Below are 56,809 nucleotides of genomic sequence, written 5' to 3'. Positions count from 1 at the left end.
TGCGCGATGCGCTGAAAGAGGCGGGGGTCGAGGCCGAGGTCTACGGCCGGCCGAAACACATCTACAGCATCTGGCGCAAGATGCAGAAGAAGCATCTCGAATTCAACGAGCTGTTCGACGTGCGCGCGGTGCGGGTGGTAACCAAGCGGCTGCAGGATTGCTATGCGGCGCTCGGCATCGTTCACACCCACTTCCACCACATTCCCCGCGAGTTTGATGACTACGTCGCCAACCCCAAACCCAACGGCTATCAGTCGATCCACACGGTAGTGGTGGGGCCGGAGGGCAAGACGGTCGAGATCCAGATCCGTACCGACCAGATGCATCAGGATGCCGAGCTCGGCGTCGCTGCCCACTGGCGCTACAAGGAGGGTCCGCAGGCTGGCGGCAAGGCCAACACCTTCGAAGACAAGATCGAGTGGCTGCGCAAGCTGCTCGCCTGGCAGGAGGATCTCTCCGAGAGCGGCTCCCTGCTCGAGGATCTGCGCAGTCAGGTGTTCGAGGACAGGGTCTATGTCTTCACCCCGAAAGGGGATGTCATCGACTTGCCGGCGGGGGCCACTCCGCTCGACTTTGCCTATCACGTTCACAGCATGATCGGCCACCGCTGTATCGGTGCCAAGATTGACGGCCGCATCGTGCCGTTCACCTACGCGCTGCAGACCGGCGATCAGGTGGAGGTGATCACCCAGAAGGAGCCGAACCCGAGCCGCGACTGGATGAACCCCAACGCTGGTTTCCTGCGCTCCAGCCGGGCGCGGGCCAAGGTAGCGACCTGGTTCAGAAAGCTGGATCGGGACAAGAATATCGTGGCCGGTCGCGAGCTGTTCGAGAAGGAGCTGGATCGCCACAACCTCAGCATGTCCAAGATCGACAAGGGCAACATGCTGCGCCGCTTCAATCTGGAGAGCACCGACGATCTGCTGGCTGGTATCGGCAGCGGCGATATCCGCATCAACCAGGTGCTCAACTATCTCGACACCTGCTACAACAAGCCGACGGCGGAAGAGGAAGATCGTCGCCTGCTGGAGAGGCTGGAGCAGAAGGCCAATGCGCCGATGCGCCACAAGCCCAAGGATCACATAGTCGTGGAAGGGGTCGGCAACCTGATGACCCATATTGCCCGCTGCTGTCAGCCGATCCCGGGCGATGCCATTCAGGGCTTCATCACCATGGGGCGCGGCGTCTCCATCCACCGAGAAGATTGCGAGCAGTTGAAAGAGCTTTCCCGTCGCAACCCGGAGCGACTGATCGATGCGGTGTGGGGGGAGAACTATTCCGGCGGTTACAGCCTCACCATCCGGATCATCTCCAATGATCGCTCCGGCCTGCTGCGGGACATCACTACCGTGCTGGCCAACGAGAAGATCAATGTGATGGGGGTACGCTCACGCTCCAACGTGCGCGAACAGACCGCCGAGATCGACATGGAGCTGGAGATCTACAACATCAACGCCTTCAACCGGGCGTTGGCCAAGCTCAGCCAGCTCAATGACGTAATTAGCGCCAAGCGCCTCTGATTGTCATCAAGAACCAACTTGTGACCGACCGCCAGGTCGGTCACTGTTTTGCCCCTGCGGTACGAATCAACAGGCGAATATCCTATGTCCCAACGTTACGACCTGCCCCAACTGCTCGACATCATGGCTCGCCTGCGCGATCCGCAAAACGGCTGCCCCTGGGATCTGAAACAGAACTTCCAGACCATAGTGCCGCATACCCTGGAAGAGGCCTACGAAGTGGCCGATGCCATCGAGACCGAAGATTGGCAGGGGTTGAAAGGGGAGCTGGGTGACCTGCTGTTTCAGGTGGTGTTTTACGCCCAGCTTGGCAAGGAGCAGGGGCTGTTCGACTTCGCCGATATCGTCGATACGGTGAGCGAGAAACTCATTCGCCGCCACCCCCATGTCTTCTCGGATGCCGACCTTGGCGACGAGCAGGCAGTAAAAGCGAACTGGGAAGCAGAAAAGGCCAAAGAGCGGGCGGCCCTCGACAAAGAGAGCGTGCTGGACGATATCCCGCTCTCGCTGCCGGCCCTGACCCGCGCCGCCAAGATCCAGAAACGCTGTGCCACCGTCGGTTTTGACTGGAAGACGCTGGGGCCGGTGGTGGACAAGATCCACGAGGAGATCGACGAGGTGATGGAAGAGGTGCTGATGGTCGATGTGGACGAGGCGCGGGTGAGCGACGAGCTCGGCGATCTGCTGTTTGCTACCGTCAATCTGGTGCGCCATCTGGGCAAGGACCCGGAGCAGGTGCTGCGGGGCGCCAACGCCAAGTTCGAGCGTCGCTTTCGTCAGGTTGAACAGATAATCGCCGCAGAAGGGCTGAAAATGACCGATTGCACCCTCGAAAAGCTTGATGCTGCCTGGGACAAGGCAAAGGAAACCGAGCAAAGTTGATTTGGCGCAAGATGGGGCGGCAAGGAGCCTGATAGATTTTTGCTCATTGTTTGGGAGAGGGGTTTTTGGTATACTGTTTCCCCGTCCTGCTTCATCCCCGAAGCACCCCTTAAAATTCCCTAAACTTCTTTCAGGTTCAGCATGACGACCAAATATATTTTTGTTACTGGTGGCGTTGTTTCATCCCTCGGCAAAGGCATTGCCGCAGCTTCTCTGGCAGCCATTCTGGAAGCCCGTGGTCTGGATGTGACCATCATGAAACTGGACCCCTACATCAACGTGGATCCGGGCACCATGAGCCCGACCCAGCATGGTGAAGTGTTCGTAACCGAGGACGGGGCCGAAACCGATCTGGATTTGGGTCACTACGAGCGTTTCATCCGCACCAAGATGACCCGTCGCAACAACTTTACCACCGGCCGTATCTACGCCGACGTACTGCGTAAAGAGCGTCGTGGTGACTATCTGGGCGCCACCATTCAGGTTATCCCGCACATCACCAACGCCATCAAAGAGCGGGTGATTGCCGGTGCCGAAGGCCATCAGGTTGCCATCGTCGAAGTGGGCGGTACCGTAGGTGACATCGAGTCCCTGCCGTTCCTCGAAGCCATTCGTCAGCTGGCTGCCGAAGTGGGCCGCAACAATGCCATGTTCATGCACCTGACTCTGGTTCCTTACCTGGCCGCTGCCGGTGAAGTGAAGACCAAGCCGACCCAGCACTCTGTAAAAGAGCTGCTCTCCATCGGTATCCAGCCGGATGTGCTGATCTGCCGCTCCGACCGTGCCATTCCGGCCAACGAGCGCGCCAAAATTGCCCTGTTCTGCAACGTGCCCGAGCGCGCCGTCATCTCCATGAAAGACGTCGACTCCATCTACAAGATCCCGGCACTGCTGAAATCCCAGAACCTGGACTCCTACTTCACCGAGCGTTTCGGTCTGGAGTGCAAGGAAGCTGATCTCTCCGAGTGGGAACAGGTTATCTACGAAGAGGCCAACCCGACTGGTGAAGTGACCATCGGTATGGTCGGCAAGTACGTCTCCCTGCCGGATGCTTACAAGTCCGTCAACGAGGCGCTCAAGCACGGTGGTCTGAAGACCCGTCACTCCGTCAACATCAAGTACATCGACTCTCAGGATATCGAGACCCGTGGCTCCGAGCTGCTGGAAGGTCTGGACGCAATCCTGGTGCCGGGTGGCTTCGGTGAGCGCGGCGTGGAAGGCAAAATCCTGGCTGCCCAGTATGCCCGCGAGAACAAGATCCCCTATCTGGGTATCTGCCTCGGCATGCAGGTTGCCATGATCGAATTCGCTCGCAACGTCGCGGGCATGGAAGGGGCTCACTCCTCCGAATTCAAGAAAGATTGCGCGTACCCGGTCGTCGGCCTCATCACCGAGTGGGTGGATGAAGAGGGCAATATCGAGACCCGTACCGAGAAGTCCGATCTGGGCGGTACCATGCGTCTGGGTTCCCAGCTTTGCCACCTGGTCGAAGATTCCAAGGTGCGTCAGATGTACGGCAGCCCGACCATTTACGAGCGTCACCGCCACCGTTATGAAGTCAACAACAAGCTGCTGCCGCAGATCGAGGCAGCCGGCCTGAAAGTGACCGGTCTCTCCGCTGACAAGAAGTTGGTGGAAATCATCGAGATCCCGGATCACCCCTGGTTCGTGGCCGCGCAGTTCCACCCGGAGTTCACCTCAACTCCTCGTGATGGCCACGCCCTGTTCGCCGGTTTTGTGAAGGCGGCAGGCGAGTATCAGAAGCGTAATTTGAAGTAATTGAAAATAAATGCGGTTGGGGCACTGTGCCACAGCCGCTTTTTTTGGCATATTTTTGTTGTTTTTTTACGAAACCTGAGGAAATACACATGTCCAAGATCGTTAAAGTGATCGGTCGTGAAATCATCGACTCCCGTGGTAACCCGACCGTTGAGGCCGAAGTTCACCTGGAAGGTGGTTTTGTTGGTATGGCAGCCGCTCCGTCTGGCGCGTCCACCGGTTCCCGCGAAGCGCTGGAACTGCGTGACGGCGACAAGAGCCGTTTCCTGGGTAAAGGCGTGCTGAAAGCCATCGAAGCCGTAAACGGCCCGATCGCTCAAGCTCTGCTGGGTAAAGATGCCAAGGACCAGGCCACTGTCGACCAGATCATGATCGACCTCGACGGTACCGAGAACAAATCCAAGTTCGGCGCCAACGCCATCCTGGCTGTTTCCCTGGCTAACGCCAAAGCTGCCGCTGCTGCCAAAGGCATGCCGCTGTACGCCCACATCGCCGAGCTGAACGGCACCCCGGGTGTTTACTCCATGCCGCTGCCGATGATGAACATCATCAACGGTGGTGAGCACGCCGACAACAACGTCGACATCCAGGAGTTCATGATCCAGCCGGTTGGCGCCAAGACCCTGAAAGAAGCCGTTCGCATGGGCGCAGAAGTGTTCCACAACCTGGCCAAAGTGCTGAAGTCCAAGGGCTACAACACTGCAGTTGGTGACGAAGGTGGTTTCGCTCCGAACCTGAAATCCAACGCCGAAGCGCTGGAAGTTATCGCTGAAGCCGTTGCCGCTGCCGGTTACAAACTGGGCACCGACATCACCCTGGCTATGGACTGCGCTGCTTCCGAGTTCTACGACGCAGAGAAGAAAGAGTACAACCTGAAAGGCGAGGGTCGTGTCTTCACCTCCAACGGTTTCTCCGACTTCCTGGCTGACCTGACCACCAAGTTCCCGATCGTCTCCATCGAAGATGGCCTGGACGAATCTGACTGGGAAGGTTTCGCCTACCAGACTGCTGAACTGGGCAAGAAAATCCAGATCGTTGGTGACGACCTGTTCGTAACCAACACCAAGATCCTGAAGCGCGGTATCGACAACGGCATCGCCAACTCCATCCTGATCAAGTTCAACCAGATCGGTTCCCTGACCGAAACTCTGGCAGCCATCAAGATGGCCAAAGACGCTGGCTACACTGCCGTCATCTCCCACCGCTCCGGTGAGACCGAAGACGCTACCATCGCCGACCTGGCTGTTGGTACCGCTGCTGGCCAGATCAAGACCGGTTCCATGAGCCGTTCTGACCGTGTTGCCAAGTACAACCAGCTGATCCGTATCGAAGAAGCTCTGGGTGCCAAAGCTCCTTTCCGCGGTCTGAAAGAAGTTAAGAACCAGGCTTAATCAAGCCTCGGTCGTCAACCTCGGTTGACCCGGCCAGACCTAAGGTTTGGCGAACAATCCGGAGCCCTTGTGGCTCCGGATTTTTTTATGCCTGTTTTCTGGCGCGATTGCCGGCGTGGCAGAAGTTGGCAGCGCAGCTGGCCAGCCAGAGCCAGCAATCCTCGACCGGCAACAGATACAAAGAAGCCCGCATGAAGCGGGCTTTTTGCTTGGGGTTGGGCTCAGCTCTTGGCGTGGTCAGCCTTGCTGTGGGGTTCAACTCCTGCAGTCGTTGCGGCGGCTGGGGCGCTCTGCTCGGCCAGCTGGGGCGCAAGCAGGCTGGCTGGGGCGAGCTGGCCATAGGCGCGCGACTTGCCGTCAAACAGCAGGCTCTGCTGATACCAGGTGGTGGCCCAGCTGAAGTCCCGCTCGCGGGCCGCCGCTTCGTCGCAAGGCTGCGGCCGGTGCAGTTGCAGATCCGCCTTCCAGTTAAAGCAGGTGAGCTTGTCCGGCTCGCGCATCGGATACTCGACGATCCGCTCGCCGTAGACCCGCCCTATGGTGCCGCTGGCGGCATAGATGCCCCCGCGCGGCGCTTCGCTTAGCAGGGAGTGGCCGGTAAACCAGGGCGCCTTGCCCCCCAGCAGGTCGAGGATGGTGGGGGCGATATCCTGCTGGGCGCCGATGCCCGGCTGATGGCGCGGGGCGATGGAGCCATCGGTGGCGAACATCAGGAAGGGGATCCAGTACCGCCCCATATGGCCGCTGCGCTCGCCAGCGGTGTGATCGGCGGTGATGACAAACAGGGTCGGGCCAAGGTTGGCTTGCTTGTACTCCTCGATAAAGCGGCCGAGCGCCTTGTCGGCATAGTGCAGCACGCTCATCTGCCGCTCGTTGCTGCTTTGGTCGCCAAACAGCCAGGGCTCGCCCGGCGGCAGCTGGTCATCGTGGGTGGTGGTGTTGTTGACCATGTAGAAGAAGGGGCGCGACTCCTCGCGCGCCTTGCTCAGGATAAAGCGGTAGAGATCCGGGTCCTGATAGCCCCAGCTGTTCTGCTCCACCTCGGCGGCGGGCATCTCCAGCTTGCCGTAAGAGGCCTGCGTCCCCAGCAGCTGGGCCAGTTGCCCGGTCTCCCCCTTGTGCATCCCCTGAAAGACCGCCGTGCTCCAGCCAGCGTCGCTCAACAGTTTGGGCAGGCACTCGTAGTGCTGATCCTGCAGCGGCGTATTGGGGATGCCCGCCTCCAGCGGATTTTGATAGGAGCAGAGCGCGGTAAAGAACCCCTCCACCGTGCGACGGCCGCCGGCGATCAGACCATCGGTGCGCAGCCCCTCGCGGTGCAGCGCATCCAGATGGGGAGTGACATTGGGCGCAGCCGGGTTGTAGCTCTGCATCAGCTCGGCAGGCCAGCTCTCCAGCAGCATCAGGATAACGTTCATCTTGCGCTGCGGCGGCTGGTAGGGGGCGTGGCCATCGAGCTGGGCCAGCGTCGCCAGCTGCTGTGCCGCGGGTGGCGGCAGCTGCTGATAGAGCGGCGTGCCGCCGCCGGTCTCGTCGGCGGAGCTGTTGCTGACCAGCATGGCGTAGACGGGGTTGAGGGCGAGCAGCGCCTGCTGGGGATTGCCGATGGCGTAGGCGCGATCCGGCTTCATCGGCAGATCGGTCAGGGAGCCGCGCACGCAGAGCACCGCGATGGCAAAGGTGAGCAGCAGCGGCAGCTCGGTCTTTGCCAGCGTCATGCGCGCCCGCAGGCGCAGCTGGCGGCGGCACAGCAGGGCGCTGGCCAGCGCACCGGCCAGGGTTGCGACCATCAGCAAGGGGTACTGCTTGAGGGCAGTGGTGAGCAGACTGCCCGCCTCGCGGGTCACCTCCCCCAGCTCATAGCCGATATGGCGCCCCGAATTGGCGAAATACATCAGGTCGGCCACCTGCAACCCTGCCAGCACCATGGCCGGAACCCACCACCAGAGCCAGGAGAGGCGACGCAGCCCGAGCCGCACCGCCAGCCAGCAGAGCAGGGCGCTCGGCGCCCACAGCAGGGCCGCCGCCGCCAGATCGAAGCGAAAGCCCCACAACAGCGCCTCAAGTTGTTGAGTGGTGGTCAGCACCGCAAAGCTGGCGGGCGACCAGAACAGCAGCAGGGATTTGAGCAGCAGTGCCAGGAGCGCGAGCAGCGCCAGACCCGACAGCAGAAAGCGAGCGAACATAGCCAATCCGGAGTTTCAGGAAGTCATCGAGCGGCTATTGATAACGGATGTAGTTGTCGGCTTACAAGCATTACTGTCACGCAATGGTAACCAGATGTGACAAGTGTGAAGAGGTTCGCCTTTGCCGGGGAGATACGAGAGCCAAGTGCGCTCGCATCCCCTCCCGGTGGCGACCTAGCGGGCGGCGGATTGGCTGGTCAGCCAATCCTGCAAGGTATTGGCAAAGGCGGCGGGTTGCTCGATGGGGTAGAGGTGGTTGGCCCCCTCGATCCGCTTGAGCTGGCAGTGCGGCAGCTGTGCGGCCAGAGCCTCGCCGACCAGCGCGAACAGCGGGCGGGTCGCCGCTCCCAGCATCACGCAGGCGGGCAGGGGCAGGGTGGCAAGGCGTGCGGGCGACCAGTCGGGGCGTTCGCTCTGGCTCAACTGCTTGGGCAGGCTGGCTGCCTCGGCCAGCTGCGCCTGCTGCCACTTGACGGGCTGGCTGGCAAAATAGCCGCCGCGGCCACCCGAGCCATCGATCAAACTGGCGACCGCCTGTGGCAACTTGCCCTCCTGCACCTGTGCAAACAGCGGGCCGAACATGGCGCCTGCATCGGCCATAAAGGCGGCAAGGCCCTGCTCATCGAGGGCGCCGGGGCAACCCGGCTCCACCAGACAGAGGGAGCGAAACCGCTCGGGCGCCATCAGGGCGGCAGTCAGGGCGACATCCGCCCCGTATGACCAGCCCGCCAGATGCACTGGCCCGCACGGCAACTGCTCCAGCAAGGCAAGCAGATCGCCGGCATGGGTCTCAAGACCAAACGGCCCCTCTCTGCCCGCCTCGCCAAAGTGGCGCAGGGTGGGGGCATAGACGGTGTAGTGCTGCGAGAGCTGCTCGATATGTTCGAGCCAGAGGGTGTGGTTGGCCAGCGCTCCATGGATCAGCAGCAGGGGTTCGCCGCTGCCCGCCCGCAGGCAGGGCTGCGCGCTGCCATTGACGATAAAGGTGTGAGTCTGTGACTGCATATCAACGCCTCCCCGGCGTGTCATAAGAGCGGAAGAGTATATGACAAGCCCCCTGCGGCCGGTAAGTGGGCGCTTTCAGGCTGGCGCTAGCCACTATAAGCAAAAGTTGGGTCATTATCAGAAAATCCATAAATCCAGCTTATAGTGGCATCGGTGCGCCTTGGGTTGCATCAGGATGACTGATACAAGCCCCGCAAGGGGATCTTCCGATCCTTGGTGATGTATTGGCGGGGATATTCGCGATTGTCCGAATACGCTGCGCTATTCGAACCTACAGGTTGCAACCGATAAGAGGGTCGTGACTGTTGTGGATGGATGAGCGTTAGCCAGAAAGGTGTGTGCCTTATGATAAAGCTTCGTGAGTTTCCGTAGTGGTTGTGGAATCACTTGTTGTTGGTTGTAGCGAATCGTTATGCCTGACATCGGCTGGAGGCCGATGTCAGGTGATAATTAGAGCGGTACGGGCACATCAGTGACAAAGTACTGTACCACCTCTGTCAAATCCTGCCTCAGGTACTCTTGCGTATGAGGTTGCTCAAAGTGAAATTTGAAGTCATCTTCACTGTTAAATCTTTCCCACAGCAAGAAACGGCGCTTATCATCTACGCATTGATGAAGTGTGAAAATAGAGCAACCAGGTTCTTTTAGTGTCTCTTCGCAAAGTTCTTTCAAGTGCTGACGAGTTTTACCGATGTTTTCAGGAACTTTGACCTTTAGTTCGGCAGTAATGTAATAACCGGGATTAAACATAAATGACTCCTTGTCAGTGGAATCTGTACGTTAATCCCTCGAGTTCACTCTAGGTCAAGCATTTTTTGGTCGTAGGCATCTATTTTGTAGATCACAATATTCAGTTCATCATTGAGTCTTGCTATCTCTTGTTCAAGGTCGGTTTTATGAGCGACAAGCAAAGACTTCCTTTCTGACAAGGTTGTAGAACCGGCTTGGCGTAGCTTGGCAAATGATTTTATTTCCGCTAGCGGCATTCCGGTAGACTTTAAACGTTTAATCCAGGTTAACCATTCAATATCTGTTTTATCGAAAATACGTTGACCTGATTCATTCCTGCGGATATCCAGTAATAGTCCTTCTTTCTCATAATATCGTAGCGTATGAATGGAAATATTTGTTATCTCGGCGACTTCAGAAATTTTCATGATATCTCCATGAGATTTTCATGCGAGGTTAAACGGTGGGATGATAATAAGCAGTGGAATTAACTCCAAAATATAAAGGTGGAGTTGGTTACGTATTGTTTTTAAGCGCTTTGTTATTTTGTAGTCTAACATCTATTTCATTCGAAAAATCTGAGAAGCCATCCAAGTCAAAAGGTGCATAAATTTTCTTGCGACTGTTGGTGCGAATAACCAGACAATTTACTATTAGTAACATTTCCATGCTCACACCGGTCATCTCTGTATAGGGTATGGAGACTTTTCGGAAGAAGCGGTTTCTACCTACCACATCATCACTTCTTAATTCGACAGAAAACAATCGGGACGCCTGAGTCATTACGAACAATACAACGAAGGATGCTAGTAGGATTTTTAAATATTGGTAAAATAGCCAATAGCCCAACTCCATGTCGAGTTGGTTTTTGTATGTACTTAGGGCAACAAACCCGGCAAAAATCAATGTTATAAATATAAAGAACCGCTTGCTCATGGAGAGTAATGGTTGTTGCCAATTTAATGAATATTTCATTGTTTATTCCAGTTGGATAAAATATAACGTCTGCTTAATCAGTGAGTAACAAAGGATGCCCTCCTTGTCAGGGAGGTTATTTTGTCGAGATGGTGGATTCTCCGGGTTTTTATTGCTGGTTTATTCGCGATTGTGCGAAATGTCTTCGCTATTCGAACTGACTGGTTATTTTATTCTGGCCGAGCGCACCTTGTTATAAGGGGGGGCGAATTCTCTCAGTAGATAAGATTCTAAGCCGTATGACAAGTACGCATAGTCCGGTTTAAAGCCTAAAGTGACTATTTTTGACAAACCCCGCATAGCCCATATTTCTTTTGGGGAGTACTTTCTTTCCGATATAGGAACACCATTTTGTCCTTCTATCACATAGATATATTTATTGGTTCTTGAGCCAAGTCCGTGGCCTAGGTAACTGCTACCGCCTAAAGATGCCCCAACACCAATATATAGGACGACATCATTCTTTCCCATAAGTAAATATATACCTTGCATGTTATGGCCTGGTAGCGTCCCAACTAAATTCCACGGACTATTCCAAGTTGGGACTTGGGGCTCTGAAGTCGGCCAATGCAGCCGAAAAAACTCATTTGTGGCTACTTTTACGCTTTCAAAAGTGACTTCTAACACAATTCCTCCCATTCTTAATTTTACAAGCTGAGACCGAATTAACAGTTAGACTGACTTTGCTCCTAGAGGTTTTATGGGATTTCGAAATTATCTTAATTAGGTAAGAAGTGAGATGTTAAAGTATTCTGACTTGTAACTTTCTGGTAATGCATAACAAATGGTGTTTATTGATATTTTGCCTTCTATGTCAATTCGACTTTTATATTGGTGGTTTCATTGCTGATTTATAAGATGTAGTCAATTATAAAAATAATGAATTACACTTTTTAAGTAGGGGCGTCAACCATAATTTTATTATGGAAATATGTAGTTGGTGTTCCATTCCTTGTCTAAAACTGTATTTCTACCGACCAAGAACTACGTTTTGCCTCGCCGTGATAAACCGATTCGATATTATTGCCATCCGGGTCGAGGACAAAGGCGGCGTAATAGCCGGGGTGATAATTACGTTCGCCGGGGTCGCCGTTATCTTTGCCGCCGTTAGCCAATGCGGCCTGATAAAAGCGATCCACCATGGCGCGATCTTTTGCCTGAAAGGCGAGATGGTGGCGACCTGTCAACACGCCCAGCGCGGCGGGGCTATCGACAGAGGTGACAAACAGTTCGTCGGCCCAGAAGTAGCTATCGCCGGTGCCGCCCAGTGGAATATCGAGGGTAGCGAGAATAGCCGTGTAAAAGCGCTGGCTGGCGGCCAAATCTTTTACCACCAGCTGGATATGGTCGATCAGGCGACCCCGATGCAAAGTTTGTGTTTCCATACACCACCTTGATTTGCATGTTGTGGATGAGTCACCGGCTGGGCAGGCAGGGGAATTGGCATGGCTACCGCCCCTGAATTACAGCCTCCAGTCTGCTGCTTTTAACCAACGGGGTGTGGCTGGCATGGCTCATGGGGTGACTCCGACGAGGCTCTTGTTGCCAATTGGCTATAGTACCGGCTCATTGGCCAAGGGAAAGGGTGATGCGGGGAATTCCTGAGCCAGATCAACTAATTAATCAATAACGGCTGGTCTGGTGTGCAGGTGGGGCGCGTGGCCATTGGTGAGGAAAACAGTTAGTGGGGAAAAGTGTCGGTGGGTAAAAGCAGTGACGGGTAAAAAACAAGAAGCCCCTGAACGGGGCTTCTCTTTGGCGGCATAGCCACTGTGAACGGCTGGGCTGACTGACTCGCTGGCGCCTTGTCCGGACGCCGGAGCGGGCTGATGCGAGCTTACTCTTCGACCTTGTTCAGCCACTCGACCTTGTACTGGGCACCGGCGCCTTGCGCCAGCTTGGCGCACAGCGGCTTCAAGAAGGCTTCAATCTGCTCGTCCAGCATCCAGGGTGGGCTGATGATCAGCATGCCTGAGCCGTTCATGCCCCAATCCTTGGTCTGACCGGCCACTTCCAGCTCGGCCACCAGCACGTTGCCGAAGTTTTCGCGCTTGATGGCGCGCAGCATGTCGCGGGATTTGTCCGCCTCTTCACCCAGAATGGGATACCAGAGGGCGTAGATGCCGGTGGCCCAGCGCTTCTGCGCCTTTTTCAGGGTATCGACCACGGCGAAGTAATCTTCCTTGAGCTCATAGGGCGGGTCGATCAGCACCAGTCCGCGGCGCGGGGTGGGGGGCAGCAGGGCGACCAGCCCTTCGAAGCCGTCACGGTGGTGGACGGCGACGCGCGGGTCGTAACCCATGTTGGCGCGCAGATCTTCCACTTCGTTGTTGTGCAGCTCCATCAGCGCCAGTTTGTCCTGCTCGCGGGTGAGGCGGCGGGAGAGCTCCGGCGAGCCGGGGTAGTAGTGGAGCTGGCCATCGCTATTCATCTCGTCGATAACGGCGAAATAGGGGGCCATGGCGGGCCACTGGCCGCGCTCCTCCCACAACCGGCCGATGCCGTCGGCATACTCCGCCTTCTTCTGCGACCACTCGCCGCGCAGGTCGTAGAGACCGCCGCCGGCATGGGTATCCAGCACGATGAAGGGTTTCTCCTTCTTCTTGAGGGACTCGATGATCAGGGCCTGAACGGTATGTTTCAGTACGTCGGCGTGGTTGCCGGCGTGAAAGGCGTGGCGATAACTCAGCATATTAGGTCTCTGAGGGGGCCCTGCGTGGCCCCCAGTAGCGATAGATAGTTCAACAGATTCTGGCTCTTGCCGCGCACCAGGGTGAGGCTGCGCAGGGTTTGCAGCAGCACCCCCTGCTGGAGCCGTTCCAGCTCCAGCTCGTGGGCCAGCATGGCCTGATATTCGGATTCGCCGAGCCGCCCCTTGGCGTTTTTGCGCAGGGCGCGCCAGGGGGTCAGCACGGCTTCGGTTTGCAGCAGGGCAGGCTGCAGGTCGAGCAGATCGACCGGGATCCCGAGCTCATCGAGGCGATGCAGCAGCAGGGCCAGATTGACGTTGCCCCCCAGCTCCTGCACGGTGAGCCAGTCGTGGCTGCGGGCACCGTACACCTCGCCGCTCCACTGCCAGAAGCCGCGCGGGGAGGGGAGTTCATCGGCAGCGACCCGCTCCGGGGCCATCAGCATTTCGTCACGCAAGGAATTCCTGCTCCATGGTTTCCAGCTCTTCGGAGAGGCTCATCCACTCCATCTCGACGTTCTCCAGCTCCTCCTTGATGGGGCCCTGGGACTTGAGCAGCTCGGAGAGCTTCTGCTTGGCGCTCTCTTCGTAGATGGCCGGATCGGCCAGCTGGCTCTCGATGTCGGCCAGCTTGCCCTGCAGCTTCTCCATGCTCGCTTCGAGCTTTTCCAGCTTCTGGCGCAGCGGACGGGTCTGTTGGCGGAATTCCGCCTCGCGCCGCTTCTGATCCTTGCGCGCCACCGCCGAGTTGGCGGAGACGGGGCCATCAGCCGGTTTGGCGTTGGCCTCTTTCTCCTGCTCGCCGAGCCACTTGTGGTAGTCGTCGAGATCGCCGTCGAACGGCTCGACCCGGCCGCCGTGTACCAGATAGAAGTCGTCGGTGGTGGTGCGCAGCAGGTGGCGGTCGTGTGATACCACTACCATGGCCCCTTCGAAGCCTTGTAGCGCCATGGTCAGGGCGTGGCGCATCTCCAGATCCAGGTGGTTGGTCGGTTCATCGAGCAGCAAGAGGTTCGGCTTTTGCCAGGTGATCAGCGCCAGCACCAGCCGCGCCTTTTCGCCGCCGGAGAAGGGGGCCACCTTGTCGAGGGCCTTGTCACCATGGAAGCCAAAGCTGCCCAGATAGTTGCGCAGCTCCTGCTCGGTCTTGTCCGGCGCGAGGCGCACCAGATGATCGAGCGGGGTGTCGTCGAGGCGCAGGGTCTCCAGCTGATGCTGGGCAAAGTAACCGATGCTCACCCCGGCGCTCACTTCCAGCTTGCCGGAGAGCGGCGGGTTGGAGCCCGCCAGCATCTTGATAAAGGTCGATTTACCGGCGCCGTTACGACCGAGCAGACCGATGCGCGAACCCGGTACCAGATTGAGTTTGATCTTCTCGAGGATCACCTTGTCGCCGTAACCGGCGGAGAGGTTCTCCATGGCGATGAGCGGGGTCGGCAGGGCCGAGGGCTCGCGAAACTCGAAGCTGAACTCGGAGTCGGCGTGGGCGGGCAGGATCTTCTCCATCCGCTCCATGGCTTTCAGGCGGCTTTGGGCCTGACGGGCCTTGGAGGCCTTGTAGCGGAAGCGGTCCACATAGGATTGCATGTGGGCCATCTCGCGCTGCTGTTTTTCGTACATCGACTGCTGCTGGGCCAGATGTTCGGCGCGCTGCAGTTCGAAGTCGGAGTAGCCGCCGGTGTATTCGTTGAGCTTGCCGTTCTCGATATGAATGATGCGGCTGATGACCGAGTCGAGGAAATCGCGGTCGTGAGAGATCAGCACCAGCGTGCCCTGATAGCCCTTGAGCCACTTCTCCAGCCAGATGACGGCGTCGAGATCCAGGTGGTTGGTCGGTTCATCGAGCAGCAGCAGATCGGAGCGGCACAGCAGCGCCTGGGCGAGGTTGAGGCGCATGCGCCAGCCACCGGAGAAGCTGCGCACCGGCGAGCTGAGCTGCTCGTCGGCAAAGCCGAGGCCGTGCAGCAGTTCGGCGGCACGGGCGCGGATGCTGTAGGCGCCGATGGTGTCGAGCTTGCTGTGCAGCTCGGCCACCAGCAGGCCGTTGTCATCCTGCTCGGCTTGGGCGAGCTCGGCCTCCAGCGCGCGGAACTCCTTGTCGCCGTCGATCACGTAGTCGAGGGCGGAGCAATCGAGCGCCGGGGTCTCCTGCGCCACGCCCGCAATCTGCCAGCCGGCGGGCAGGCTGAAGCTGCCGCTGTCGATGGCCAGCTCCCCCCGTACCAGTGCAAAAAAGGTGGACTTGCCACAGCCGTTTTTGCCCACCAGACCCACCTTGTGGCCCGGGTGAATGGTGGCGGAGGCGTTGTCCAGCAGCTTGCGGCCGCCGCGGATCAGTTCGATTTGACTGGCAACTATCATGGGTGGGATCTGCTTGCTCAAAAATGGAGGAGAAAAACTGGCGCGGATCTTACGTGAAAAGGCGCAGATTTGCACTTTGGCGCGCGGGTCGCTATGGCTGGTATGACAAAAACATGCCATAACAGAGAAACCAGTTTGGTTACGGGAGGTTAGCATGCTTATCAGGGATATTATGACGACCCGGGTCGCCACCGTGTCGATGGATGATCGGCTCAGCGTCATCAAGGATATCTTTGAGCAGGCCCACTTTCGCCATCTGCTGGTGCTGGAGGAGGGGGAGCTGGTGGGGGTCATCTCCGACCGCGACCTGTTTCGCGCCATCAGCCCCTATCTCGACTCCGAGGCCGAGATGACTCGCGATACCGAAACCCTCACCAAGCGGGCGCACCAGATCATGAGCCGCCACCCCGTCACCATCGCCCCCCAGCTCTCCGTGCGCGAAGGGGTGCAGCTGATGCTGGATAAGAATGTCTCTTGCCTGCCGGTGCTGGAAAACGGCGCTCTGGTCGGCATCATCAGCTGGAAGGATTTTCTGCGGGTTGCGCTGACGCCGGACGGGCTCTGAATCGCCCCGGCCGCCCGGGGCCGAACGGGAAGTTAGAACCGGAACGAGAGAGGGGAGCCATGGCTCCCCTCTCTCGTTGATGGCTCACTGGTCGCTTGGGCTTTATGACGCCGGCGGCTTGCCGGCATTGCTCGCAGGCATGCTGCCGGAGAGCTTGGGTTGCAGGTGGCTGCGGATCTCGTTCAGGGTCTGGCGATACTGCTCCCCGTGCTGCTCCAGAAAGGCGGGGCTATGGCGCAGGCGCCGCTCCAGCCGATCCACCACCAGCGCCACCTTGGGCGCCGCCATGCCGGCGGGCCAGCTGTGTTGCAGCAGCTCCAGCAGTTGCCAGGCATCACCGGGCAGGGCGGGAAACTCCTCCTGCAACTGCAATCCCGCCTGCAGCGCCAGCTGGTGGTCGCCAAGGTGCATCGCCCGGTGGCGGGTCTGGCGCAGCTCGGTCAGGCGCTGCTCGCGGGCCGTCAGGCGCACTCCCAGCTCACTCACCAGATGGTGAAAGAGCTGGCGGGTGAGTGGATGGGGGGCGACCCGGATGCGATATTCGGATAGTTGGGTCAGGTAGCGGCTCGCATGGTGCGGCAGCCCGCAGAACTGGCTGACGGCAAAGCCGAGCAGCAGGGTGACATGGCTGGTGCTTGCCTGATCCGGCTGATGGTGCGAGATGAGGATCAACGCCTCGTCGAAGCGGTACTCCAGCCCCAGTTTCAACGCCTGCAGCAGCTCGTACTCGTGCGCCTGCAGGGTCACTGTGCGCTTGAGGTGAACCCACTCCTGCATCAGGGAGCGGATCCGGTTGGCGGACGGACTCTGCCACAGCACCGCCAGCGCCGCGCTCAGCATGAAGCTCTCCAGCGACTGGCGGGGATGCAGCTCACCGAAATAGCGCAGGTTGAGGCTGTGGACCTGCTCCAGCACCTTATCCTCATCCTGCAAGATCAATCCCAGCAGCATGGCCAGCTGGTGCCAGCGTGGTTGGTGGGGGCGGATTTTTTGCAGCTCCTGCAGCGTGCCCCAGGCGGTTTGCCACTGATGTTGATGGAGCTGGCTGGCCAGCGTCAGCTCCCGCTTGGTGGCCAGCGGCAAGGTATCCTGATGGCGCTGCAGATCGGTGAGCGCACTCTGCAGTTTGCCCAGCCCGAGCAGACCGTAGAAGAGGCCGGCTCGGGGCCAGTTGGTGCGGTATTCGTTGGCGCAGAGGGCGTAGTGCTGGGCGGCTGCCATCTGATCGCCGGATTGCAGCAGCAGATACCCCTTGAGTCGATCCAGCCAGGGGTTTAGCTCCCGATGTTCCGGCTGGAACAGCAGGTCTTCACAGGTGGCGGTAGCGATCTGCCACTCCCGCAGGGCGATGGGGGCGCTGAGGGAGGGGGTGAGTGAGCTCAGGTGCACCAGCTGGCGCAGCACCTCGTCGAGCTGACCGGTCATAAAGGGGAGCTGCAGATAGAGGGAGAAGTAGAGATCCGAGGGGAGAAACTCCTGCTCGCTGGCGTCGGCATCGAGCAGCAGCAGGACACAACCGGGTTGCAGCAGGCCGAGGTAGTGCGCCTCGTGGAGCAGGCGGGCCCCTTCACGCCCCTGCTGCTTGTCCTGCTGGCAGATGATGGCATCAAAAGGTTGTTGCTGGAGCAGGGCAAACAGGCCGTTGTGCCCATGTTCCGGGTGGTTGTGGTAGTGAATATGTTCGGCCAGCACACCCTGTTCGGTCAGTTGCCGGATGATGGCGCTGCGCAGCAGAGGATCCTCATCAAGCAGCAATATCGCCATACAACACTCCCTTTTTGCCAATCCTTGAATGAATCATGGTAGAGCCAAGAGACACTTGGGCCCAGTCTTGGGCGGATGAAAAGTTGACAGTAGTCAGCAGAGGGCGGGATGGGGCATGATGGGCAGTTATCACATCTTGCTGGTCTTGGCCGGGAAGCTGCACTCGGTCTGCCTGATCATGCGTTCCCCCTCTCCCCCGGCACCTTGCCAGCTTAGTTCGAGCTGTCCGAGGTGGCCAAGGTGGCGCAGCTCGAATTCGTAGCGCTGACAGGGATTATCCAGCGGTAGTGTGCTCATCCCCGCCGGCAACCGGTAGTCATAGCTGAGCCGCGGCCCATCCTGCAGCTTGCTGTGAAGCGGCACCAATCCCTCCGGCGTGGGGGATGGCGCCTTCAGATAGCGGCGCAAGCTGAGCGGCGCGTCGATCGCCTTCTGATAGTTGAGGCCGTTCATAGCCGCCAGCTCCTCTTCCAGCCGTTGCAGCTCCCCCTCCAGACCCGTGATGACTACCCCCAGCTGTTGATGGGCTGGCGAGGCGCACCCGCCCAGCAGCAGGGTTGAGGCGAGCAGGGTGGCTCTGAAGCGGGGCATGGCATCTCCTTGACGGGTCATTGTGGTTGGCAGGGCAGACTATAGCAGGGGATTGCTGGGGGGCGTGCCCCGCAGCAGCTGGGCCAGCCGCTCCAGCCCTTCGGCCACGCGGGCATCGGTTGCGGGCTGGCTCAGGCTCAGGCGTACCCCCTGCGGGGCGGCGAACTGGCCGGCGGCGAAGTGTTCCCCGCTCGCCACCCCGACGTCAAGGGCATCGGCTGCGGCGGCGAACTCCTGACTGCGCCACGGCTCGGGCAGCGGCAACCAGGCGTGCATGCTGCCCGGCTGCCAGCGCGCGCCGGGCAGCAGGTGGTGCAGCAGCTCGCCACGACGTGCCAGAGTCTGCCGCTGCTCGCGGATCAGCTGGTCGATCCCCGGCTGGCTTACCAGTTGGCACGCCAGCTCGACCAGCAGGGGGCTGACCATCCAGCTGGAGAGGCGCATCGCCTGGGCGAAGCCCTGCTTGAGGTGGTCAGGCGCCAGCACGAAGCCGACCCGCATGCCGCCGCAGGCGATCTTGGCCAGACTGCCGAGGTAGATGACCCGCTCCGGCGCCAGATTGACCAGCGGCACCTGATGGGGCTCCGGCAGCAGGCCGTTGACGTCATCCTCGATGATCAGCAGATCGTGCCGGCGGGCCACGGCGACGATGGCCTCGCGCCGTGCCAGCGACATGATGGCGGTGGTGGGATTTTGCAGGGTAGGGGTGAGGTAGAGCACTCTGGCACGCCGACTGCGGCAGGCCGCCTCCAGCGCATCGGGCAGTAGCCCCTCCTCATCCATGGCAAGCCCGATGACCTGATTTTTCAGCTGGCGGGCATTGCCCAGCATGCCGGGATAGCTGAGCCCCTCGCACATCAGACTCTCGCCGACACAGCCGGTCGCCAGCATGGCCAGCATGATGCCGTGCTGGGCGCCGTGGCTGAACAGCAGCCGCTCCTCTTGCGCCGCAATACCCTGCCTTGTCAGCCACTCGATAAAGCGCTGGCGCTGATCCGGCTGGCCCGCCTCCTTGCCATAACCAAGCAGCAGGTTGAGATCCCCCTGACTCAGGTTTTCCAGCAGCGGGCGGATTAATGCGGCCCGATCGAGCTGCACCGGCAGGTTCTGCCACAACTCGATGCGCGGCCCCTCCTCGGTGCGGATCACCCACTGATTGGCGGGGTCCGTGCTCGCTCCTTTAACCCAGGTGCCGTGGCCGACACGGGCGGCGACCAGCCCGCGCCGCTCTGCCTCGCTGTAGGCGCGGGTGATTGTGCCTACCGTGACCCCCAGCTTGTCCGCCAGCGCCCTGTGGGTCGGCAGACGGGTTTGTACGGGCAGCGAGCCATCCACAATGGCCTGCTCGATGGCGCTGGCCAGTCTGAGGTAGAGGGGGCCATCGAAGGCGGAGAGATCCGGTGTCCAGATTGTCATGATGACAATAAATCCATTGATCGAAAGTTAAGGGCAATATAGCGTGAATTTCAACCTGATAACAACCGTTGAGGGTTGATTGTATCGATACAATTAACCCATCAAGATGAGGAGTCGCTCATGACGTTCGAATGGTATGCCACCCTGTTTGGCTTCGCCGTGCTCACCTGCGGCACGCCCGGCCCCAACAACTTGATGCTGACGGCCTCCGGTGCCAACTTCGGCGTGCGGCGCACCCTGCCACACCTGTTTGGCGTAGCGCTGGGGCAACCTGTGCTGCAACTGGTGCTGGCGCTGGGGCTCTATCCCCTGTTCGAGCGCTGGCCTCTGCTGCGCCTCGGCTTGCAGATCTTCGGCAGCCTCTATCTGCTCTGGCTGGCCTGGCGCATCGCGGTGGCAGGCGCCCCGAGCGATCCGGCCCGGCGCGCCCGGCCGTTGACCCTCCTGGAGGGGTTGGGCTTCCAGTTTCTCAACCCCAAGGCATGGATGATGGGGATCTCCGCCATCAGTCTGTTCAGCCTGACCGGTGCCGGTTACTGGCCCAGCCAGCTGGCAGTGATGATCATGTTTGCGCTGGTGGCGCTGCCCACCTGCTTTGTCTGGGTGCTCTTTGGCCATCAGCTGAGCAACTGGATCAGCACGGATCGGGGCTGGCGTCGACTCAACGGCTCCCTCGGCCTGCTGACTGCCCTCTGCGTGGTGATGCTCTGGTATTGAGGCTTTTCCCACCCGCTTTATCCTTGTGGTCGGGCTGCCGCTTCTGCATATTGGTGGGCTGCTTTATCTGGCGGATTGTCTGGCAGAGAGTCTGATATGTGGTCTGAACGAGGTTGAGATGGATCTGAACTGGGTACTGCCCCTCGCGGGGTTTGCACTGGTCACCTGCGGTACGCCGGGGCCAAACAATATGCTGCTCACCAGCGCCGGGGCGGCGCAGGGATTTCGCCGCACGTTGCCGCTGCTGGTAGGGGTGGTCGGGGGGATCAACCTGATGATCCTCGCCATGGCGCTGGGGCTCGGGGTGATTTTTGACAAGGTGCCGCTGCTGCACGACGGCCTCAAGCTGATCGGCTCGGCCTACCTGCTCTGGCTGGCGTGGAAGGTGGCGACCGCCAGCGGCCCGGCAGAAGGCAATCGGCCGCTCATTCCTGCCCATCAGGGGGCCATGCTGCAACTGCTCAACCCCAAGGCGTGGATGATGGCGCTCTCCGCCATCAGCGGTTTCACCCTGGCGGGAGAGGCCTACTGGCCATCCGCCATCTGGGTGCTTGCCATCTTTTTTGTGACCGGCCTCTATACCGGTGCTTTCTGGGTACTGTTCGGCGCCCAGGTGCGCCGTCTTATCCGCACCGGCCGGGGCTGGCGCCGTTTTAACCTCGGTATGGGGATCGCCACGGCGGCTTGCGTGCTGATGATCTGGATTTAGCCCGGGGCTGACCCGGGCCTTTACCGGCTGTCTTGTTGGCCCTGCGGGGCCTTTTTTATCTCGCCTCTGTTGCCTTGCCTGCAAGGTGGCGTGGCACAGCCTTACCTTGGGATGAAAGGAGCTGTTATGAAATGTATCGGTCTGCTGGGTGGCATGAGCTGGGAGTCCACTGTCAGCTACTATCAGGCGCTCAACCGCGGGGTGCGGGCCAAGCTCGGTGGCTTGCACTCGGCGCGGGTGCTGCTCAATAGCGTCGACTTTGCCGAGATAGAGCGGCTGCAGCATGCCGGTGACTGGCCCGCCACTGCCCGCCTGCTGGCGGCCGAAGCGCGCAAACTGCAGGATGGCGGCGCCGATTTCTTGCTGATCGGCACCAACACCATGCACAAGGTGGCGCCCGAGATAGAGGCCGCCATCGATATTCCGCTGCTCCATATCGCCGATGCCACCGCGCGCCGCCTGCAAGCGGACGGGATAAAACGGGTCGGCCTGCTCGGCACCCGCTTTACCATGGAACAGGATTTCTACAAGGGACGGCTGCAAACGAACTTCGGGCTGGAGGTGCTGGTGCCCACCGAGGCAGAGCGGGAGCGGGTCCATCGCATCATCTATGACGAGCTCTGTCTGGGGGAGATCCGTGACGCGTCGCGCGCCGAGTATCTGGCCATTATCGCCGGGCTGGCCGCTGCCGGCGCCGAGGCGGTGATCCTCGGTTGTACCGAGATTGCCCTGCTGGTGGGGGAGGCGCAGGCGGCCGTGCCGCTCTACGACACCACCGCCATTCATGCCGAGGCGGCCGTCAACCTGGCCCTGACATCTGATTAATTAACTGGTCAGATCTCACTATTCATGCTTGTCTCATACCCCTTGCCATAAAAGCGTGTAAAATTGCGCCCTGAATTTTCCCCGGCCAACGCGGGTTGGCTGCGGTTTCCTAGCATGCAAGGCTGACATTGTGACTGAAGTTGACAGATTCGCGGACATTCGCCCTTACCGCGATGAAGAAGTGCCGGCGGCCATCGAACGGCTGATCCAGGATGATGAATTTATCGGTGCCATCGCCAAATACCGTTTTGGCTCCCTGATGAGCTGGCTGGGCTGGGCGATTCGCCCGCTGATCCGCCAGGTGCTGCGCTACAAGTGGTCAAAAGTGACCACTGTGCATCAGGTGCAGGTCGGGGTGACCAACTATATGTCCCGGATGATCGCCACCTCTACCAAGGGGGTGACCTTCTCCGGGATCGAGCATCTGAAGAAGGAGCAGGGCTACCTGTTCGTCTCCAACCACAGGGACATCGCCATGGATCCGGCCTTCGTCAACTGGGGTCTCTATACCCACGGTTTTGACACTGTCCGCATCGCCATCGGCGACAACCTGCTGCGCAAACCCTGCGCCACCGAGCTGATGAAGCTCAACAAGAGCTTTATCGTCAAGCGCTCCGCCAAGGGGCCGCGGGAGATGATGAAGGCGCTCGGCGAGCTCTCCGCCTACATCGGCCAGTCGGTGCATGAAGGCCACTCCATCTGGATCGCCCAGAAGGAAGGGCGCGCCAAGAATGGCGATGACAAGACGGATCCGGCCATCCTCAAGATGTTCTACGTCGACGGCAAGAAGCAGAAAATCGACTTCGTCGACTACATGCGCAGCCTCAATATCGTGCCGGTCAGCATCAGCTACGAGCTGGACCCCACCGACAAGGCGAAGGCGCGCGAGCTCTACGAGAAGTCGGTTAACGGCAGCTACGAGAAGGGCGAGTTCGAGGATATCGAGAGCATCGTTGCCGGCATCGTCGGCATGAAGGGGCGGGTACACGTCGCCTTCGGGGCACCGATTACCGAGGGCTTCAGCGATCCGGACGAGCTGGCGGCCCTGATCGACAAGGCGATCTGGAGCAGCTATCGCCTCTTCCCGAGCAACTATCTGGCGGCCGATGTCTCCGGCAAGGCCAACACCATCGAGCAGGCAGCCTTCCTGACCCGTCAGTCAGAGGTGCCGGAAGAGCACAAGGCAATCTGGCGTGCCATGTATGCCAAACCGGTGGAAAACGCCGGCAAGGCTTGAATGAAACCGGTTGCGTGAAAAAAACGGGAGCAGATGCTCCCGTTTTTGCGTCTGGTCAAAGTCGCCGGCAAAAGGGTGGTGAATAATATGGTTTCAGCTGGTACGATCACCCGAAAAATGGGGTTCACGCTCTTGGCAACCACCGGATGAGTGTGTAACAGTGCCCCAATATGCTGAATGTGAGCATTAGCTCTAATCCCTCTGCACGGATCGCCGAGGGCATTATCGAAGGACCTGTAACAGGTCCTTTTTCATTGGGCGGCAAAGATGCCGCGCAGATATACCTAACAGGAAGATGCTCGCACCATGATCACCGGTAGCCTGAACACGTTGCAGCGTACACCGCTGCCTGCCCCGCTGGATCGCATCATGGTCGAGGTGGTCAAAAGCGTTGCCCTCTGGCGCGAGGCGCCCCTTGGCAAGAGTGAAATCGACGGCCTCAAGCTGTTCTGTCTGGTGAGCGAGGAGATGACCGAGCCGGCTGCGGATCGCCGTGGCGAGTTCCACCGCGACTATCTCGATATCCAGCTGCTGCTGGCAGGCGAAGAGTGGATCGGTGTCGGGCCTCATGAGTATGCAGACGAAAGGGCTGACCATCCCCATCCCGACCTCTGGTTTGTCGAGGACGAGCAGACTACCTATCTGGCGCTGCAACCTGGCGATTTCGCCATCTTCTGGCCGGGCGAACTGCATCGCCCGCTCTGTACGCGCAACCAGCCCGCCAAAGTGAAGAAGCTGGTGGTCAAGGTACATCGGGATCTGCTGGCCATCGCCTGAGCATCCCCATTGAAGCGAGCCCTGCGCAGCTGATGCGTCGAGACTCGCAAGCATTGAGACGAGTGATACGCACCACAAGTTGCGATGACTCTTTCAAGAGCAAGAATTGAAAAATTGGACGCACCCTCCTGCGACCATAAGCCCCCGGCAGGGGAATCCCATCCTCTTTTGGATGACACGACACTGTCGGCATAAAGCCGAAGCACAGGAAGATGTAGAAAATGAGCAAGTTGGTACTGATCCTTAACTGCGGTAGCTCTTCCCTGAAATTTGCCGTAATGGACGCCGAAACAGGTGAGGACATGCTGTCCGGCCTGGCCGAATGCTTCAATCTGGATGATGCACGTATCAAATGGAAACTCCACGGGGTCAAGGGCGAAGCCATGCTGGGAGCGGGTGCCGCTCACCAGGAAGCGCTCGACCACATCGTGGGCCACATCCTGCCGCAGGATCCGTCTCTGGCCGGTCAGCTGGTGGCCATCGGCCATCGCATCGTACACGGTGGCGAGCAGTTCTCCCGTTCCGTTCGCATCGATGACAGCGTGATCGCCGGCATCGAAGCCGCTATCCCGTTCGCCCCGCTGCACAACCCGGCTCACCTCATCGGTATCCGCGCTGCGCTCAAGGTGTTCCCGCAACTGGCGGACAAGAACGTGGCCGTGTTCGACACCGCGTTCCACCAGACCCTGCCGCAGGAGGCCTACCTCTACGCGCTGCCTTACAAGCTCTACAGCGAGCACGGCATCCGTCGTTACGGCGCGCACGGCACCTCCCACCGCTACATCGCGGAAGAGGCTGCCAAAGAGCTGGGCAAGCCGCTGAATGAACTGAACATCATCAACTGCCACCTTGGCAACGGTGCTTCCGTTTGCGCCATCAAGAATGGTGAGTCTGTTGACACCTCCATGGGCCTGACTCCGCTGGAAGGTCTGGCGATGGGCACCCGTTGTGGCGACATCGATCCGGCTGTGGTCTTCTTCATGCACGACCAGCTTGGTTACAGCGTGGAGCAGATCAACCACACCCTGACCCGTGAGTCCGGTCTGCTGGGGATGACTGAAGCGAGCAGCGACTGCCGCTATGTCACCACCAACTACGCTACCGACGCCGGTGCCAAGCGTGCGCTGGATGTCTTCACCTACCGTGTGGCCAAGTATGTCGGCGCCTACGCCGCTGCGATGGACGGTCGTCTGGACGCCGTAGTCTTCACCGGTGGTATCGGTGAGAACGCCGCCATGGTGCGCGAGATGGTGCTGGCGCGTCTGGCCCTGTTCGGCTTCAAGGTGGACAAAGAGGCGAACAACGCCGCGGTACTGGGTGGCGAAGGCCGCATCACTACTGCCGACAGCCGTTGCGCCATGGTGATCCCGACCAACGAAGAGCTGGTTATCGCCCGCGATGCCCTGAGCTTGGTCGGCTAACGCCAATCGTGCTCATCACAACGCCCGGCTTTTGCCGGGCGTTGTCGTTTGTGGCGACCCGTTATTTGACTTGGAGGCGCGGGGCGTTACCCTGACGGCCACGTTTTGGCATTGCAGCATTGGGGGAGAGGAATGAAAGAGACGTTTTTTAACTGGCTGTCGGAGCTTGGCGTCGAGGTGACTGGCATGATGGGGCTGGTGATTGCGCTCGCTTTCATCCTCGTCACCTCGCTGTTGCTGCACATGATGCTGCACCGCTTTCTGCTGGTGCGACTGGTGGGCATTCTCGGCAGGGCCAAGCAGGTGTGGCTGCCGCCCCAGTTGCAACAGCGCCTCTTCTACCGGCTTGCTTTCGTCTTTCAGGGGGCCGTGCTGCTCGGTCAGGCGGAGATCTGGCTGCCGCGCAGCTCCGATAGCCTGAAGCTTATCGAGATGTCGGCCCAGCTCTGGATCCTCTTCTTCCTGCTGCTCTCCTTTTTTACCCTGCTCGACTGCGTGCTGGCAGTGAGCCGCAACATCCGGCTGTGGCGTGATCTGCCTCTGCGCGGCATTTTCCAGGGGGCCAAGCTGGTGGGCAGCATTCTGGTCGGCATCCTGATGATCGCCCTGCTGCTTGGCAAGTCACCGCTGTTCCTGTTCAGCGGTCTGGGGGCCATGACCGCGGTGCTGATGCTGGTATTCAAGGATCCCATCCTCGGGCTGGTGGCGGGGATCCAGCTCTCTGCCAACCGGATGCTGAACGTTGGCGACTGGCTGCAGATGGATAAATATGGCGCCGACGGCGAGGTGACCGATATCGGCCTTACCACGGTCAAGGTGTCGAACTGGGACAAGACGGTTACCACCATTCCCACCTATGCTCTCATCTCCGACTCCTTCAAGAACTGGCAGGGGATGACCGAATCGGGCGGGCGGCGCATCAAGCGCAGCATCAATATCGACATGACCAGCGTGCGCTTCATGACGGCCGAAGAGCAGTTGCAGCTCAAGCAGGCCCAGCTGCTGGCGCCCTATCTCACCCGCAAGGAGCAGGAGCTGAGCAGTTACAACCAGCAGCTGAGCGATGCCTTGAGTTGCCCCATCAACGGCCGTCACCTCACCAACCTCGGCACCCTGCGCGCCTATCTGGATGCCTATCTGCGCGCCCATCCCGGCATTCGCAAGGATATGACCCTGATGGTGCGTCAGCTGGCGCCGACCTCTGACGGCTTGCCGCTGGAGATCTACTGCTTTACTGCAACCACCGCCTGGGCCGAGTACGAAGGGATCCAGGCCGATATTTTCGACCACATTTTCGCCATCATCGAGCAATTTCATCTGCGGTTGCACCAATCTCCCACGGGATACGATATGCGCTTCTGGCAGAAGGGATAAACGGGCGACAGGCAGGGGCTGGCGGCGGAGAAAAAAAGCGATATTAATCGTCGACCCGCCGCTACTTGTCAGTTGAAATTTGCTTTGCAGAAGAGAAAAATGGCGGCCTTCTCTTCGCGCCCCTGATCCTCGTCTGATCAGCTGTCAGCCCAGAGATGTCAACTCAGTCATTATCATGGGAAAGTTATGAAGCTCCTTCGCAATAGTGTGGCAACACTCTGCTACAGCCTGCTGCTGACCGCTGCGCCGGTTTTCGCTGTTGAATATGCTCTGCCTGCGGCCAACAGCCGTCTGGTGGGGGAAAATCTGGAATACGTGGTCCCGGCCGAAGAGAACGGCCAGCCGCTGGAGGCCATTGCCGCAAAATTCCAGCTGGGGCTGACCAACATGATCGAAGCCAACCCCAAGGCTGACCCCCTGCTGGTGCAGACCGGCGAGAAGCTGGTGATCCCCCATCAGCTGATCCTGCCGGATGCGCCCCGTGAAGGGATCGTGCTGAACGTGGCCGAGATGCGCCTCTACTACTACCCGAAAGGCAAGAAGGTGGTGGAAGTGCTGCCCATCGGCATCGGCCAGCTCGGCACCGACACCCCGGAGAACTGGGTGACCAGCGTGCAGCGCAAGAAAGCGGGCCCGACTTGGACTCCGACTGCCAAGATGCACGCCGAGTACGCTGCCCGTGGCGAGAGCCTGCCTGCGGTATGGCCGGCTGGCCCGGACAACCCCATGGGGCTGTTTGCGCTCTACATCGGCAAGATGTACGCCATCCACGGTACCAACGCCCAGTTCGGTATAGGCCTGCGGGTGAGCCACGGTTGTGTGCGTCTGCGCAACGATGACATCGAGTACCTGTTCAAGAAGGTACCGGTAGGCACTCGCGTCCAGTTCATCAACCAGCCGCTCAAGGCCTCTGTTGAGCCGGATGGCCGCCGCTATCTGGAAGTGCATCAGCCGCTGTCCCGCAGCGAGGAGGAGTTCAACTCCAGCCTGCCGGCACCGCTGCCGATGACCCCGGCCATCACCCGCTTCATTGCCCACGCCGACAGCGACTCCCAGCTGGTCAAACAGGCGCTGGAGCAGCGCAGCGGTATGCCGGTCGCCATCAACGGCTAATCCCGGTAATCGACCACAAGAAAGGGCGAACAGCGTGCTGTTCGCCCTTTCTCTTTTCTGACCTTGTACGGGGCAGGATTAGCTGCGGCGCAGATTGTCGGCGAGCTCTCCGGCGAGCTGATCGAGCATCTGGTAGCGCGCCTTGTAGCTGGCCCGTTTGCGGGAGGGGATCTCCTCCAGCGTTTTGCGCGGTATCTGCAGCGGCAGGCTCATCCAGAGTTCATCCATGACGTTGCCCTGATGCTCTTCCCACAGCCCATCCAGATCGAACTTGACCCGGTTGGCGGTGCGCTTGCTGCACTGGTAGACGTGGCTTTGAGTGCGGATCCCGAGCAGGGTTTCACACCCCAGACCACGGGCCAGCTCGGCCGCCATGTAGACCAGCAGGGACATGGGACGCAGGCCGCCGCACGCCTTGGTGACCAGCTTGATCTCTTCGCTCAGCCCCTTGCCCCCTTGCAGCGAGCAGATCTCCAGCGTGGGCTGCGGCTCGCAGCGCAGGTTGAGCGCCATGAAGTAGAGCGCCGATTGGCCGAGCTTGAGGGTCAGGCTCATCTCCCCCTCTTTGGCCATGTGGGTCTGGTAATCGAGCTGCAGGGTGAGTGGCGCTGCAAGCTTGTCGCTCTGCCAGCTGGCAAGCTGCAAGCCGCTCTGGCTGTAGATCGCCTGCTGCTGCGCTTCGGGCAGGGCCAGTGCCAGCTGCCGGTAGTGGGCGGTGATGAGCCCGGCGCGGAGCCCCTTGCGCAGCCCCTTGTGGCGATAGGGGTGAATCGGTTTTTCCAGAATATCGGGGAAGCGGGTGATCGCCTGCGCCAGCAGCGGCAGCGTCTCCTGCTGGCGATAGAGGGCGCGGGCTCCCGGATGCAGCCAGAGGCGGCCAACGAATTTGGCCCGTCTGATGAGATGGCCCGACTCCTCTACCGGATGGAGACGGCGGGCGAGGGTGCGCAGTTGCGACAGATGAGAGGACATAGGCGTAGCCCCGGTTCGTTGGATTCAGGGCGGCGAGTGTAGGAGGGGATGGGGAGGATGTAAAAAGCTCGATAGTAACAAAATGTGAAGATAAAACGCTCAATAGCAGGGGCAAGTGCTCTGATCTCTCGCCCGGACGGAAAAGGAAATTCGGTTCTATCTCCTTGATGTAGAGATGATTTGCTGCGCAAAGGTTTTTATTGTGTTCTCTGTTTGTTAACAAAGGGGTTGAGCCGATAGGGACGGGTGATTAAGCTAGGCCGGTTTTTAGGGACGAGCCCGTCATCAGAGCGGGTAAAAGATGAAATAAAACGGAGTTTTGCATGACAGCCAGCACACCCATGTTAATCACCTTTCTGGTGTACATCCTCGGGATGGTACTGATCGGCTTTGTTGCCTATCGCGCCACCCGCAACTTTGACGACTACATCCTTGGCGGCCGCCGGATGGGGAGCTGGGTCACCGCCCTCTCCGCCGGCGCCTCCGACATGAGTGGATGGTTGCTGATGGGCTTGCCCGGCGCCATCTTCATCAGCGGCATCTCCGAGAGCTGGATCGCCATCGGTCTGGTCATCGGAGCCTACCTGAACTGGCGTTGGGTGGCGGGCCGCCTGCGGGTTCATACCGAGAAGAACCGCAACGCCCTGACCCTGCCGGACTACTTCACCTACCGCTTTGAAGATCACAGCAAGGTGCTGCGCATCCTCTCAGCGCTGGTGATCCTGCTCTTCTTCACCATCTACTGCGCCTCCGGCGTGGTGGCCGGTGCCCGCCTGTTCGAGAGCACCTTCGGCATGGATTACAACACCGCCCTCTGGGTCGGTGCGGCCGCCACCATCACCTACACCTTCTTCGGCGGCTTCCTCGCGGTGAGCTGGACCGATACGGTGCAGGCGACCCTGATGATCTTCGCCCTGATCCTCACGCCGGTATTCGTCATCATCGCCGTGGGCGGGGTGGACAGCGCCATGATCGAGGTAGCGGCCAAAAGTGCCAGCAACCTCGACATGTTCAAGAATCTGGACGTTATCGCCATCATCTCCCTGATGGCGTGGGGGCTCGGCTACTTCGGTCAGCCGCATATTCTGGCCCGCTTCATGGCAGCGGATTCCCACCACTCCATGGCCAATGCCCGTCGCATCAGCATGACCTGGATGATCTTCTGCCTGGGCGGCGCGGTGGCCATCGGCTTCTTCGGTCTGGCCTACTTCGCCCGCTTCCCGGAAGTTGCGGGCGGCGTCACCGGCAACCCGGAGCGGGTCTTTATCGAGCTCTCCAAGATCCTGTTCAACCCCTGGATCGCCGGCGTGCTGCTCTCGGCCATTCTGGCAGCGGTGATGAGTACCCTGAGCTGCCAGCTGCTGGTCTGCTCCAGCGCCATCACTGAGGATCTCTACAAGCCGTTCCTGCGCAAGAACGCCTCCCAGCGCGAGCTGGTGTGGGTGGGGCGCCTGATGGTGCTGGCCATCGCCCTGATCGCTATCAGCGTTGCCATGAATCCGGAGAACCGGGTGCTCGGGCTGGTGAGTTACGCCTGGGCCGGTTTTGGTGCCGCGTTCGGCCCGGTAGTGCTGCTCTCCGTGCTCTGGCCGCGAATGACCCGCAACGGTGCGCTGGCCGGCATGCTGGTGGGCGCCATCACGGTGATCGTCTGGAAACAGTTCGGCTGGCTGGGGCTGTATGAAATCATCCCTGGCTTCCTGTTTGCCTGTATCGCGATTGTAACGGGCAGCCTGCTGGGAGAAGCGCCTTCAAAAACCATGCTGGAGCGTTTCCGCGAGGCTGAGGAGGAGTACAACACCCCGGCCGAGCTGGAAGGGGAGCCGGTCGCCGTCAACTGATAGCGGCACCTCTGTTCTGACAATCAACCCCGCCCCGGCGCATCTTGACCACACTGGTCAATCCTTGCGCCGGTTTGGCGGGGTTTTGCGCTATCTGACTCACCTTTGGGCACTTTTTTCTGCTTGCCCGGCCCCTTCGGGGTATTGGCTTTCTTTTGTCTTTGCACCGAATATGGGACACTAGGCCGCTTGAAGGAGACCTAGAGCATGCGCCTATTCACCCTGATCCTGATCCTCCTGCTGGGAGGTCTGCAATATGACTTCTGGCTGGGGAAGAACGGGCTGTCCGACTACCAGAGTCTGTCGGAGGCCATCTCGCAGCAGCAGCGGGACAACCAGAGCCTCAAGGATCGCAACGACCTGATTTATCGCGAAATCGACGATCTCACCTCTGGCCTTGAGGCCATCGAGGAGCTTTCGCGCAACGATCTGGGCTACATCAAGCAGGGCGAGACCTTCTACCGGATCATCCCCAAAGAGAAAGAAAAAGAGAATGTGCCAGCGGATGCCCCTTACGATGACTGATGTGAGCCGCATTCCAGCCCTGACGGCGATCGTGCCGGCCGCCGGCATTGGCAGCCGGATGGGGGCCGAGTGCCCCAAGCAGTATCTGCAACTGGCGGGCAAGACTATTCTCGAGCACACCCTGGAGCGGCTGCTTACACACCCCGCCATCGGGCAGGTGATCGTGGCGCTGGCTCCCCATGACCGCTGGTTTGACACCCTTCCGGTGGCGCAGGATGAGCGGATCCTGCGGGTCGAGGGGGGCGCCGAGCGCGCCTTTTCCGTCCTCAACGCCCTTCATGTGGCGCAAGGGGAGTGGGTGCTGGTGCACGATGCGGCCCGCCCCTGTCTGACCCACGGCGATCTCGACGCCCTGATTGCCACTGCCATGACGAGCGGTGGCGCCATCCTCGGCAGCCGGGTGCGCGATACCATGAAGCGCTCCGATGCGGCCGGCAATATCATTGCCACCGTCGAGCGCGAGCAGCTCTGGCATGCCCTGACGCCGCAGATGTTCCCGACTGGCCCTCTCAAGCGGGCACTGGAAGAGGGGTTGGCGCTCGGTGCCACCATTACCGATGAGGCCTCTGCCATGGAGCGCGCCGGATTTTCGGTGCGGATGGTGGAGGGGCGCGCCGACAACATCAAGGTGACCCGGCCGGAGGATCTCTCTTTGGCGGGACTGTTTTTAAGCCAGCAGGCATAAGCCCACCTATCAGAACAAAGAGGTCTGAACAGACAGGCCGAACAAGGAGCGAGCATGATCCGGATTGGACATGGTTTTGACGTACACAAATTTGGTGGGGTTGGCCCCTGCATGCTGGGCGGGGTGCCGGTTCCCTACGAGCAGGGGCTGATCGCCCACTCCGATGGCGACGTGGTGCTGCATGCGGTGAGCGATGCCCTGCTGGGCGCCATCGGTGCCGGTGACATCGGTCGCCATTTCCCCGATACCGCTGCCGAATTCAAGGGTATCGACAGCCGCATCCTGCTGCGGGATGTCTTTGCCCGCGTGCAGCGCGCAGGGTATGCCATCGGCAATCTGGATGTGACCATCATCGCTCAGGCACCCAAGATGGCGCCTCACATCGACGCCATGTGCGCCGTGCTGGCGGCCGATCTGCAATGTGATTTGAACCGGGTGAACGTCAAGGCGACCACCACCGAACAGCTTGGCTTTACGGGGCGCAAGGAAGGGATCGCCACCGAAGCCGTCGTCTTACTGGTGAAACAATAATGCTGGAACAACTTGCCTACCTGCACGGTGCGCCAACCGCCCGCGGTATCCTCAAGGCCGAGGCCGCTGACTTCGTTGTCAATGAAGACCTCGGGTTTGAACCCTGCGGGGAAGGGGAGCACATCTTCGTCCGGGTGCGTAAAACCGGTGAGAACACCGCCTGGGTGGCTGGCCTGCTGGCCGATGCGGCCGGGGTCAACCGCAATGCGGTGACCTGGGCGGGCCTGAAGGATCGCCACGCAGTGACCGAGCAGTGGTTCGGCATTCACCTGCCGGGCAAGGCCGAGCCGAACCTCTCCGTCATCGAGAGCGACAGCATCCGGATCCTGGAGGTGAAGCGCCACAACAAGAAGCTGCGGGTCGGCTACCTCAAGGGCAACCACTTCACCCTGCGCCTCACCGGTCTGGAGCAGGCCGACGGGCTGGAGTCCCGCCTGCAGGCCATCGCCGCCCAAGGCGTGCCCAACTACTATGGCGAGCAGCGTTTCGGCCGTGAAGGCAACAACCTGGAAGCGGCCAAGGCGATGTTTGCCGGCAAGCGGATCAAGGATCGCAACAAGCGCTCTCTCTACCTCTCCGCCGCGCGCAGCATGCTGTTCAATGCCATCGTCAGCGCTCGTATCGAGCAGGGGCTGGCCCACCAGCTGCTGGCCGGGGATTGCGTGATGCTCAAGGGTAGCCACTCCATCTTCAGTGAAGAGAGTGTGACTCCCGAGCTGGAAGCGCGTCTCGCCTCCGGCGACGTGCAGCTCACCGCACCCCAGTGGGGCCGTGGCCGGCTGGCCAGCCAAGGGGCCGCTGCCGAGTTCGAACAGGGCGTACTGGCGGCGTACAGCGACTGGTGTGACGGACTGGAGAAAGCGGGGCTGGATCAGGATCGCCGCCCGCTGCTGCTCAAGCCGGAGCAGATGAGCTGGCAACTGGAGGGTGAGGTGCTGACTCTCTCCTTCTTCCTGCCGGCGGGCGCCTTTGCCACCAGCGTGGTGCGCGAGTTAATGCAGGCCGAAGAGGCCGATCACGGTTTCAGGAATCAAACCGATGCGAATTCTGGTCAGTAATGACGATGGTGTGCATGCCGAGGGCATCCGTGCCCTCAGCGAGGCGTTGCGCGCCTGCGGCGAGGTCGTGGTGGTGGCACCGGATCGCAACCGCAGCGGCGCGAGTCACTCCCTGACGCTGGAGGTGCCGCTGCGGGTCACCCGCATCAGCGAAACCGGTTATCATGCGGTGAAGGGGACGCCGACCGACTGCGTCCACCTCGCGGTCAACGAGCTGGTGCGCCCCGAGCCTGACATGGTGGTGGCCGGTATCAACCACGGTGCGAATCTGGGGGATGATGTCATCTACTCTGGCACGGTGGCGGCTGCGACCGAAGGGCGCCACCTTGGCTATCCCTCCCTCGCCATCTCGCTGGTGGGCAAGACCCATTTCGCCACGGCGGCCCACTATGCGGCCCTGCTGGTGAAGGGGTTGATGAAGCACCCCCTGCCAGCGGATCAGATCCTCAATGTGAACGTACCTGACCTGCCGCTTGAGCAGATCCGGGGGATCAGAGTGACCCGCCTTGGCAATCGCCATCGGGCGGAGTCGGTGATTCGCACCGAGGATCCCCGCGGTCAGCCCATCTACTGGATTGGCCCTCCCGGCGACAAGCAGGATGCAGGAGAAGGAACCGACTTTGCTGCCATCGAGCAGGGTTATGTCTCGATAACTCCCCTGACCATTGACATGACTGCCTATGACAGTCTCGCTGGTCTGGGGGCCTGGTTAGATCTGCAGGGATGAGGGTGTGATAGTACAGCGCCTGTTAAATCAGCTCATTGCGCAGGATATTCGCGATTTTCGCGTACTGGCGACCATCGCGAAAGTGCCGCGCCAGCTATTCGTGGATGAGGCCATGGCCCACAAGGCGTGGGACAACACCGCCTTGCCCATTGGCCATGGCCAGACCATTTCGCAGCCCTACATGGTGGCGCGAATGACCGAGCTGCTGATGCAAAATGATCCGGCCCACGTGCTGGAGATTGGCACTGGCTCCGGTTACCAGACGGCGATCCTCGCCCATCTGGTGGAGCACGTTTATACCGTGGAGCGGATCAAGTCGCTGCAGTTCCAGGCAAGACGCCGGCTGCGCCAGCTTGATCTGCACAATGTCTCGGCCAAGCACGGTAACGGCTGGCTGGGATGGCCCAACAAGGGGCCTTACGACGCCATTCTGGTGACGGCGGCGGCGAGCGAGATCCCGACGGCGCTCACCGATCAACTGGCCGATGGCGGTCGGCTGGTATTGCCGGTGGGCGACAGCCAGCAGACCCTGCAACTGATTGAACGCTCCGGCTCCCAGCTGACCAGCCGAATTCTGGAACCGGTGCGTTTTGTTCCCCTGATCGACGGAGATGTTGAGTGAAGTTGTTTTCCCGTTTGTATGTACTGGTAATGCAGTGGGCGCGCCATAAATACGCCCCCTGGTATCTCTCCATCACCGCCTTTATCGAATCGGTCTTCTGGCCCATCCCGGTTGACGTGATGCTGGCGCCGATGGCGCTCGGCAAGCCCCACAAGGCGTGGCACTACGCCACGCTGGCCACCGTGTTCTCGGTGCTGGGTGCGCTGTTTGGCTATGCCCTTGGCTACGCCCTGTGGGATCCGGTGGTGCAGCCGCTGGTGGCTTCCGTCGGTTATGAGGGCAAGATCGCCATCGCTCGCCACTGGTTCGAGCAGTGGGGCATCTGGGTCATCTTTATCGCCAGCTTTACCCCGATCCCCTACAAGGTCTTTACTGTGACGGCTGGGCTGTTGCAAATGGCTCTGTTGCCCTTCATCATCACCTCCCTCATCGGCCGCGGTTTGCGCTTTTTCCTGGTGGCAGGTTTGATGCGCTGGGGTGGCGAGAAGATGGAACGCAAACTGATGCACTACGTAGACGTGCTCGGTTGGCTCTGTATTGGTCTGGCCGTCGTGGCCTATTTCTGGTTTAGTCGTTAAGGATCCGCTATGCGTTCGCGTATTTGGCAGGGAAGCAGTGTCGTCGTTCTTTCATGGCTGCTGCTTGCCTGTTCCTCCAGTAAAAATGCCGCTCCGGTTGAGGGGCTGGGTGATGGTCCCTTCGTCTCGACCATCCCGACCCGTCAGGCCGGCGCTCAGGTCAGTGCCCCCATTCAGGGCAACAGCTATGTGGTGAAGCGGGGCGATACCCTCTACTCCATCGCCTTCAACTCCGGTAACGACGTGCCGTCGCTGGCCAGCCTCAACAACATCAGCCCGCCCTACAACATCTATCCGGGGCAGCGCTTGCGACTCGATGGTTCCAGCGCCAGCGTAAGCAGCAGCCGCAGTTCCGGCACCTATGAGGTGCGTCGCGGCGATACCCTGAGCAGTATCGGCCGCCAGTTCGGCATGACGCCGCAGGCGCTGGCCCAGAGCAACAACCTGAGTGCCCCCTACGCCCTGCAACCGGGTCAGGTGCTCAACGTTCAGTCTGCTGGCGGCAGCAGCACCCAGATGGTAGCCGCAACCCGCCCGGTGACACCGGTTCCGGTGCAGACCACCACGACCCGACCGAGCAGTGGCCCGCGTCCGTTGGCAGAACCAAGCGGATCTGGTCAGACCACGCCATTCATCTCGCAGAAATCCGTTGCTGCGGAGGCACCGAAGGAATACGCTCAGGTCAAAGAACAAAAAACAGACAACTCCCAGTCGAGACTCTCCTGGCACTGGCCCGCAAAAGGCCGGATCGTCGAGGGGTTCTCTGTTGCAGAACAGGGTAACAAGGGTATCGACATAGCCGGCCAGAAGGGGCAACCCGTCTACGCCGCCAGCAGCGGTAAGGTCGTATACGCTGGCAGTGCTTTAAGGGGGTACGGCAAGCTGATCATCCTCAAGCATGATGATGACTATCTCTCCGCCTACGCACACAACGACGAGTTGCGGGTGAAGGAAGGGGACAGCGTCAAGGGGGGCTCGGTCATTGCCAACATGGGCAGCACGGACGCGCCGGATGTGCGATTGCATTTCGAGATCCGGTATAGAGGCAAGTCGATCAATCCGATGAGCTATTTGCCAAAGCGTTAACCCCAGAGAGACCGTCTTACTCTGGTAACGTCAGGGAGACACACCATGAGCCAAGAACAACTGGTAATGCAGGATGCAGAGTTAGAGTTTGACGCTGACCCCGAGTCTCACGAAGAGGTAGAAGAGCTGGAGGAGGTGGCCGCCGAGGCGGAAGAGACCATCTCCGATGAATTGCTGGCACCGGAACTGAACAAGGTGATGGATGCCACCCAGCTCTATCTGGGGGAGATTGGCTTCTCCCCCCTCCTCACTGCCGAAGAAGAAGTCTATTACGCTCGTCGTGCCTTGCGGGGTGACAAAGCAGCCCGCAAGCGCATGATCGAGTCCAACCTGCGACTGGTGGTCAAAATCGCCCGTCGTTACAACAACCGCGGCCTGGTGCTGCTGGATCTCATCGAAGAGGGCAACCTCGGTCTTATCCGCGCGGTCGAGAAGTTCGACCCCGAGCGCGGCTTCCGTTTCTCCACCTACGCCACCTGGTGGATCCGCCAGACCATCGAGCGGGCCATCATGAACCAGACCCGCACCATCCGTCTGCCCATTCATGTGGTCAAGGAGTTAAACGTTTACCTGCGCACCGCGCGTGAACTCTCTCACCGTCTCGATCACGAGCCGACCGCCGAGGATATCGCTCAGGCACTCGATTGCTCGGTGGACAATGTGAACCGCATGCTCAAGCTCAACGAGAAGATCACCTCGGTGGATACCCCCATCGGTGGCGATCGCGACAAGGCGCTGCTGGATGTGCTCTCCGACGAGCGCGGCATGGGGCCGGAGCTGGAGTCACAGGAAGATGATATGCGCAGCAGCATTGTGCACTGGCTCGAGGAGCTCAATCCCAAGCAGCGGGAAGTGCTGGCACGTCGTTTCGGCTTGCTGGGTTACGAGCCGGCCACCCTTGAGGATGTGGGGGCCGAGATTGGCCTGACCCGCGAGCGGGTTCGTCAGATCCAGGTCGAGGGGCTGCGCCGTCTGCGGGAGATCCTGCTGAGTCAGGGACTCTCCATCGAGGCGCTATTTCGTACCAATTAAGTATCCGCACCAATTAAGTCTGCACCAGCTGATCAGCGTATCAGCCAGATAGCACGAGGGGAGCAACAGCTCCCCTCGTTTTTTATTGCCTGTTGTCTGGCGCTACCGATGCGGTTAGACCAACTCGGCCAGCATGGTGTCGGCGTAGGGCACCAGCGCTTCGCCATTTTTCACCTTGGTGAGGTAGTCCGGGTTGGCGATAAGCGGACGGCCGATGGCCACCAGATCGAAGCGGTTGGCCTCGATGGCTGCTGCGGCGCGCTCGGCGTCGTAGTTGCCCACCCCGACCAGATTGCCCTTGTAGTGGGCGCGCAGATAGTCGGAGGCGCGGCCACCCAGATAATCGAAGGTGAGGTTGTCATCGAAGATGCCGAGGTGGATATAGGCCAGCGGGCGATCGTTCAGCTTGCCCAGCAGATAGTCGAACACGGCGCGATCTTCCGGGCTACCCGCCAGATGGACATAGGCACCCGGGGAGAGACGAATACCAACCCGATCACCGCCGATGCGGGCGCTGATGGCATCGACCACTTCCAGCGCGAAGCGGCTCATATTTTCCGGGCAGCCACCGTAGTTGTCAGTGCGCAGGTTGGTGGAGTGGTGCAGGAACTGGTCGATCAGGTAGCCGTTGGCACCGTGGATCTCCACCCCGTCAAAGCCCGCCTTGATGGCGTTGGTACCGGCAGTCGCATAATCCTGCACCAGCTGGGCGATTTCGGCTTCGGTCAGGGCGCGCGGCACCTGATAGGTCAGCTCACGCATGCGGGGTACTGTGCCCTCATGCGCCACGGCAGAGGGAGCCAGCACTTCAGCCTGATGGAAGAAGGGGTGGGAGAGGCGGCCGACGTGCCACAGCTGGGCGAAGATCTTGCCGCCCTTGGCGTGCACGGCGCTGGTCACTCTCTTCCAGCCATCGATCTGAGCCTGGGTGAAGAGGCCCGGGGTATTGGGATAGCCCTGCGCATCGGGGCGGATGATGACGGCTTCGGAGACAATCAGGCCGATGTCGGCACGGCGAGCATAATAGGCAGCCATCTGCTCGGTCGGCACCAGACCGGGGCCTGCCATGCAGCGGGTGAGCGGGGCCATCATGAAGCGGTTGGCCAGGGTCAGAGTCTCATTAAGGCGATACGGCTGAAACAGGGTATTCATGATAGTGTGTCCTGAACGGGTTATTCTTGAACGTGCATTCAAGACGTTTTTTTGTTCCGATGCAAGTCTTTTTTGAATGCGCGTTCAAGATGGTTGGCCCCGACCTGCGAGTGGGGTACACTTGCCGACCTTTTCCAGCGCGCGTTGCCAGCGGCTCTTTTTGTGCCGTGGCAACGAACCATTTCCGACGGGAGGAGCCATGCGCATTGCCGAGTTTGATCGTGACGAGGTGCTACGAAATGCCATGGAGGCGTTTCGCGCCAAGGGGTACGCCAAGACCACCATGCAGGAGCTGGTGGCTGCCACCGGCCTGCACCCGGGCAGCATCTACGGCGCCTTTGGCAACAAGCGTGGCCTGCTGCTGGCGGCTGTCGATCACTATGTGGAGAGCAAGCGGGCCCTGCGTCGCTCCCTGCTCGACAACCCGAGCCCGCTGGCCGGTCTTGCTGCCTATCTCGATCAGGTGGTGACCGAGGCGCTCTGCGGCACCTGTCTGGTGACCCGCACCATGATGGAGCTGAGCGAACAGGATGAAGAGCTGACCCAGCGGGTCAAGGGGATCTACGGCGAGCTGGAGCAGGAGCTGGCGGATCTGCTGACGCAGGCGCAGCAGTGCGGTGAACTGGCGCCGGATCGGGATATTCGCACCCTGACAGCGCTGCTGCTGATCAATCTGCAGGGGCTTATCACCTTCGCCCAGTGCCGCCCCGATCGCCCCCTGCTCGACGACGTGGTCGCCCAGCTGATGCGGGCCGTGCGGGCGTAATGCGCGCCCGGAAACAACCATGGCTCCTGCGGGAGCCATGGTTGTTTCCGGGGATGCCACACGCGCCGGGTTGTTTGCTCCCTTCTCCCCTTGCGGGAGAAGGGTTGGGGATGAGGGGGAGGGCTCTGCTCAGCGCAATGAGAGCCAAATATGGGCCAGTACGACCTCCATCTGACTCAGCACATCGTTATTCCACACTCGTATCACCCGAAATCCCTGCTGATTGAGATAGGCTGTCCGAGCCTCGTCATGCATCTGGTTCGCTTGTGTTCCATGTTGCGAACCATCCACTTCGATAATCAATCCCTGTTCAAGGCAGATAAAATCCACCACATAGGGGCCGATGGGCATTTGGCGGCGAAATTTCAGCCCCGCCAGACGGCGATTGCGCAGCTGTTGCCACAGTTTCTGCTCTGCCTGCGTGGCATCCCGTCTCAGCCGCTTGGCAAAGAGGTTGCTCTCCATAAATTGCCCCTGCTCCGTATCGCCCTATAGATATAGCCAGCTTCCCATCTGTTTACCGGTTGGGTATTGCGTCCCCTCACCCTAGCCCTCTCCCAAAGGGAGAGGGAACAGATCGAGTTGTGGTTGGGATTGGGCTGATCATCACAGTGTTCATTGCCGGATTCGAGCAGGGGAAGCTGGATTGGGTAATACGAAGATGACGGTAACTTTTTGAATGTATGTGGAATCGCCTGACTGACTGGCTAACTGGTTGTCCGCGATGCTGCAAGTTGTAGCGTAACGGCTCCCTTCTCCCCTTGCGGGAGAAGGGCTGGGGATGAGGGGGAGGGAGCAGGAGCAGCCCTCACCCTAACCCTCTCCTAAAGGGAGAGGGAACTGATCGAGGTTCTGTGCGGGCATCGTGGTCGGTCAACAAGCTTCTTCATCAAATCCTTGAGCCACATCTGCGCCGGTTTGGGGTATGCCAGACGCTGCCGCCTTACCTCGGCCCCACCAGCTCTTTCATCAAATCTTTCAGCCATACCAGCGCAGGTTGCTGGGCATGCACGGGGTGCCAGACGCAGTTGAGGTGATAATCCGGCACGTCTGCGGGCAGCGGCAGGCTTTTCAGCGGCCAGTGGGTGGCGAGCAGGTCGGCCACCATGCTGGGCAGCACCAGCAGGTGATCGCTCTGGCTGACGATGGCGGCGGCGGACATATAACTCTGGCTGTTGACCGAGATGGTACGGCTAAAGCCCTGACTTTTCAGATAGCGGTCGAGGCTCGCCTCCGAGGTACCCAGCGGCGAGTGAAACACGTGGGGCATGGCGATCAGCTGCTGCAAGGTGATGCGCTCCTGCCACTGGGAGGGGTCATCCTCGGCACCGGCGGGGGCCGATTTGGCAATGGGCTGATCGGCGCGCACCAGTCCGGCCAGCGGTTCGGTGAGCCAGGTCTCCTTGCCCAGATACCCCGGCACCTGCATGTACTCGTCAAAGCCCAGCACCAGATCGATCTCGCCGCTTGCCAGCTCGGCTTCGGGCAGGGTGTCGCGCAGGATGCGGATCTCGATGGTGACCCCGGGCGCCAGCCGTCTGAGCCGCTGAATAAGCGGCGGGATCAGCACGCACTCCACGTAATCTGTGGTGCAGAGCACGAAGCGCCGCTTCGACTGGCTTGGCTCGAACTCCTCTTCTTCGGTGAGCTGCTGCTCCAGCAGCCGCAGCGCCTGCTGCACCCCGAGATGCAGCCGCTGGGCGCGCGGGGTCGGAAGCATCCCCTGCGGGGTACGCACCAGCAGCGGGTCGCCGAGAAAGGTGCGCAGCCGGTTAAGGGAGTGGCTCATGGCGGGCTGGCTGATAAAGAGCGCCTCGGCGGCGCGGGTGACGCTGCCCTGCGTCATCAGGGCGTCAAACGCGAGCAGCAGATTGAGGTCGAGCTGGTGCAGTTTCATGGGGGGATTATTCGCCGTGTTTATGGGACAATCCATCCTATTCATTTGATGGATGGGGGCGCAACGTCTTAATCTGCGACCCACTCTTATTTTTCCGGGTTCCCGCGCCGCATCGGGCGTAAACGGGGGCCTCAATCCATGCAAGGAGCCTTGCGATGAGCATCAAGACCATTAACTCCACGCCGGCCGCCGACGGCTTCACCATGCCCGCCGAGTGGGCACACCAGCAGGCCGTCTGGATGATCTGGCCGTTTCGCCCGGACAACTGGCGCGTAGCCGGTCGCTTCGCGCAAGAGACCTTCGCCAAGGTGGCCGATGCCATCGGCGGTGCCACACCGGTTTTTATGGGTGTACCGGCCCAGTTTATGGAGCAGGCCCGCGCCATCATGCCCGCTCACGTCACCCTGGTCGAAATGGACAGCGATGACTGCTGGGCCCGCGATACCGGCCCGACCATCGTTACCAACGCGGCCGGCGAGTGCCGTGGCGTGGATTGGGGCTTCAACGCCTGGGGTGGCCACAAGGGCGGTCTCTACTACCCGTGGAATCAGGATGAGGAAGTGGCAGCCCAGATGCTGACCCAACACGAGATGGCTCGCTACGATGCGCCGCTGATTCTGGAAGGGGGCTCCATCCACGTCGATGGTGAAGGCACCTGCCTGACCACCGCCGAGTGTCTGCTCAACGAAAACCGCAACCCGCACCTGACCAAAGAGCAGATCGAAGCTTACCTGCGCGACTATCTGGGCGTCACCAGCTTTATCTGGCTGGACGAAGGCGTCTACATGGACGAAACCGACGGCCACATCGACAACATGTGCTGCTTCGTGCGTCCGGGTGAAGTGGCCCTGCACTGGACTGATGACCAGAACGATCCCCAGTACGCCCGCTCCGTAGCCGCCCTCAAGGTGCTGGAAGCGGCGGTCGATGCCAAGGGTCGCAAGCTGAAAGTGTGGAAGCTGCCCCAGCCGGGCCCGCTGTTCTGCACCGAAGAGGAGTCTGCCGGTGTCGAGAGCGGTACCGGCGTGCCGCGCGAGGCAGAAGGCCGTCTGGCCGGTTCCTATGTGAACTTCCTTATCACCAACGATCGCATCGTCTATCCGCTGCTGGATGCCGCCACCGATGGTGAAGCCCAGCGCATTCTGGAAGAGATCTTCCCGGAGCACACCGTAGTCGGCGTGCCGGCCCGCGAGATCCTGCTGGGCGGTGGCAATATTCACTGCATTACCCAGCAGATCCCTTCAGGTCAATAAGCTGGTCGAAGAGTGTAGAAATTCAAAACCCCACGCCGTGGGGTTTTCTCTCTTGATGGTGTGATGGTCGCCGGCGCTGATGCGGCGATCATCATGACAAACAGTCACCCTTTTACAGGAGATCCCCATGATCGAAGTGACCGAGGTTTCCATTGCCGAGCTGCGTGCTGCGCTCGAATCAGGCCGCACCACAGCGGTCGAACTGGTCAAGGCCTATCTGGCCCGGATCGAGGCCTACAACGGCCCCGAGACTGCCACCAAACTCAATGCCGTGGTGGTCGCCAATCCCGATGCGCTGAAAGAGGCCGAGGCTTCCGATGCCCGCCGCGCCCGTGGCGAGACCCTGAGCCCGCTCGACGGCATCCCCTACACCGCCAAAGACAGCTATCTGGTCAAGGGGCTGACTGCCGCCTCCGGCAGCCCGGCTTTCAAGGATCTGGTAGCCCAGCGCGATGCCTTTACCGTTGAGCGCCTGCGCGCCGCCGGTGCCATCTGCCTTGGCAAAACCAATATGCCGCCGATGGCCAATGGCGGCATGCAGCGCGGCGTCTATGGCCGTGCCGAGAGCCCCTACAATGCCGACTACCTGACCGCGCCGTTTGCCTCCGGCTCCTCCAACGGCGCCGGTACTGCCACCGCTGCCAGCTTCTCCGCCTTTGGTCTGGCCGAAGAGACCTGGTCGAGCGGCCGTGGCCCGGCTTCCAACAACGGCCTGTGCGCCTACACTCCGTCCCGTGGCGTCATCTCGGTGCGTGGCAACTGGCCGCTGACTCCGACCATGGATGTGGTGGTGCCCTATGCCCGCACCATGGCCGATCTCTTGGAAGTGCTGGATGTGGTAGTGGCCGACGATGCTGACACCCGTGGCGATCTGTGGCGCTTGCAGCCCTGGGTGCAGCTGCCCAAGGCCTCCGAGGTGCGTCCGGCTTCCTATCTGGATCTGGCGGCCAAGCCCGATGCCCTCAAGGGCAAGCGCCTCGGTGTGCCGCGCATGTTTATCAACAAGGATGAACTGGCCGGCACCAGCGAAAACCCCGGTATCGGCGGCCCGACCGGTCAGCGCATCCATACCCGCGAGACCGTGATTGCCCTCTGGGAAGATGCGCGCAAGGCGCTGGAAGCCGCTGGCGCCGAAGTCATCGAAGTGGACTTCCCGCTGGTCTCCAACTGCGAAGGGGACCGACCCGGCGCGCCGACCGTGTTCAATCGCGGCATCGTGAGCCCGGAGTTTCTCAACGACGAGCTGTGGGAGCTCTCCGGCTGGGCGTTCGACGACTTCCTGCGCGCCAACGGCGATCCCAAGCTCAACAAGCTGGCCGATGTCGATGGGCCGAAGATCTTCCCCCACGATCCGGGCACATTGCCGAACCGCGAGGGCGATCTGGCGGCGGGCATGGACGAGTACGTCAATATGGCCAAGCGCGGCATCAAGCGCTTTGACGAGATCCCCACAGTGCCGGACGGCCTGCGTGGTCTGGAGAAGACTCGCAAGCTGGATCTGGAGGAGTGGATGGACGGGCTCAAGCTCGACGCCGTGCTCTTCCCCACCGTTGCCGACGTCGCCCCGGCTGATGCGGATGTGAATCCGGCCTCCGCCGATATCGCCTGGAGCAACGGCATCTGGGTTGCCAACGGCAACCTCGCCATTCGCCACCTCGGCGTGCCGACCGTCACCGTCCCCATGGGGGTGATGGCCGATATCGGTATGCCGGTGGGCCTGACCTTCGCCGGTCGTGCCTATGACGACAACAACCTGCTGCGCTTTGCCTCGGCCTTCGAATCCACCGGCAGCAAGCGTATGGTGCCGCCACGGACGCCGCCGTTGGGGTGAGTTCTTTAGCTAGATAGGCAGAGCTAGTTCGGCAATAACGAAAAAACCACCCATATAGAGGGTGGTTTTTTATTTTCCAATATTTTTACTGAGCACGTTAATCTGCAACATAAACTCCATTGTTTTTAACGTAATCAAGAGCAAAATTTTACTATGAAAAAGAATTACGGTTCAATGAAATTACGGTGAGGGTATTTTCTTTTTAATTCAGCGAGTGTTTGTGTAAACATACTTTGAATTAATGTCTTTACGTTTGGAACGTTAATGTAAATTTCATTCGTTAGTTCTGTAAGTGAGGGAAGTAGTGATTTCCCTACAATTCCCTCTAACTCATTTAAAGTGAATTCTTCATCATGTCTAAATAAGCTATGCATTTTGCTGTGATACTGGTTTATATATACTTCATTCCTAGTCGAAATCGTGTGAAAAAGCGACTTGAAGTTTCGCTGGCTGCGGTCTAACTCAGCGAGCAACTGCTCATTTGGGGAGGATAATAAAAATAAACACTTTTCTATATCTATAACATTTAATAACGTTTCATCTATGCGATAGGCTGGTAATGCTAAAGCTCTCTTTGCTTCATCAATATTCATGAATTTAGACGAATTTAATTCGTACAGAGATATGATGGTCAATTGTCTGTCTAAAATAAAAGCTATATATTTTAGATAGTTCACTTCTCGTTCTTCTTTTTCTTCTTGTTGTTTATAGAATATGTTTAATATTGTTAATATGGCTGCCAAAGCACCAGCTGAGCCTAAGAATGTTCCAATATTATTTAACACAACTAAAAAACTACTTGATGTATCGTATGAGTATGCAAAAAAAACGGCTGATATGTAGAACCCTAAAAGAACAAAACAGATATTTAGTGAGTGCTTTTTTATGAATGAGTTCACAATGTTCCCTGTGTGTTTTGATTTTTGATACTCTCTATATGATATATCGGTTGCTATAAATTTATCCATAAATATATGGATTATTATAATTTTAAATTAAGAACCGTAGGCTCGAATAGCGAAGCGTATTCGGACTTTCGCGAACAGGTCGTGGCCGAGAAGGTTGCCGGTATTGCCATGACTCGGTGCGTGGCGGTATGCGGACGATTACGCTGTGCGCATCGACCCTACATGATGTGGCTTATTGTTACCTCCCCCTCATCCCCAGCCCTTCTCCCCTTGTCTGTGATCAAGAGTGGGAGAAGGGAGCAAAACGGTTCAGCTGATTGTGCCTTACGTACGAGGTTCGGGTGGGGATATGAGGGGGTTGGAATTGGCACGAACCATTCCCTCTCCCTCGGGAGAGGGTTAGGGTGAGGGGTCGCCATCTGTGTTGCAGGTTCGAATAGGGCCGTAGGTTCGAATAGCGAAGCGTATTCGGACGATCGCGAAAGTAAGGGCGTTGAGGTGACGCTGATGTTCAGGGTTTCCTGCTTCTCTTGCTATCAGGCTATTCGCGGTAAACGGACGATTACGCTGCGCTAATCGACCCTACATGATGTGGCATATTGTTACCTCCACCTCATCCCCGGCCCTTCTCCCGCAAGGGGAGAAGGGAGCAAATATGCTCCGCTGCTTGTGCGTTGGCTCTGTGGTGCGGGTGAATATGAGTGGCTTGGAATTGGCACGGGCCATCCCCTCTCCCTCGGGAGAGGGTTAGGGTGAGGGGCTGCTATCTGTGTTGTAGGTTCGAATAGCGAAGCGTATTCGGACGTTCGCGAACAGGAGGTCGTTGCCGATTTTTCCGGACTTTCCCCTGACATCCCCCTGACTTCACTCAGACTTCACACAACCTCATTTTCCCCTCACAAATCCCCCGTATCTTCTGCCCACTGCTTAAAAGGCCCGGCTTGCCACAGGGGTGGCGAGGGGGCGGTTGGTTCGAGGGAGCAAGATGATGAAAGGTTGGATGAAGTGCACATTGGCCGGGGCCGTGGTGCTGATGGCGAGTTTCTGGGGTGGCAGCGTGCGGGCGGCGGGGATCTCCCTCAAGCAGGTGAGTGGCCCTGTCTATGTTGTTGAAGACAACTACTACGTCAAAGAGAACTCCATGGTCTATTTCGGGGCCAAGGGGGTGACGGTGGTGGGGGCGACCTGGACGCCGGATACCGCTCGCGAGTTGCACAAGCTCATTAAACGGGTCAGCAGCAAGCCGGTGCTGGAGGTGATCAACACCAACTACCACACCGATCGGGCGGGTGGTAATGCCTACTGGAAGTCCATCGGGGCCAAGGTGGTGGCGACCCGTCAGACCCGGGATCTGATGAAGAGTGACTGGGCCGAGATTGTCGCCTTTACCCGCAAGGGGCTGCCGGAGTACCCGGATCTGCCGCTGGTGCTGCCCAACGTGGTGCACGATGGTGACTTCAAGCTGCAAGAGGGCAAGGTGCGCGCCTTCTATGCGGGCCCTGCCCACACGCCGGACGGCATCTTTGTCTACTTCCCCGACGAGCAGGTGCTCTATGGCAACTGCATCCTCAAGGAGAAGCTGGGCAACCTGAGCTTTGCCAATGTGAAGGAGTATCCGCAGACCATTGAGCGGCTGAAAGCGATGAAGCTGCCGATCAAGACGGTGATCGGCGGTCACGACTCGCCGCTGCACGGGCCCGAACTGATCGATCACTATGAAGAGCTGATCAAGGCGGCGCCCCAGAGCTGACCCGCGCTGTTTTTAACAATGCCGCGGCTTGTGGCAAGTGCAGCGCCGGTATGGAACGTTGCACACCCTCTATGCAAAAGGGCCCGTTACGGGCCCTTTTTGTTATCAGATCAGCCACTGCCACCAGGTGAGGCCGATGCTCATCACCACGGCAAAGCCCACGATGGCGATCACCAGACCGATGCGCATCCACTCCGCGCTGGTGTGATAGCCCATCCCCATCAGCAGCGGGATGCGGGCGTGGGAGTAGGTGGCGAGGTTGCAGCCGACGTTGGTGATGGCGGCGATGCTGAAGATGGCGAGCTCGGCAGGTACGCCGACCGCCAGCAGGGCCCCGGCAATCACCGGCGCCAGCGCCACCACCTTGGCGGTGGCCGAGGCGAAGGCGTAGGAGGTAAAGAGGTAGAGCCCCATCACCACCAGCAGCATGGGAATGGTGCCGAGCCCGCCGAGGGTGCTGTGCATAAAGCCGGAGAGTTCATCCCCCAGCCAGCCGGTAAAGCCGACCCGTTTCAGGTTGTCGGCCATCCCCATCAGCACGCTGAACCAGATCAGGGTATCGAAGGCGGCGCTGTTGCCCTTCACATCGTTCCAGTTCAGCACCCCGAGCAGCAGCAGGGCGGCCAGACCGAGAAAGGCGACCGTGGTGGCATCCAGCCCCAGATTGCTGCCGCCAACCCAGAGCACCACCAGACCGACAAAGACCCCGAGCAGGCTCTTCTCATGGCGGGAGAGGGGGCCCATTTTGGCCAGCTCCTCGCGGGCGAAGCGGGGGGCATCCGGCGTATCGCGGGTCTCGGGGCGGATCACCATATAGAGCACCAGCGGCATGATCAGCAGCAGACCGATGGCGGGCGGCAGCAGATAGAGCGCCCATTCGCGAAAGCCGACCGTCAGCCCGGCGACGCTGGCGGCAATGCCGACCAGCGCCAGATTGCCGGCAAAGCCGGTGCTGAAGGCGACCGCCGAGGCGTCGTTCATGGCGCTGACGCTGGAGAGCAGGAACTGCCCCAGCTTGCGGTCATCCTTGTTGATGGTCTTGGCCAGCGAGTCGGCAATGGGGGCGACGATGGCGGCGCGAGCCGTGTTGCTCGGAGTAGCGGGGGCCAGAATAAAGTCGGCAACCGCCAGACAGTAGGCGGAGCGCAGGGTGGACTGGCCGAAGCGGCTGAGCAGCAGCAGGGCGATCCGCTTGCCAAGACCGGTCTTGGCAAAGGCGCTGGCAATCATGAAGGCGATGACGATAAGCCAGATCAGCGGGTGGTTGAAGTCGACCAGCGCCCCTTCGATGGCCGCCTTGGGGGTCGCTTCGCCGCCGGCATGGAGCACGGCGTAGAGCCCGAGGGAGAGGATGGCGATATAGCCGGTCGGCGCTATGTTGGTGACGATGACCAGAATGGTGGCGATAAACAGAATGGCGGTGTGGTAGGCCGCCGGTGCCAGTCCGGCCGGGGCTGGCAGCTGCCAGCAGACGATAGCCAGCAGCACGGTCACGAGTGCGGCGAGCTGGGCGAGAGTGAGTTTTTTCATAAGATTCCTGTCCGGAATGAGTGGGGAGGGAGCGATTGAGGCCGCTTCAGCCCCCCTAATATAAAAGGGGTATTGATGGATGCCAAATCCATCAATTGCATCAAATTGAGCTTTTGATTAATTGCAGCTGGTTATTTGGGCTGATTTGGCCTTGTGGAGATGGGGTGGGGCAGGGCAACCGGCAGGCAATCAAAAGTGATGAACAGCAAACCGCCCGGGATCGGGCGTTCTCTTTTTATAGGGCTCGCAGCCCCGCTGTTGCCCCTTTATGGCATACGGGGCTTGGCGGTGGCCGGTATAAGCTGGAGTTGGGTCATTTCGGGAAAACCCATAAATCCTGCTTATAGTGAGCAGGTTTGCCGCTGCACCCCCGCACGGCGGCAAAACCAGCCGCGCAGGGGCTTGTTCCGGTTTACAGGGATGGGTTTGCAGGGATTGGCGGAGGTTAGCGCCGCCCCTTGCCACCCTTGTTGCCAGCGAGGGCCTGCTTTCTGGCACGCTGTTTCTGGGCCGCCTTGCTGTTGCGGCGCGGCTCGGGCTCGAAGCGGGTGAGATCCGGCTCAAAGCCCGGGAACCACTGCTGAGGCAAACGGGTGTCGAGCACCGCTTCCACCTTCTCCAGCAGCGGCGCATCTTCCGGGCTGAACAGGGTGATGGCAAGCCCCTTGTTGCCAGCGCGACCGGTGCGACCGATACGGTGGACGTAATCCTCTGCTACAAAAGGGAATTCGAGGTTAATCACGTAGTTGAGATCCGTGATATCGAGGCCGCGGGCCGCCACGTCGGTGGCAACCAGCGCCTGCAGGGTGCCGGCGCGAAACTCCAGCAGCACTTTTTCTCGCGCGCTTTGCGACAGATCGCCGTGGAAGGCGAGCGCATTGATGCCCGCCTTGCCAAGCTGCTGGGCCAGTTTGTCGGCCCCCTGCCGGGTGCGGCTGAAGATAAGCGCCGGAGCCCACCCCTTCACTTTCAGCATATGTTCGACCAGCGCCAGCTTGCGATCGCTATCCACGGTATAAACCCGCTGTTCCACCTCGGCTGCCGTGGTGTTGCGCGGTGCCACTTCAATCAATTCGGGGTCACGCAACAGCACCTTGCAGAGGGCAAACAGGTTGTCGTCGCAGGTGGCGGAGAATAGCAGGGTCTGGCGATCCGCCGGGATCTGTTTGAGCAGCGCCTTAATCTCGTCCATAAAGCCCATGTCGAGCATGCGATCCGCTTCGTCAAACACCAGATGGCGCAGTGCCGCCAGACTCAAGGCCCCCTGCCGCAGATGATCGAGCAGGCGGCCCGGGGTGGCGATCAGGATATCCACTCCGGCTTGAAGCGCCTCTACCTGCGCCGCGATACTCACCCCGCCGTAGACCAGCGTGCTGGTGAGACCTGTCCCTTCGCCGTAGCGCGCCACACTCTCGGCGACTTGCACCGCCAGCTCGCGGGTTGGCACCAGCACCAGCGCACGGATCGGGCGGGGCTCTGCTTGTGGCTGTTGTAGCAGCTGTTCCAGCAGCGGCAGCACAAAGGCGGCGGTCTTGCCGGTGCCGGTCTGGGCGCCCGCCATCAGATCGCGCCCCGCCAGAATGACGGGGATGGCGCTGGCCTGCACCGGGGTCGGCGCGGCATAGCCCAGTTCGGTCAGGGTCTGCTGCAAGCGGGGGGAGAGGGCCAGTTCGGCAAAGGAGGCTGTGGACATAGGGGCACCAGTCGGGGTTATCGCGGCCTGCGGCCACGATGCTGTGAGTGATCGTGGCCGCGATGGTAACAGATAGAGGGGGAGTGGCAGAAGGCGGGCCAGCTTAGCTGGCGGTTTCGGCGTCGGGGTTGCGGATCAGGTGGATCCGCTGGCCATCGTAGCTGGCGATATTGTGTTTGCCCTGCTGTTTGACGTGATAGAGCAGCTCATCGGCCAGATGCACCGCCTCGGCCACCGACAGGTAGTCGCGAATGCGGATCACCCCTGCCGAGAAGGTGATGGGGTCGGGCAGCTCGGCAATGGTGAGGGGGCGGGCGAGTAGCCGGGCGGCGGAGTGGCGCATCATCTCGTCATCATCCATCCCCTTGAACAGCACGATGAACTCCTCGCCGCCCCAGCGGATGGCGCTGTCCACTTTGCGGATATTGCTCCTGAGGTGGCGGGAAAAGGCGACCAGCGCCTGATCGCCAATACCGTGGCCATAGGTGTCGTTGATCGACTTGAAGTTGTCGATGTCGAGGATCATCAGGTAGTCGTGCTCGTGCAGCATGGTGCGGTTGAGGATGTCGCGCCGCGGCAGCTGGGTCAGGTGATCGGTGTGAGCCAGGGTGCGCAGGCGCTGGTAGAGCTGCTTCCACGCCACCATCGCCAGCAGAATGATGATGATGTAGACCTTGAAGGCTGCGCTGTGGAGCGCCAGCTTGATGAAGTCGAGCCAGGAGTAGGACCACTTCAGATAGAGCACGGCGCCGCTTTTGGTCTGCATAAAGGGTTTGTTGAGACAGAGATGAAAGGCACGGCACGGCTCGGCGGCATCGAAGGCGATGGCGGTGCGGGTCGGGTTGAGATTGTGAAAGGGGCGCAGCACCTCGTTGAAGGCTTCATCTACCGCGATGTCGATGGCCAGCAGGCCATATTTGTAGCCGCCGCGCCCCAGCTGATAGGTGAAGGGGAAGTACATCACTATGGTGTTGCGCAGGCTGAAACTGTCTACCTCGATATCTGAGACCACCGCTTCATCGGTGCTGCAGAAGTGCCGGAGCTTGTTGAAGCTGGCGCAGCCGAAGTAGTGATACCAGGGGCGGAAGCTCATCAGATCCACTCGGACAGAGCCCAGCTTGGCGGGCAGGATGCGCTCGTTGGCCACCATGCCGATCAGCCGGTAGTCGTCCCAGATGGTGTAGATGTTGATCACCTCCGGGTAGGAGAGGGCGTAGCGGAAGGTGTTGAGGATATTGGCCGCCGGGTATTGCAGCGGGACATCGGCAAAGCGCTCCTTGCTCTTGAGGTCGTAGCCGTAGAGATAGTCGGTGCCGACGCCGCTCGGGGGCGGGCGCCGGTCGAGCGGATGGTGCTGTGCCAGATAGCTGGCGATGTTCTCCACCTTGAGGATCTTGGCCCGCTGGTAGAAGACGTCGAACACGTTCTTCTGCTTGGCGGCTATGAGGTTCATATCGTGCTGGACGTTGAGATAGGTGTAGTAGAAGACGCAACCCAGCCCGCCCAATACCAGCAGGGCGAGCCCCAGCAGGGTGGCTCTGGGGCGGTCGAGTCGAATTTGATACCAGGCCATGGCCGGGGTCTCTCCTGAGTGGGGTGAAGGGTTCGTAGGTGCCGGATTGCGGGCGTGGACATGATTGAGTATATGCCACCCCGCCTGGCATCAGCCCCGGCGCGGCCGACTATTCAACCTGCGACACCTGCTCGCTGGCCAGATGGTGCAACCATTCCCGCACGATCAGCAGCACGGCGGCAAACTCCTCCTCCCGCGGCAACTGGTTGGCGGCGAGGGGATCCCCCTCAGCCATGGCGGCCAGCTGGCCAAAGGCTTGCTCCACCAGTTCCCGGCTCATGGTGTTATCCCCCAGCACTTCGGCCAGCGAGGGTTCGCTGCGCAGGGTGAGGGGCAGACCGGGCGGTATATCGGGAGCGATGCGCATCAGCTCATCTTCCACCACCATGATGGCGCGCTCCAGTTCGAGCGGGGTGGGCGGCGCGTGGCGAAATGGCCCTGGCTGGATGGCGCGGGTGCCGAAGGCGAGCGTCCAGCTGGCGAGGGGAGCATCGGCGTGGCCAAGCCAGACCTGACTGCGCTGCTCGCCAATCTCCAGTAACAGTGTGGTATCGGGGGCGGGATTCATGGTGCGGGACTCCTGTCGGGGGCGAGTGTGACAACCCTCTTTTGATAACGCCATCAACCGGCTTTGGCGAGCACAATTTCTGCCATAGCCCCTCTGTTTTGCGAGTGGTGGCTCACTTTGGTGTTAACACCTTGCAATAAATTCCTATTGTGGCAGTCTAGATGGCCAAATGAAGGTTTTTAACCACTCATTGCCACCGTTTCAGGAGTTCAGATATGGATATTCGTACCGCTCCCCGCGCCATTGCGCTCGCCCTGCTGCTGGCCAGCAGTGTTGCCACCGCCAACGAGGCGCTGGTGATCCAGACCGACTTTGGCCTTAAAGATGGCGCCGTCTCGGCCATGAAGGGGGTCGCCTTCGGGGTGGATCGCACCCTGCCGCTCTATGACCTGACCCACGAGATCCCGGCCTACAACATCTGGGAAGCCTCCTACCGCCTCTACCAAACCTTGCAGTACTGGCCCAAGGGCACTGTGTTTGTCAGCGTGGTGGATCCGGGTGTCGGCACCGATCGCAAGTCGGTGGTGCTCAAGACCAAGAGCGGCCACTACATCGTCAGCCCTGATAACGGCACCCTGACTCTGGTAGCCGAACACTTCGGCATCGACACCGTGCGCCAGATCGACGAGAAGACCAACCGCCTCAAGGGCTCCGAGAAGTCCTACACCTTCCACGGTCGCGACGTCTACGCCTACACCGGCGCCCGGCTCGCCTCCGGTGCCATCAGCTACGAGCAGGTGGGCCCGAAACTGCCTGCCGAGGTGGTGAAGATCCCCTATCAGGCTGCGGTAGCCGAGAAGGATGGCACCCTCAAAGGCACCATCCCGATCCTCGATGTGCAGTACGGCAACGTCTGGACCAACATCGACGATACCTTGCTGACCAAGGCGGGGATCAACAAGGGGGATACCGCCTGCATCAAGATCAGCGAAGGCTCTGCGCTGAAATATGACGGCAAGGCACCCTACGTCAGCAGCTTTGGCGATGTGCCGGAAGGGCAGCCGCTGGTCTACCTCAACAGCCTGCTGCAGGTGTCGGTGGCGCTGAACATGGACAGCTTCGCTGCCAAGCATCAGGTGCAATCCGGTGCCAACTGGCATATCAGCCTGAAGAAGTGCTCCTGAGTCGCACATATATAAGTCGCGATAGAAACAGCAACGGGCGCCTCGGCGCCCGTTTTGTTCTCTGGTAATAAAGAAAGGATCAGAACTCGTTGGAGAGCGCCTTGTACCCTTTGACCAGATCGATATTGGTATGGGCCACGTCTTCGGAGAACTCGGCGGCATCCACTGAAACCCGCGGGAAATAGAGGGATCAGAACTCGTTGGAGAGCGCCTTGTACCCTTTGACCAGATCGATATTGGTGTGGGCCACGTCTTCGGAGAATTCGGCGGCATCTACCGAAACCCGCGGGATATGGGTCAGATCGCTCTGCTGGTTGATGCGGGTGGTGGAGGGGACGTAGAACTCCGGCGGCAGATCGCAGCCATCGATCACCGAGTTGTGACGCACCACGGCGCCGTCACCGATATGGCAGTTGAACAGCACGCTGTTGAAACCGATAAAGACCCGGTTCCCCACTTCGCACGGCCCGTGGACGATGGAGCGGTGGGCGATGGAGGTGTATTCGCCGATGGTGACGGCGGCGCCGGATTTGGAGTGGATCACCACCCCGTCCTGAATGTTGGAGTTGGCGCCGATGACGATGGGCTCCATCTCGCCGTTGGCATCCACCTCGTCGGCGCGGATCACCGCGTAGGGGCCGACGAAGACATTCTCTTTGATGATCACCTTGCCGCAGATGATGGCAGTTTTGTCGATATAGGCGGATTCATCGATGACCGGCAGGTGGCCGGAGGGATTTTTGCGGATCATGTTACATCCTGTGGTTGCCAAGAGAAGTGCTTGGGGGGCGGACGAGGCGTCCACCGGTCGGTCAGCTTACCCCTCGTCGCCCCTCGGTGAAAGCCCTGACTGGTCTGACCCTTGTCGCAAGCAGCGCCGCGATCACTGTTTCCGCTCGCCGGAATATGGGAGCATGGCTGCCATCCCGAGAGTCGGTTTGGATGGATATAAAGATGAAGAAGATGATGGCCCTGTTGGCTGGTGGTTTGCTGCTCTCCTCTGCGGTGCAGGCGAAAGGGGTGGCGGGTGACTTTGATTACTATGCGCTGGCGCTCTCCTGGTCGCCCGAGCACTGCGCCGTCAAGCCTGCGGACAAGGATCAATGTTCCCGCAAGCTGGGCTTTGTGTTGCACGGTCTCTGGCCCCAGTACGATCGCGGTTATCCCGGCAACTGCACCCGTGAACGGCTCGACGCCAACATGGAGCAGGAGTTTGCCGGCCTCTACCCCAGCCGTTTTCTCTATCGCCATGAGTGGGAAAAGCACGGCACCTGCTCCGGCCTGAGTCAGCCCCAATTCCATCAGCTGGCAAGCGACCTGCGCCAGAAGGTGAAGATCCCGGCGGCTTATCAATCCCCGGAAGAGCCGCTGCGCAAGAGCACCTTCCAGCTCAAGGCTGATCTGGCGAGCGCCAACGAGTGGCTGGCTCCCGACAACATCACGGTAGCGTGCGCCGATGGTGGCCGCTTCCTGCGGGAGATCTACATCTGCGTCAATAAAGAGGGGACGGATGCGGTCACCTGTTCCGCCGAGATGCAAAAGCGCGAGCGCCGCTCCTGCGGTCAGCCGGATTTCCTGCTGCGCAGCGTGCGTTGATGTGTCACTAGCGTGAGCGGGCCCATGATGGGCCCGCTCTGTTCCCGCCATTTGCAGAAAAGAGTCTGGATCATGGATGCCCCTTCCCGTTTTGCTCGTCGTCTCGGCCTGCGTTACCCGCTGATCCAGGCCCCCATGGCAGGTGTGCAGGATCACCGGCTGGCCATCGCCGCCTGTCAGGCAGGCCTGCTGGGCTCCTTGCCGGCGGCCATGCTCGGCAGCGAGCAGTTATCCACCCAGCTGCAGGCGATGCGAGCTGCGACCGATGGCCCCTTCAACGTCAACTTCTTCTGCCATCGGCAGGAGGAGCCAGATCCTGATCAACAGATGCGCTGGCAACAGGCGCTCTCTCCCTACTATGCCGAGTTTGACATCAGCATGGCGGCAGCAACGGTTGCCGCAGCCAGGGCGCCCACCCGAGCACCGTTCAACGCACAACATGCCGAGCTGCTGACCGGGTTCAGGTCGGCGGTGGTCAGCTTCCACTTTGGTTTGCCAGCCCCCGAGCTGCTTGCCAGCGTGAAGGCGAGCGGCGCCTATGTGCTGGCCAGCGCCACCACGGTGGCCGAGGCACAGTGGCTTGCTCACCATGGTGCAGATGCGGTGATTGCGCAGGGGTTGGAAGCGGGCGGTCATCGCGGCCATTTCCTCTCTGATGATCTCGCGCTGCAGCAGAGCACCTTTACCTTGCTGCCACAGATCCTTGCCGCGATCGACCTGCCGGTGATCGCCGCCGGTGGCATCGTCGATGGCAAGGGGATTGCCAAAGCGCTGGCGCTGGGGGCGAGCGCCGTGCAGATGGGTACCGCCTTTCTCTGTTGCCATGAGGCGACGACCTCGCCGCTGCATCGTGCGGCGCTTCACTCATCTCGAGGCGAGCATACGGCGCTGACCAATCTGTTCAGCGGCCGCCCCGCCCGCGGCATCCGCAACCGGTTGATGCGGGAGCTGGGCCCGCTCTCGGATCTGGCGCCTTGCTTCCCTTATGCCAGTGGCGCCCTGGCTTTGCTGCGCTCAGTGGCGGAGTCCCGGGGCGATAGCGGGTTCTCTCCGCTCTGGGCGGGGCAGGATCTCTCCGGTTGTCGTGAGCTGCCCCTCCGCGAGCTGGTGGCGGAGTGGATAAAGGAGGCCGGGCTGGCGTGATTGCCTCTATATAAGGCTGACTGGTGAGGGGATGGCTGGCGAACTGCGTGCACAACCACCTGATAAGCGCTGTGTTATGGCCGCAAACAATCCGGATTTTACGCCTTTCTGTGGATAAGTCTGTGCAAAGCTTGTTGGTTGATATGAATAACCAATAAAGTGCAGTTTTTTGCGATTTTATTGCATTTTGGCCCTTGCCAATGTGATCAATCTCTCTATAATGCGCCCCATCGACACGGCAAGCGGCAACGCAAACAACCGGGTCGATAACCTCGAAAAGCCTTTGAAAATAAGGCTTGACTCGAGAAGGCGGTTGAGTAGAATGCCACTCCCGCAGCAGCA

52 protein-coding genes (1 of these 52 cut by a window edge) are annotated in these 56,809 nt (G+C 60.0%); 30 read left to right on the top strand and 22 right to left on the bottom strand.

Annotated features, from left to right (window positions below):
• From relA to eno, 4 genes are all read left to right on the top strand, one after another.
• Positions 1–1,520, top strand: partial view of a GTP diphosphokinase gene (gene relA / locus AAHA39_RS15855; protein ID WP_040068329.1) — the 3' portion only. It extends 694 nt beyond the left edge of the window; 1,520 of the gene's 2,214 nt are visible here — the last part of the coding sequence; the start codon falls outside the window, past its left edge; its stop codon occupies positions 1,518–1,520.
• 84 nt (positions 1,521–1,604) lie between these two features.
• Positions 1,605–2,402, top strand: a complete 798-nt coding sequence (mazG, locus tag AAHA39_RS15850; RefSeq protein ID WP_320656501.1) for a nucleoside triphosphate pyrophosphohydrolase — start codon at positions 1,605–1,607, stop codon at positions 2,400–2,402.
• 141 nt (positions 2,403–2,543) lie between these two features.
• Positions 2,544–4,181, top strand: a complete 1,638-nt coding sequence (gene pyrG / locus AAHA39_RS15845; RefSeq protein WP_033113091.1) for a glutamine hydrolyzing CTP synthase — start codon at positions 2,544–2,546, stop codon at positions 4,179–4,181.
• 89 nt (positions 4,182–4,270) lie between these two features.
• Entirely contained in the window at positions 4,271–5,572 is a 1,302-nt protein-coding gene (gene eno / locus AAHA39_RS15840; protein WP_005335583.1) for a phosphopyruvate hydratase, read from the top strand.
• 221 nt (positions 5,573–5,793) lie between these two features.
• Here the strand turns inward: eno and AAHA39_RS15835 are convergent, their stop codons facing one another.
• From AAHA39_RS15835 to AAHA39_RS15795, 9 genes are all read right to left on the bottom strand, one after another.
• Positions 5,794–7,758, bottom strand: a complete 1,965-nt coding sequence (locus AAHA39_RS15835) for an LTA synthase family protein (RefSeq protein WP_320656502.1) — start codon at positions 7,756–7,758, stop codon at positions 5,794–5,796.
• Positions 7,759–7,932: 174 nt separating this feature from the next.
• On the bottom strand, positions 7,933–8,763 hold the full coding sequence (locus AAHA39_RS15830) for an alpha/beta fold hydrolase (protein ID WP_320656503.1): 831 nt from the start codon (positions 8,761–8,763) through the stop codon (positions 7,933–7,935).
• Between the two features lie 450 nt (positions 8,764–9,213).
• Positions 9,214–9,513 (bottom strand): putative quinol monooxygenase, encoded by a 300-nt coding sequence (locus AAHA39_RS15825; RefSeq protein ID WP_320656504.1) that lies wholly within the window; start codon positions 9,511–9,513, stop codon positions 9,214–9,216.
• A 44-nt stretch (positions 9,514–9,557) separates the two neighbouring features.
• Positions 9,558–9,920 (bottom strand): MerR family transcriptional regulator, encoded by a 363-nt coding sequence (locus AAHA39_RS15820; RefSeq protein WP_042030487.1) that lies wholly within the window; start codon positions 9,918–9,920, stop codon positions 9,558–9,560.
• Between the two features lie 88 nt (positions 9,921–10,008).
• Positions 10,009–10,467 (bottom strand): hypothetical protein, encoded by a 459-nt coding sequence (locus tag AAHA39_RS15815; protein WP_320656505.1) that lies wholly within the window; start codon positions 10,465–10,467, stop codon positions 10,009–10,011.
• A gap of 956 nt (positions 10,468–11,423) precedes the next feature.
• Complete coding sequence (locus AAHA39_RS15810) at positions 11,424–11,852, bottom strand: VOC family protein (protein ID WP_320656506.1); 429 nt, start codon at positions 11,850–11,852, stop codon at positions 11,424–11,426.
• 452 nt (positions 11,853–12,304) lie between these two features.
• Positions 12,305–13,159, bottom strand: coding sequence for a 23S rRNA (adenine(2030)-N(6))-methyltransferase RlmJ (locus AAHA39_RS15805; RefSeq protein ID WP_320656507.1), 855 nt, complete (start codon positions 13,157–13,159; stop codon positions 12,305–12,307).
• On the bottom strand, positions 13,153–13,614 hold the full coding sequence (locus AAHA39_RS15800) for a DUF2390 domain-containing protein (RefSeq protein ID WP_033113755.1): 462 nt from the start codon (positions 13,612–13,614) through the stop codon (positions 13,153–13,155). The genes AAHA39_RS15805 and AAHA39_RS15800 overlap by 7 nt, the downstream gene beginning before the upstream one ends.
• Positions 13,607–15,517: an ABC transporter ATP-binding protein gene (locus AAHA39_RS15795; protein ID WP_043849947.1), complete on the bottom strand. Its 1,911-nt coding sequence runs from the start codon at positions 15,515–15,517 to the stop codon at positions 13,607–13,609. Before AAHA39_RS15795 ends, AAHA39_RS15800 begins: the two co-directional genes overlap by 8 nt.
• A 154-nt stretch (positions 15,518–15,671) precedes the next feature.
• On the opposite strand from AAHA39_RS15795, the gene AAHA39_RS15790 reads away from it, so the two are divergent.
• Positions 15,672–16,082, top strand: a complete 411-nt coding sequence (locus AAHA39_RS15790) for a CBS domain-containing protein (protein WP_216994740.1) — start codon at positions 15,672–15,674, stop codon at positions 16,080–16,082.
• A gap of 102 nt (positions 16,083–16,184) precedes the next feature.
• Here AAHA39_RS15790 and AAHA39_RS15785 read toward each other — a convergent pair whose 3' ends face one another.
• From AAHA39_RS15785 to AAHA39_RS15775, 3 genes are all read right to left on the bottom strand, one after another.
• Entirely contained in the window at positions 16,185–17,846 is a 1,662-nt protein-coding gene (locus tag AAHA39_RS15785) for a hypothetical protein (RefSeq protein WP_320656508.1), read from the bottom strand.
• 129 nt (positions 17,847–17,975) lie between these two features.
• A complete protein-coding gene (locus tag AAHA39_RS15780) occupies positions 17,976–18,437 on the bottom strand; it encodes a hypothetical protein (RefSeq protein ID WP_320656509.1) in 462 nt (153 codons plus the stop codon).
• A gap of 39 nt (positions 18,438–18,476) precedes the next feature.
• Entirely contained in the window at positions 18,477–19,853 is a 1,377-nt protein-coding gene (locus tag AAHA39_RS15775; RefSeq protein WP_320656510.1) for an aminotransferase-like domain-containing protein, read from the bottom strand.
• A gap of 120 nt (positions 19,854–19,973) precedes the next feature.
• Between AAHA39_RS15775 and AAHA39_RS15770 the strand changes: the two genes are divergently transcribed.
• The 8 genes from AAHA39_RS15770 to AAHA39_RS15735 all read left to right on the top strand — a co-directional run bounded on the left by AAHA39_RS15770 (position 19,974) and on the right by AAHA39_RS15735 (position 28,026).
• Positions 19,974–20,570, top strand: coding sequence for a LysE family translocator (locus tag AAHA39_RS15770; protein WP_071912871.1), 597 nt, complete (start codon positions 19,974–19,976; stop codon positions 20,568–20,570).
• A gap of 118 nt (positions 20,571–20,688) precedes the next feature.
• Complete coding sequence (locus AAHA39_RS15765) at positions 20,689–21,279, top strand: LysE family translocator (RefSeq protein ID WP_320656511.1); 591 nt, start codon at positions 20,689–20,691, stop codon at positions 21,277–21,279.
• A gap of 126 nt (positions 21,280–21,405) precedes the next feature.
• Positions 21,406–22,104, top strand: a complete 699-nt coding sequence (locus AAHA39_RS15760; RefSeq protein WP_320656512.1) for an aspartate/glutamate racemase family protein — start codon at positions 21,406–21,408, stop codon at positions 22,102–22,104.
• A 130-nt stretch (positions 22,105–22,234) separates the two neighbouring features.
• Positions 22,235–23,341 (top strand): 1-acyl-sn-glycerol-3-phosphate acyltransferase, encoded by a 1,107-nt coding sequence (locus AAHA39_RS15755; protein ID WP_033113764.1) that lies wholly within the window; start codon positions 22,235–22,237, stop codon positions 23,339–23,341.
• A gap of 306 nt (positions 23,342–23,647) precedes the next feature.
• On the top strand, positions 23,648–24,118 hold the full coding sequence (locus tag AAHA39_RS15750) for a YhcH/YjgK/YiaL family protein (protein ID WP_320656513.1): 471 nt from the start codon (positions 23,648–23,650) through the stop codon (positions 24,116–24,118).
• Between the two features lie 221 nt (positions 24,119–24,339).
• The gene (locus AAHA39_RS15745; RefSeq protein WP_320656514.1) at positions 24,340–25,539 is read left to right on the top strand and encodes an acetate kinase; all 1,200 of its coding nucleotides are present in this window, start codon (positions 24,340–24,342) and stop codon (positions 25,537–25,539) included.
• Between the two features lie 132 nt (positions 25,540–25,671).
• Positions 25,672–26,913: a mechanosensitive ion channel family protein gene (locus AAHA39_RS15740; RefSeq protein WP_236763712.1), complete on the top strand. Its 1,242-nt coding sequence runs from the start codon at positions 25,672–25,674 to the stop codon at positions 26,911–26,913.
• Positions 26,914–27,099: 186 nt separating this feature from the next.
• The gene (locus AAHA39_RS15735; protein ID WP_033113768.1) at positions 27,100–28,026 is read left to right on the top strand and encodes a L,D-transpeptidase family protein; all 927 of its coding nucleotides are present in this window, start codon (positions 27,100–27,102) and stop codon (positions 28,024–28,026) included.
• A gap of 78 nt (positions 28,027–28,104) precedes the next feature.
• Here AAHA39_RS15735 and AAHA39_RS15730 read toward each other — a convergent pair whose 3' ends face one another.
• Positions 28,105–28,998 (bottom strand): VirK/YbjX family protein, encoded by an 894-nt coding sequence (locus tag AAHA39_RS15730; protein ID WP_201909167.1) that lies wholly within the window; start codon positions 28,996–28,998, stop codon positions 28,105–28,107.
• A gap of 323 nt (positions 28,999–29,321) precedes the next feature.
• On the opposite strand from AAHA39_RS15730, the gene putP reads away from it, so the two are divergent.
• The 10 genes from putP (at position 29,322) to rpoS (ending at position 37,683) form a co-directional block, all read left to right on the top strand.
• Positions 29,322–30,839: a sodium/proline symporter PutP gene (gene putP / locus AAHA39_RS15725; RefSeq protein WP_255937681.1), complete on the top strand. Its 1,518-nt coding sequence runs from the start codon at positions 29,322–29,324 to the stop codon at positions 30,837–30,839.
• Between the two features lie 207 nt (positions 30,840–31,046).
• Complete coding sequence (ftsB, locus tag AAHA39_RS15720) at positions 31,047–31,364, top strand: cell division protein FtsB (protein ID WP_041210187.1); 318 nt, start codon at positions 31,047–31,049, stop codon at positions 31,362–31,364.
• On the top strand, positions 31,357–32,049 hold the full coding sequence (ispD, locus tag AAHA39_RS15715) for a 2-C-methyl-D-erythritol 4-phosphate cytidylyltransferase (protein WP_320656515.1): 693 nt from the start codon (positions 31,357–31,359) through the stop codon (positions 32,047–32,049). The genes ftsB and ispD overlap by 8 nt, the downstream gene beginning before the upstream one ends.
• Before the next feature lie 54 nt (positions 32,050–32,103).
• Positions 32,104–32,580 (top strand): 2-C-methyl-D-erythritol 2,4-cyclodiphosphate synthase, encoded by a 477-nt coding sequence (gene ispF, locus AAHA39_RS15710; RefSeq protein WP_033113773.1) that lies wholly within the window; start codon positions 32,104–32,106, stop codon positions 32,578–32,580.
• On the top strand, positions 32,580–33,638 hold the full coding sequence (gene truD / locus AAHA39_RS15705) for a tRNA pseudouridine(13) synthase TruD (protein WP_156853536.1): 1,059 nt from the start codon (positions 32,580–32,582) through the stop codon (positions 33,636–33,638). The genes ispF and truD overlap by 1 nt, the downstream gene beginning before the upstream one ends.
• The gene (surE, locus tag AAHA39_RS15700; protein ID WP_041210183.1) at positions 33,619–34,365 is read left to right on the top strand and encodes a 5'/3'-nucleotidase SurE; all 747 of its coding nucleotides are present in this window, start codon (positions 33,619–33,621) and stop codon (positions 34,363–34,365) included. The genes truD and surE overlap by 20 nt, the downstream gene beginning before the upstream one ends.
• Before the next feature lie 4 nt (positions 34,366–34,369).
• Positions 34,370–34,987 (top strand): protein-L-isoaspartate(D-aspartate) O-methyltransferase, encoded by a 618-nt coding sequence (locus AAHA39_RS15695; RefSeq protein ID WP_033113776.1) that lies wholly within the window; start codon positions 34,370–34,372, stop codon positions 34,985–34,987.
• Positions 34,984–35,565 (top strand): YqaA family protein, encoded by a 582-nt coding sequence (locus AAHA39_RS15690; RefSeq protein WP_033113777.1) that lies wholly within the window; start codon positions 34,984–34,986, stop codon positions 35,563–35,565. Before AAHA39_RS15695 ends, AAHA39_RS15690 begins: the two co-directional genes overlap by 4 nt.
• A 9-nt stretch (positions 35,566–35,574) precedes the next feature.
• Positions 35,575–36,651, top strand: coding sequence for a LysM peptidoglycan-binding domain-containing protein (locus AAHA39_RS15685; protein ID WP_043849958.1), 1,077 nt, complete (start codon positions 35,575–35,577; stop codon positions 36,649–36,651).
• 45 nt (positions 36,652–36,696) lie between these two features.
• The gene (gene rpoS, locus AAHA39_RS15680; RefSeq protein WP_041210181.1) at positions 36,697–37,683 is read left to right on the top strand and encodes an RNA polymerase sigma factor RpoS; all 987 of its coding nucleotides are present in this window, start codon (positions 36,697–36,699) and stop codon (positions 37,681–37,683) included.
• A 114-nt stretch (positions 37,684–37,797) separates the two neighbouring features.
• On the opposite strand, the gene AAHA39_RS15675 is transcribed toward rpoS, so the two are convergent.
• Positions 37,798–38,835: an alkene reductase gene (locus tag AAHA39_RS15675; protein ID WP_320656516.1), complete on the bottom strand. Its 1,038-nt coding sequence runs from the start codon at positions 38,833–38,835 to the stop codon at positions 37,798–37,800.
• A 199-nt stretch (positions 38,836–39,034) separates the two neighbouring features.
• On the opposite strand from AAHA39_RS15675, the gene AAHA39_RS15670 reads away from it, so the two are divergent.
• Positions 39,035–39,601 (top strand): TetR/AcrR family transcriptional regulator, encoded by a 567-nt coding sequence (locus AAHA39_RS15670; protein ID WP_320656517.1) that lies wholly within the window; start codon positions 39,035–39,037, stop codon positions 39,599–39,601.
• Between the two features lie 129 nt (positions 39,602–39,730).
• On the opposite strand, the gene AAHA39_RS15665 is transcribed toward AAHA39_RS15670, so the two are convergent.
• Both AAHA39_RS15665 and AAHA39_RS15660 read right to left on the bottom strand, forming a co-directional pair.
• Positions 39,731–40,066: an endonuclease domain-containing protein gene (locus tag AAHA39_RS15665; protein ID WP_202005954.1), complete on the bottom strand. Its 336-nt coding sequence runs from the start codon at positions 40,064–40,066 to the stop codon at positions 39,731–39,733.
• Positions 40,067–40,544: 478 nt separating this feature from the next.
• A complete protein-coding gene (locus AAHA39_RS15660; RefSeq protein ID WP_320656518.1) occupies positions 40,545–41,498 on the bottom strand; it encodes a LysR family transcriptional regulator in 954 nt (317 codons plus the stop codon).
• A 155-nt stretch (positions 41,499–41,653) separates the two neighbouring features.
• Between AAHA39_RS15660 and aguA the strand changes: the two genes are divergently transcribed.
• Together aguA and AAHA39_RS15650 are read left to right on the top strand one after the other, a co-directional pair.
• The gene (gene aguA / locus AAHA39_RS15655) at positions 41,654–42,751 is read left to right on the top strand and encodes an agmatine deiminase (RefSeq protein ID WP_156853531.1); all 1,098 of its coding nucleotides are present in this window, start codon (positions 41,654–41,656) and stop codon (positions 42,749–42,751) included.
• Between the two features lie 127 nt (positions 42,752–42,878).
• Positions 42,879–44,582, top strand: a complete 1,704-nt coding sequence (locus tag AAHA39_RS15650) for an amidase (RefSeq protein ID WP_320656519.1) — start codon at positions 42,879–42,881, stop codon at positions 44,580–44,582.
• 164 nt (positions 44,583–44,746) lie between these two features.
• Here the strand turns inward: AAHA39_RS15650 and AAHA39_RS15645 are convergent, their stop codons facing one another.
• A complete protein-coding gene (locus tag AAHA39_RS15645; protein ID WP_320656520.1) occupies positions 44,747–45,550 on the bottom strand; it encodes a hypothetical protein in 804 nt (267 codons plus the stop codon).
• Positions 45,551–46,475: 925 nt separating this feature from the next.
• Between AAHA39_RS15645 and cphA the strand changes: the two genes are divergently transcribed.
• Entirely contained in the window at positions 46,476–47,240 is a 765-nt protein-coding gene (gene cphA / locus AAHA39_RS15640; protein ID WP_320656521.1) for a CphA family subclass B2 metallo-beta-lactamase, read from the top strand.
• A gap of 105 nt (positions 47,241–47,345) precedes the next feature.
• On the opposite strand, the gene AAHA39_RS15635 is transcribed toward cphA, so the two are convergent.
• The 4 genes from AAHA39_RS15635 to AAHA39_RS15620 form a co-directional block, all read right to left on the bottom strand.
• The gene (locus AAHA39_RS15635) at positions 47,346–48,770 is read right to left on the bottom strand and encodes a DASS family sodium-coupled anion symporter (protein ID WP_124241738.1); all 1,425 of its coding nucleotides are present in this window, start codon (positions 48,768–48,770) and stop codon (positions 47,346–47,348) included.
• 445 nt (positions 48,771–49,215) lie between these two features.
• The gene (locus AAHA39_RS15630; protein ID WP_320656522.1) at positions 49,216–50,463 is read right to left on the bottom strand and encodes a DEAD/DEAH box helicase; all 1,248 of its coding nucleotides are present in this window, start codon (positions 50,461–50,463) and stop codon (positions 49,216–49,218) included.
• Positions 50,464–50,566: 103 nt separating this feature from the next.
• Positions 50,567–52,036 (bottom strand): GGDEF domain-containing protein, encoded by a 1,470-nt coding sequence (locus tag AAHA39_RS15625; RefSeq protein WP_320656523.1) that lies wholly within the window; start codon positions 52,034–52,036, stop codon positions 50,567–50,569.
• Between the two features lie 109 nt (positions 52,037–52,145).
• On the bottom strand, positions 52,146–52,604 hold the full coding sequence (locus AAHA39_RS15620; protein WP_216994726.1) for a hypothetical protein: 459 nt from the start codon (positions 52,602–52,604) through the stop codon (positions 52,146–52,148).
• 215 nt (positions 52,605–52,819) lie between these two features.
• Here AAHA39_RS15620 and AAHA39_RS15615 point away from each other — a divergent pair, with 215 nt between their 5' ends.
• The gene (locus AAHA39_RS15615) at positions 52,820–53,728 is read left to right on the top strand and encodes an SAM hydrolase/SAM-dependent halogenase family protein (protein WP_033113790.1); all 909 of its coding nucleotides are present in this window, start codon (positions 52,820–52,822) and stop codon (positions 53,726–53,728) included.
• A 190-nt stretch (positions 53,729–53,918) separates the two neighbouring features.
• Here the strand turns inward: AAHA39_RS15615 and AAHA39_RS15610 are convergent, their stop codons facing one another.
• Entirely contained in the window at positions 53,919–54,479 is a 561-nt protein-coding gene (locus AAHA39_RS15610) for a gamma carbonic anhydrase family protein (RefSeq protein ID WP_005343397.1), read from the bottom strand.
• 203 nt (positions 54,480–54,682) lie between these two features.
• Between AAHA39_RS15610 and AAHA39_RS15605 the strand changes: the two genes are divergently transcribed.
• Complete coding sequence (locus AAHA39_RS15605) at positions 54,683–55,324, top strand: ribonuclease T2 family protein (protein WP_071912918.1); 642 nt, start codon at positions 54,683–54,685, stop codon at positions 55,322–55,324.
• 72 nt (positions 55,325–55,396) lie between these two features.
• Positions 55,397–56,467: an NAD(P)H-dependent flavin oxidoreductase gene (locus AAHA39_RS15600; protein ID WP_208737022.1), complete on the top strand. Its 1,071-nt coding sequence runs from the start codon at positions 55,397–55,399 to the stop codon at positions 56,465–56,467.
• The last annotated feature ends 342 nt before the right edge of the window (positions 56,468–56,809 follow it).

This window comes from Aeromonas sp. SE22, assembly GCF_038739755.1.
GTDB lineage: Bacteria > Pseudomonadota > Gammaproteobacteria > Enterobacterales > Aeromonadaceae > Aeromonas > Aeromonas jandaei.
This window is presented reverse-complemented; position numbering and strand designations above follow the sequence as displayed.

Coding starts and splice junctions, on each gene's coding strand:
- mazG (WP_320656501.1), top strand. CDS start 1,605: ATGTCCCAACGTTACGACCTGCCCCAACTGCTCGACATCATGGCTCGC.
- pyrG (WP_033113091.1), top strand. CDS start 2,544: ATGACGACCAAATATATTTTTGTTACTGGTGGCGTTGTTTCATCCCTC.
- eno (WP_005335583.1), top strand. CDS start 4,271: ATGTCCAAGATCGTTAAAGTGATCGGTCGTGAAATCATCGACTCCCGT.
- AAHA39_RS15835 (WP_320656502.1), bottom strand. CDS start 7,758: ATGTTCGCTCGCTTTCTGCTGTCGGGTCTGGCGCTGCTCGCGCTCCTG.
- AAHA39_RS15830 (WP_320656503.1), bottom strand. CDS start 8,763: ATGCAGTCACAGACTCACACCTTTATCGTCAATGGCAGCGCGCAGCCC.
- AAHA39_RS15825 (WP_320656504.1), bottom strand. CDS start 9,513: ATGTTTAATCCCGGTTATTACATTACTGCCGAACTAAAGGTCAAAGTT.
- AAHA39_RS15820 (WP_042030487.1), bottom strand. CDS start 9,920: ATGAAAATTTCTGAAGTCGCCGAGATAACAAATATTTCCATTCATACG.
- AAHA39_RS15815 (WP_320656505.1), bottom strand. CDS start 10,467: ATGAAATATTCATTAAATTGGCAACAACCATTACTCTCCATGAGCAAG.
- AAHA39_RS15810 (WP_320656506.1), bottom strand. CDS start 11,852: ATGGAAACACAAACTTTGCATCGGGGTCGCCTGATCGACCATATCCAG.
- AAHA39_RS15805 (WP_320656507.1), bottom strand. CDS start 13,159: ATGCTGAGTTATCGCCACGCCTTTCACGCCGGCAACCACGCCGACGTA.
- AAHA39_RS15795 (WP_043849947.1), bottom strand. CDS start 15,517: ATGATAGTTGCCAGTCAAATCGAACTGATCCGCGGCGGCCGCAAGCTG.
- AAHA39_RS15790 (WP_216994740.1), top strand. CDS start 15,672: ATGCTTATCAGGGATATTATGACGACCCGGGTCGCCACCGTGTCGATG.
- AAHA39_RS15785 (WP_320656508.1), bottom strand. CDS start 17,846: ATGGCGATATTGCTGCTTGATGAGGATCCTCTGCTGCGCAGCGCCATC.
- AAHA39_RS15780 (WP_320656509.1), bottom strand. CDS start 18,437: ATGCCCCGCTTCAGAGCCACCCTGCTCGCCTCAACCCTGCTGCTGGGC.
- AAHA39_RS15775 (WP_320656510.1), bottom strand. CDS start 19,853: ATGACAATCTGGACACCGGATCTCTCCGCCTTCGATGGCCCCCTCTAC.
- AAHA39_RS15770 (WP_071912871.1), top strand. CDS start 19,974: ATGACGTTCGAATGGTATGCCACCCTGTTTGGCTTCGCCGTGCTCACC.
- AAHA39_RS15765 (WP_320656511.1), top strand. CDS start 20,689: ATGGATCTGAACTGGGTACTGCCCCTCGCGGGGTTTGCACTGGTCACC.
- AAHA39_RS15760 (WP_320656512.1), top strand. CDS start 21,406: ATGAAATGTATCGGTCTGCTGGGTGGCATGAGCTGGGAGTCCACTGTC.
- AAHA39_RS15750 (WP_320656513.1), top strand. CDS start 23,648: ATGATCACCGGTAGCCTGAACACGTTGCAGCGTACACCGCTGCCTGCC.
- AAHA39_RS15745 (WP_320656514.1), top strand. CDS start 24,340: ATGAGCAAGTTGGTACTGATCCTTAACTGCGGTAGCTCTTCCCTGAAA.
- AAHA39_RS15740 (WP_236763712.1), top strand. CDS start 25,672: ATGAAAGAGACGTTTTTTAACTGGCTGTCGGAGCTTGGCGTCGAGGTG.
- AAHA39_RS15735 (WP_033113768.1), top strand. CDS start 27,100: ATGAAGCTCCTTCGCAATAGTGTGGCAACACTCTGCTACAGCCTGCTG.
- AAHA39_RS15730 (WP_201909167.1), bottom strand. CDS start 28,998: ATGTCCTCTCATCTGTCGCAACTGCGCACCCTCGCCCGCCGTCTCCAT.
- putP (WP_255937681.1), top strand. CDS start 29,322: ATGACAGCCAGCACACCCATGTTAATCACCTTTCTGGTGTACATCCTC.
- ftsB (WP_041210187.1), top strand. CDS start 31,047: ATGCGCCTATTCACCCTGATCCTGATCCTCCTGCTGGGAGGTCTGCAA.
- ispD (WP_320656515.1), top strand. CDS start 31,357: ATGACTGATGTGAGCCGCATTCCAGCCCTGACGGCGATCGTGCCGGCC.
- ispF (WP_033113773.1), top strand. CDS start 32,104: ATGATCCGGATTGGACATGGTTTTGACGTACACAAATTTGGTGGGGTT.
- truD (WP_156853536.1), top strand. CDS start 32,580: ATGCTGGAACAACTTGCCTACCTGCACGGTGCGCCAACCGCCCGCGGT.
- surE (WP_041210183.1), top strand. CDS start 33,619: ATGCGAATTCTGGTCAGTAATGACGATGGTGTGCATGCCGAGGGCATC.
- AAHA39_RS15685 (WP_043849958.1), top strand. CDS start 35,575: ATGCGTTCGCGTATTTGGCAGGGAAGCAGTGTCGTCGTTCTTTCATGG.
- rpoS (WP_041210181.1), top strand. CDS start 36,697: ATGAGCCAAGAACAACTGGTAATGCAGGATGCAGAGTTAGAGTTTGAC.
- AAHA39_RS15675 (WP_320656516.1), bottom strand. CDS start 38,835: ATGAATACCCTGTTTCAGCCGTATCGCCTTAATGAGACTCTGACCCTG.
- AAHA39_RS15670 (WP_320656517.1), top strand. CDS start 39,035: ATGCGCATTGCCGAGTTTGATCGTGACGAGGTGCTACGAAATGCCATG.
- AAHA39_RS15665 (WP_202005954.1), bottom strand. CDS start 40,066: ATGGAGAGCAACCTCTTTGCCAAGCGGCTGAGACGGGATGCCACGCAG.
- AAHA39_RS15660 (WP_320656518.1), bottom strand. CDS start 41,498: ATGAAACTGCACCAGCTCGACCTCAATCTGCTGCTCGCGTTTGACGCC.
- aguA (WP_156853531.1), top strand. CDS start 41,654: ATGAGCATCAAGACCATTAACTCCACGCCGGCCGCCGACGGCTTCACC.
- AAHA39_RS15650 (WP_320656519.1), top strand. CDS start 42,879: ATGATCGAAGTGACCGAGGTTTCCATTGCCGAGCTGCGTGCTGCGCTC.
- AAHA39_RS15645 (WP_320656520.1), bottom strand. CDS start 45,550: ATGGATAAATTTATAGCAACCGATATATCATATAGAGAGTATCAAAAA.
- cphA (WP_320656521.1), top strand. CDS start 46,476: ATGATGAAAGGTTGGATGAAGTGCACATTGGCCGGGGCCGTGGTGCTG.
- AAHA39_RS15635 (WP_124241738.1), bottom strand. CDS start 48,770: ATGAAAAAACTCACTCTCGCCCAGCTCGCCGCACTCGTGACCGTGCTG.
- AAHA39_RS15630 (WP_320656522.1), bottom strand. CDS start 50,463: ATGTCCACAGCCTCCTTTGCCGAACTGGCCCTCTCCCCCCGCTTGCAG.
- AAHA39_RS15625 (WP_320656523.1), bottom strand. CDS start 52,036: ATGGCCTGGTATCAAATTCGACTCGACCGCCCCAGAGCCACCCTGCTG.
- AAHA39_RS15620 (WP_216994726.1), bottom strand. CDS start 52,604: ATGAATCCCGCCCCCGATACCACACTGTTACTGGAGATTGGCGAGCAG.
- AAHA39_RS15615 (WP_033113790.1), top strand. CDS start 52,820: ATGGATATTCGTACCGCTCCCCGCGCCATTGCGCTCGCCCTGCTGCTG.
- AAHA39_RS15610 (WP_005343397.1), bottom strand. CDS start 54,479: ATGATCCGCAAAAATCCCTCCGGCCACCTGCCGGTCATCGATGAATCC.
- AAHA39_RS15605 (WP_071912918.1), top strand. CDS start 54,683: ATGAAGAAGATGATGGCCCTGTTGGCTGGTGGTTTGCTGCTCTCCTCT.
- AAHA39_RS15600 (WP_208737022.1), top strand. CDS start 55,397: ATGGATGCCCCTTCCCGTTTTGCTCGTCGTCTCGGCCTGCGTTACCCG.